Raw genomic sequence first — 57,671 nt, 5'->3', positions numbered from 1 at the left:
TTCTGTCACCCATTTTTTTGTTTCAACTACTTCCTTTTGTAACATTGGAAGCATGGCATAGCCGCCACCAAAGGTCAAACCTCCAATACGACAAAACGTCCAGAATAAATCAAAATAATCCTTCATCTCTAAACCTCCAAAGCAAAAATTTATTTCGTTGTCTACTCATTTTATAGTCTTTTAACCTCTATTTTATACGGCTTTCCCGTTAAGACTTTCATCAGTTAGAACATAAAATCCTTACTTTTGAAATAAGTAACCAACAATCCCTCCAATTAACACTCCGATTAATTTCATCCATCCAAGATCTAACTCACTGACATTAAACCCATGTGAAACAAGTGATATTAATAAAGTAGAAATAACAAGCCCCCCGATCACACACCGTGACATGTAATCCTTCGTTTCACTTTGTTTATGTTGATCCCTCCGCTTTTTTATTAGTCGTTTACTCTCCAAATAAAATACCTCCTGACAGGTAAATAGATAATTAAGAAACGAAACCATTATAAGCGATATTCCTCAATCTGTAAATATGACAAAAAAAGACACTTAATGAAAACGCTAATTATTTTCATTTTTTATCTTAAGATCCCTTTTTCGACATAGAAAACCACTTACTTATGATCGCCCTGCCTATCCATTGGTGGGGGATTGCCACGATGGTTTTAATCATTCAAAAACTAGTTTTCAATAAAAATAAAAGGAGTCTAGCCCCTCAAGACTAACTCCCTTCAATTCAATGGATAAAAGTTCTACACCTCTCCTCTTATAAAGAATTTTTTGAAGCGAAAAAGGGGACTAAGGATTGGAGTTATAACACGTAGCATCCATTGATTGACGGCTACAGCCCCCATTCCTCTTTTGCAAGCTCACGCATGTAAACAAGCTCTTCATGATGTTGTTCTAATAATTGTTCAACAGTTTCCCGTTCATCAGCTAGAAATTGATTTTTCTTTGTCTCTAAATAATTCATCTTCTCATCCACGTAGACCTCATACCCGATTCCTTGATCAACAAGCGTCACTCCATATTCTTTTATTTCGTTAGCTAATAACCCAGGCCACATAATAATCGCTAACGTATCCTCTAAATTTCCAATCGCTAAATTTCCTGTGAACTGAGGATACTTAGGTAAAGATACCGTATACTGTGCTTGATCCGTTGTTTTGCCATAGGCACTAAAGTATAAATCATACCCTTCACAATAAGGCTCATACGCTTTTTGATTCACATACCATCCCCCATGAAAAATAAGTAGACTAACAACAATTATCCCAATAACTGCATAGACTTTTTTTAACTTCATAACTCAATCACCCGCTCTGCCATTCTCTTTATTTTTTCATCATGTGTCACTAAAATAATCGTTTTCCCTTCTTGATGAAGTTCCTTTAAAATCTGCATAATCCGATTAGCATTTGCCTCATCTAAAGATCCTGTTGGCTCATCCGCTAAAATAATTTCACTTTGTTTAAAAAATAGGCGTGCTAATGCCACACGTTGTTGTTCCCCACCAGATAATGTATATACTTTTTGCTTTAAAACTCCAGAAAGTCCCACCCGTTTTAACGCTTCTTCCATCGTTAAGTTCGTGCGATCTTGCTTACGAATAAGCTTTAAATTTTGTTCAACGGTCTTGTTTTCAACAAGCGCAAAATTTTGAAATAAAAAACCAAGTTTTTTTTGGAAATATTGCATCCTTTGTTTAGGCGTCACAATCGCTTCCCCATCAATCAATAATTTTCCAGAATCAAACGGCTCAATCATCCCAATCATATTTAATAACGTTGTTTTGCCGCAACCACTTACTCCCGAAAAGCAAACAAATTCACCAGATTCTATTTTAAAATTAAAGTTTTCAAATAAAACACGACCTTCAAATCGCTTACTTAATTCAATCCCTTCAATCATATCCGCTCCCCCTTTAAAATGGATGCCATTTTTAATTTTTCTAATTGCTTTGTCTTATATCCGATATAAATCAGTTCAATCACGGTTAGAAAAAGACTCAATCCTATAAAGTAAACGTCTATTTCTATCAATAAGAACTGACCAATAACCATTGCCAGTAAACAACTTATTAATGAAAGAAGTAGTGTTAACCCCACTAAAACTTTTTCTCTTTCAAACAAACTATACCCGAGTGTCTTTTTTAAAACCATTTCCATCGCTTTAAAGCTATATTCTAGCCGTAATACAAATAAAATCATGACACACTCAAGGGCAATCATAAAAATGGACAATAAGGCTGTTAATTTCATACAACGCTTAGCCATCGCCCAATTATACTGATACAACTCATACACATTCGTTTTCTTTAAAATTTGATTTTGTATTCCATAATCCTTAATAAATTCGGAGAATTCCTCATCAGATATATCATACATCACATCATAAGCATAATAGATCGCATTTCCGGTTGGGTCATGTTGAATCGTTGTTTGATTTAAAATGATAACAGGATTTTTTGAATAATGACTGCGATACGTATACATCGGGTCACTAATTCCAAGTAAGCGCACCTCTTCCTCATACGGAATAAACTCAATCAACGACAAATCGGTAAATGCCTCCCCTAAATACATTCGTAGCACCATTTGAAGATACGCTTTAAAACTCGCCTCTTGTTTAATCGATGAAGGGGTGAGAATATAAACCTTCTCCTCCGTACATTGACTTAAAACATCTGCAATCGGACTATTTTGCTTAAGCAACTCATGTTTTGTTTGCTCATTAATTAAACGAACCGTGTGCTCTTCATCTGATAAATCAGCATACATCAAACTCCGATTTTCAAACGTCTGATGAAATTTTTGAATAATCTCACTCGTTCGCTCCCCCGTTAAATCATCTTCTAACCGATAATTAATCTGATAATAAGCATAGTCTTCGTGTGCTTTAAAAAAATCCCGTTGCTGATAATAATCATACCCTTCGACAAAAACAATTAAATTTAACGTGATTAATAACAGTGTAAGAACAAACGTCATAGCTTTTATGCCATAACTCACGAAAAGTAAGCCTTGACCATTTACATCTTTTGCTAAATCTTTTTTTAGCTGATATCTCAAGCTAAACAGCCATAACACACCATTCAGTATCAAAAAGACGGCTAACATCCAAAAACTTAATGTAGACATAAACGTAACATTTGAAACCTTAGATAATAAAAGACTTCCAAGGGCATAACTCCCGCTAAAAACAAATGTATCTGCTAAAATATTTCGCCAAACCAATTGACGAATATCCTCACCTAGCATGTAACGCACCATTCGTTCTTTTTTACTAATTAACATTTCATAAGAGGACATGAGTAAAATAATCGCAAAACTTCCACCCCAAACAAGCACTAAATTCGCTACCGTCTGTTGATCAGAAGAGTAAAGTTTTGGCATCCCCCCCGAATATTTATCAACCAACTGGGTTTTAAAGGCTCGTAATGTTTCAACATCTTCTCCGATAAAATAACAAGATTTCATCTTCTTAATATCAAAAAATTCAGTAATCGGTCGTAACATGACCTCCGTTTTTCCAACAAATAAACTATCATATTCTTGAGTTTTAATTTGGCGATTCTCTAAGCTTTTTAATGCACCTTCTGTTCCATAAATCTTAATTTCCTTTTTTATATCCGATGTTATCTCACCATCTACAAAGAAAAAATCTACATCATAATGTTCGGCCGCTTCTAAAAAATCTGAAATAATCTCTGATGCCTCGGAAGTCGTCTCCTCAAAGACGAATGTTGCTTGATAATAGCTTTCTTGAAATTGATCTAAATGGAAAATAAATAGCTCCCCAGTAAAAATCAAACTCATGGCAATCAAAAGAATCCCAATGAGGTATTTCACCCACTTCACCCGACACACACCCTTCCTTATACACTAAAAGTGCGAATATAACATTCGCACTTTTTCATCTTACCATTCACAACTATAAATCACCGTTTGTCCAGAATGAACCACTTCAAGCTTTGACCATTGACCGCCAAAAGAAGACCTAGAAGTATGAGCCCCTTTTCCATTTTGAATTTTAGCATAATGGCTTGCTGACGGATGATAGGCATACGCCGTATCCTCATTAATTAAAACAGTATTATATCCATACTGCAATTTACTTCCATTACTTCCGGTAGCCGTTTTTTCCCAAGCACTCGTAAAATTGCTAGTTACCGTTTTAGATACTGAACCTGCATGGGCCGTCAACCCCACACCACTTCCTAAAGCTATAACAGTCATTAATGCTAATCCATAGTTTCCGATTTTTCTCATTTCCTAACCTCCATCTTAAATTTTTTAGTTATAGAGTCGTCCTCATTCATCTCTATAACTAAAATCTATCATAGAAACACCCTTATAAATTGTCATTTTATACCTTTTATGATTTAATTTTTTTATTTCATCCTCTAAAAGGAAAGTTTTCTATTCACAAAAATAAAAAACACCCTTCAATCCCTAGAGACTAAAAGATGTTTTTTACTTTATCTCACTAATTAAGCGATGCGATCCATTACAGGAACGATTTGTTTTTTACGAGAAACAACCCCTTCAAGTAACGTTGTATTTTCTGTTAATTCAACGTTGAAAGCTTTCTCAACAATATCTGTACGCTCACCTAAAGCAATAATTTGTGAATTACTATTTAAAATATCTGTGATCACTGCAACAAATAAATTTAATCCTTTTTCATCGATGATTGATTTCATCTCAGCTTCTAATTCTGCTTTACGTGTCATCATATCCTCGATACTTACGACGTTAATTTGTGCAATTTCAACAGTTGATGCTCCCATTGGGAATACTTTTGCATCGATTCCTAATAATTGACCTGCTGTTAAATCTGAAAGATCTGTTCCTGCTTTTAACATTTCAAGCCCATAAGTTTCCACTTCAAGTCCAGCAATTTCTGCAAGCTCACGGCAAGCTTTTTCATTTTGTGGCGTGCAAGTGGGTGATTTAAATAATAAAGAATCTGAAATAATCGCACTTGCCATTAACCCTGCCATTTTAGCATCGATTTCAACGTTATTTTCTTTATACATTTTATATAAAATCGTTCCTGTACATCCAACTGGCTCCGCACGATAGAATAAAGGTTCTGATGTTTGGAAGTTCGCAATACGGTGATGATCCACTACCATTTTAATTGTTGCTTTCTCAATTCCAGTTGCACTTTGATTAAATTCATTATGGTCAACTAAAATCACTTCATCTGCTTCCGTTACACCATCAATTAACTCTGGTGCTTCAACAGAAAAATAATTCAAAATGTATTGTGTTTCTTTATTTAATTCACCTAAACGGCAGGCTTTTACATCCATCCCTAATTTTGTTTGTAAATCCGTCATGACTAATGTTGACGTAATTGAATCCGTATCAGGATTTTTATGTCCGAAAACTAATGTCGTCATTTATTCATTCCTCCTTCTAAAATTTCACTCCTTTTATTTTACACTATCTTCACCTTAAAATTCAATTTTTAAAATAACATTTTAATCTCCAATAAAAATTAGAACCCTCCCGCTAAATAATAATTTCTTAACCTTCCAATAGATGGTTACATAAATGAAGGCTATAAAAAAACGGATAAACTAAATTATCCGTTTTCTATATAATTTCATTTAACCACGTTGTAATTTGAGAATAGACCTGGAATTTTTCTCGTTCATTTAAAATTTCATGTCTCATCTTTGGATATAATGTGTATTGAATATCTAAAAGTCCCGCTTCTTTCATCGCCTCATAGGATTTAAGAACCATTCTTCCATACCCACCAACAGGATCATCTTCTCCAGACAACATAAGAACCGGTAAATCATGTGGCATTCGCTTAATATTTTCCCTATTCGTCATGTATAGCAATCCGGTAAATAAATCTTCAAACCCCGCGGCAGTAAAAATAAAACCACATTTTGAATCTTCACAAAAGGCTTTAACTACTTCATCATCATAACAAATCCAATCACTTGACGTCTTTGCCCCTTTAAGTTGGCGATTAAAAGATCCGTAAGAAAGTTGATAAATTAACATACTACGATGTCGGGATCCCTTTAATTTCTTTATTAATTTTGCAGCAAATTTTCCTAGTTTTAATTGATAGGACGGTTGATGTGCCGTTCCCGTTAAAATTAAACCATTAATCGTTTCTCCATAATCAATCGCGTAATGTCTAGCTAAAAAAGACCCCATACTATGACCAAGCATCACGATTGGCAAGTCTGGATGTTGGGCATGAATCAAATCATTAATGACTTTTAAATCTTCGACCATATCAAACCATCCATTGGTTTCACCAAAATACCCATAATCCTCCGGATTGAGGACAGATTCTCCATGTCCTCGATGATCATTCGCGTACACCACATACCCTAATTCGAGTAAATAGCTAATGAACTGCTCATAACGTTTGGCATGTTCACATGAACCATGCACTAATTGAATGACTCCTCGTGTCCGAACCTCTGATTGTGGCTCGTAAACATAAAGTTCTATATCAAACCCATCTACCATTTGAACCTTCAAGAAAATGGCCTCCTTCGTCTTACATACCTATAATGTACCATAATTCTATAAGGAAACCAACTCCTAAAAATTCGAAATAATTTCATTTTTACCTTTTAACATCAAATGATTGATTTTAATAAAGCCCAGTCAAAAACAAGATTGACATCATTTTATATTTCCCTGTTCACCAATCACCATATCATAAGGAATAAACTTCCCTTCCTGATAAGTTAAATAAATCTCAATTACCCCAAGATGATCCACCATTGCAGTCCCAATAATGACTTGCGAAGATAAAAGACTATAGGCCCCTTTACCTCGTGGCGTCATAATAGGAGATAATCCACCTAGCGGAAGAACTTCCCCTTCTACCCCTTCTCTAGTTTTTCCCTCGCTATCATAATATTTTTGTAAAAATTCTTTATTTTTAAAAGATAAATTGAGTTCATACGTTTGATTAAGCGTATCATTTATGACTTCTACCTGATAATGATCTAAAAATCGAACGCTCCATTCGTATAATTGGTTTAAAGACTGATAATCAAGCAATTGTACAGGCGTTTTATCTTTAAAACTATAAATATAATAATAATTAATATTACCACTTCCACCCGAACTAATTGAGACATAAATATCAGAAATCTCATCTTGATTAAAATCACCTAAAAACAAAGCACTCCCATATCCCCCATTTAGGTCTAAAACTTGCTCAGTCACCTCATTTGTAACCCCATCGACGACCGAAATAGTAATCCCCTCCTGATAAATGGCATCCGGGCTTTTTTTATGTCCAGTTAAATATACAAAATCGTCTATGCCATCTCCCGTTACATCTCCAATCTTGCGATCAAACGTACATATTTGCTCTTCCTGGATAACCATCTCAATTGGTGGGGGAGTCACCGCATCTATAAACATCCTCATCAAATCCTTTCTCATCTTCCATACCATGTTAACAAGAAAATTACCCTCTTCGAAAAATGCCAATCCTACAATCACTCTAGGTGATAAAGTAAAAAATGATGTTATTTTACGGAAGAGAAGAACTTATTTCCTCTTAGAAGTGTGCTTCCCTTTCACACCTTACCTCATGTCATTATAGCAATGGCTTAAAAAGCGCAACAACATTTGGCCTCCTCTTCGAATATAAAATGTCTTTCTTATGCCAATCATTCCTCTGTTTAAGAGCACCGTCACTTCTCCTTTTCTAACCTAGAAAGACAAGTCTTATTCCTTGAAAACAACTGTAATTTTATATAGATTTAGTATGCGCCACTTTAATCCATTTATGAGTCTTCTTCCTATCTTAAATAAAAAAAAGAGGTCTTTTATTAGACCTCTTTTTTGTTAAAATAATGTCATTTGATTGCTTGGTGGACGTGAAGCTGATTTGTTTGGCTTATCCGTTCCAAGTTCCATATCACCAAAGACATTCATCATTTGCATTTTTTCAATCAGCGTTTTAGAAACTTTCCCTCGAGTTTGAACATCCTTAATCGTTTTAAAGGGCTCCTCTTCTCTTGCAGCTACAATTTGTCTAGCCACGTTTTCCCCCAATCCATCCAACGCTGTAAATGGAGGGATTAATGACTTTTTATCGTCAGAAATTTTAAAATCAACGGCCTGTGACTCTTCTAAATTAAAGTTTTGAAAGTAAAAACCGCGTTCTGTCATCTCTAATGCAATTTCAAGTATAGTAACTAAGTTTTTTTCCTTAGGTGTGGCCTCAAATCCCTTTTCATCAATTTCGTCTAAACGTTTTCTAATAGCATCTGGCCCCTTCATCATCGTTTCAATTTCAAAGACATCCGCACGTTTTGAAAAGTACGCACAATAATAATAAATAGGATGATGAACTTTAAACCATGCAATTCGAATTGCCATTAAAACATATGCAGTAGCATGGGCTTTTGGGAACATATATTTAATTTGCCCACAAGACCAAATATACCATTCAGGAATATGATGCTTGCGCATCTCTTCTTCAAACTCTTTCCATCCGTCTGGCACCTTACTCGCCATCCCTTTACGCACAAACTCCATAATCTTAAACGCCAGAGCGGGTTCTAAGCCACCATACATTAAATAGACCATAATATCATCACGACATCCGATAACATTTTTAAATTCAATCTTGCCAAACTTCTCGTATTTCCCAGACACTAAATCGGCTGCATTATTCAACCATACGTCCGTTCCATGAGAAAGACCTGAAATCTTAACTAACTCCGCAAACGTTTTAGGCTTCGTATCTTCAAGCATATTGCGCACAAAAGGAGTTCCAAACTCCGGAACGCCATATGACCCCGTCGTTGAACGAATTTGCTCTGGTGTCACCCCTAATGATTCCGTGGAATAAAATAATTTATAAACTTCTGGGTCGTCGGTTGGAATGTCCTTCGGATCTATTCCTGAAATATCTTGTAAATAACGAATAACCGTCGGATCATCGTGCCCAAGTATATCAAGTTTTAATAAATTGTCATGAATAGAATGGAAGTCGAAGTGAGTAGTTCGCCATTCCGCCGTTGGATCATCGGCAGGATACTGAATTGGTGTCACATCATAAATATCCATATAGTTTGGAACAACAATAATCCCTCCCGGGTGTTGCCCCGACGTTCTTCGCACACCCTCGCATCCTTTTGCTAAACGTTCAATTTCAGCTGTACGCATTTGATGATGCGTATCTTCTAAAAATCCTCTTACATATCCAAATGCTGTTTTTTCAGCGACGGTTCCAATCGTTCCGGCACGGAAGGCAAAGTCATCACCAAATACCTCTCTACAATACAGATGGGCAACCGGTTGGTATTCTCCTGAGAAATTTAAATCGATATCGGGAACTTTGTCTCCCTTAAATCCAAGGAATGTCTCAAACGGAATATCATGTCCATCTTTTCTCATCTTCGTGCCACAATGTGGACAATGTGCATCTGGCAAATCAAACCCCGACTCAGCATTAGCTAAAATCTCCTGAAACTGTTCTTCCTCCGGACGAATTCCGTAGCGATGTTTTTCATCTTCGTTCATTTTAAAGGCCGAAAAAAGACAGTTTGGGCATCGATAATGCGGAGACAACGGATTAACCTCCGTGATATCCATTAAAGTGGCTACAAACGATGACCCGACCGATCCACGAGAACCAACTAAGTAGCCGTCATCAAGTGATTTTTTTACAAGCATGTGAGAAATATAGTAAATAACCGCAAATCCGTTCCCGATAATACTATTTAGTTCTTTAATCAACCGATCAAGAACATACTGTGGCAATTCTTTACCATACCATTCATAAGCTCGTTCATAACACATTTCACTTAAACGGTCTTTAATACTTGGAATCCCCTTATCTTTAAGGAAATCATCTGCCGGTGTAAATAATTCATCTTTAATTGCCTTAATCATTTCACACTGATCGGCGATCATATTTGGATTAATCACAATAATTTCTTTCTGTTTCTCTTCACTTAAAAAGTGAAAATCGTGGTACATTTCATCCGTTGTTCTAAAATGCATACTCGGGATCGATTTTATATCTGGATGATTAAGTGGATGACGCCCTCCCCCAATTGCTGGTGTTCGCGTATATATTTGACGATAAATTTTATCATCACGATTTAAGTGGTGAACATCTCCCGTTGCACAAACTGGAATGTTCAACTCCTCCCCTACTTTAATAATTCGCTCGATGGTCTTTATAATATAATTTGCCATCTCCTTTGAGTTCAAATCAATTAAATGGGAATATACTTCCGGTGGTTGAACTTCTAAATAATCATAGAATTTCGCCTTTTCCTTTAACTCTTCATAAGATTTATTTAAGGCTGTTTCAAAAACCTCACCATTGACACAGCTACTCCCAATAAGTAGCCCTTCTCGATGGGCCTGTAAATAACTACGGCGAATACGAGGTTGCCCATACAAATCGTTTGTCATGGACTGAGAAACAATTTTAAATAAATTTTTAAATCCTATCTCATTTTTAGCCAGGATAGTCACATGCGTTGAATAATCCAATTTAAATGAACTATCATCATCAACTAATTGATTAATTTGATCATGCGTCTTAATCCCTAGTTTCATCATATCCTTTAATAGCAAAATAAAGGCTTGACCTGTCGCACGCGCATCATAAATCGCCCGGTGATGTTGCGTTAACTCTACTTTAAAAAATTTAGATAAAGCTTTTAAGTTAAATCGTTTCATTTTACGCTTAAACTTTTCATCAATAAGGGCATCTGTCGCATAGTTCCAATAAACACCATATTGATGATGATACATGACACGGGCAGCTGCTAGTGTGTCAATCACAGGATTTTCACAGTCTCCTAAATTAAATCGCTCATATGTTGCCTGTAAGTGCCCCATATCGAATGAGGCATTATGCGCAACTAGAATACAACCTTCTGACCATTCCTTAAACCTTCTCATCACATCCTCAAGCTCAGGGGCCTGATCAACATCACTTTGCATAATATGCGTTAACTCAATGGTTTTTAGTGACAGTTTTCGATGAGGATTAGCAAAGTCAGAAAACTCATCAATAATTGATCCATTATAAATTTTTACTGCGGCAATTTCAATAATCACATCATAATTAGTCGAAAACCCTGTCGTTTCCACATCATATACGACATATGTCGCTGAGTTGAGTGAAATATCTTGTTCCGCCCAAGCGATTTTAGGGCGATCTTCAACAAGGTATCCCTCAACTCCATAGATAATTTTAATATCGTTCTTTTTGGCTGCATGATAGGCATCTGGAATGGCCTGAACGACTCCGTGATCGGTCAAAGCAATTGCTCGGTGCCCCCATTTTGCTGCCTGGCTAATATAAGACGAAATATCAGTCACTCCGTCCATCGCACTCATCTTCGTATGGACATGCAATTCCACACGCTTTTCACCCTCAGGTGCTAAATCTTTTCTTTCTTCAACCTTAGCATCAATAAGATTCGCAGCATTGACCATCATGCACAATTCCTTTGAAAAAGTATCAAATTGAATTCTCCCACTGACACGAACCCAGTTTCCCTTTTTCAAAATCTTTGGGACCATTTTCTTTGTTTCATCCGATTTTGCAAACATTTTAATATAAATAGAGTCCGTATAGTCAGTAAATTTAGCAGTTATTAACAGCATCTCACCATTTCTAATATCGCGGGTTTCTGCATCAAAGATATAACCTTCTAACACACACCGACTCATTTCATCATCAATATCTTTACAGTTCATCGGATTCCCTGTAATAGGTCCACCAATCGATGTCTCAGTAACTTCAGGTTCTTTTCGCGAATAGCCTCCTCGTCCTCCTCTAGCTCCTCCTTCATTTCTAAAGGTTGGGCGTTGCGGATTAGGTTCAGTCTCAACACTCTTTTTCACCTCTACGATTGGAGGTAAGGAAGTCTCCCTTCTTGTCAAAATTTCTGCATCAGAAAGAGCATCCTCGGAATAGATAGGACACACTTCTTTTATTGGAAAGCCAAACTGTTCAAATCCACGTTGAATTTTTATCGCGTACTTTTCTTTAATTTCTTGATAATCACGAGCTTCCTTTACTGCAATTTGTAGCTGATCACCTACAACGGTTGCTTTAAAACTTTCAAGACAGCGTATCAATAAATCTTGCCGACTTAAATATTCAATCATTAATGGCCAATACTCCAAAATCTGTTCATCACTCGGACGGCTTAAATAACGAATCGTAAAGCTCGCATGATTAATGGTTGAAATACGACCAAATGTATTTTCAAAATGGGAATAAAACTCATAAAAAGCGGCTGAAACCAATGGTGTATCAAAAGTTAAATGAAAGAGCAGTTCCTGACGTTTTCTAAAAACATCGACTTTTTCAATGAGCTTATTATCGAATAAAAAAAGTTGGTGCTCTGGATATTGAATTTGTTCTAACAAAATTTGCATCTGTTTTTGCATGCGGGGATCCCCCTTTTCTATCTAAACACACAGTCTATATCTACTATATATTTCTCCTATCATCAGATAAGAGACGTCAGATGGTAACTAACCACCCATCATAACTAATCCATTCTATCACTGTTTTCAAATTATTTCATCATCTAATAGAACTGATTTTTTCATGTTTCATTACCATAAATATTTTTTACTTTTTATACCGTATTCATACGATCACATGACCATACACATTAAGTAAAAGCTCTCCTATCACTTATGTATAACATTTCTTCTAGTAGTAAATCATTCAAAAAATTCCTAATTGTATAAATACGACACATGTATCATAGGGCCTATCAGCTTTCATTTAAAAGAAAATATTCTTTCGTTCCTTATATCTTTTTAGGCACACTGCCTTTGACTGAGTCTTTCCGTTTTTTCGATACAAGCCTTAGTTTCAGCTTTATATTACAAAATAGCGACAAATAGCCTTCTAGCCTCTTCAGAGACTCGAATGGTATGTTGGAAAATTTAAGTGCATAAAAAGACACCAAATTGACTTCCATATCCTAATTAATTCCTCATATCAGGCTACTTGTATTAAAATAGCCGATAAAAAAAATTCTCTCAGGGAGAGAATTTTTTAAGCTAATTCCTGATACTTTTCCTTAATAAATGATACAAGTTCTGTAACCTTTACTTCAAAAACTTCACCAGTCTGTCGAATTTTGATTTCCACTAATCCATCACTAATTCCACGACCAACTGTCACGCGAATCGGAAGACCAATTAAATCTGCATCAGAGAATTTGACACCTGCACGTTCTTTACGATCATCTAATAGTACTTCAAATCCAACAGCTTTCAAGTCTTCATAAATTTTTGTAGCAGCGTCTAACTGCTCAGCTTTCTTAACATCAACTGGAATAACATGAATATCAAATGGAGCAATCGACTTCGGCCAAATCATTCCATTCTCATCATTATTTTGCTCAATCACTGCCATCATCACACGGCTAACACCTATTCCATAGCATCCCATGATAATAGGTTGTTTCTTTTGATTCTCATCAAGAAAAACAGCATTCATTGATTCAGAATATTTTGTTCCTAATTTAAAGACATGTCCAACTTCGATTCCTTTTGCATGATCTACCACACCGACACCATCTGGTGATGGAGCACCAACTGGTAAATCTGCAACTTCAATATTTGCCGCGAATGATCCTGTTGTTGAATACACAATTGTGTCTTCTCCAACTTCAGCTAAAGCCATAAACTCCGCTGATTGTGATCCACCGATTTGTCCACTATCCGCTTCTACCATTCTAAATTTTAATCCACAACGATTAAAGATATTAGTATAAGCCTGTACAAATTTATCATACGTTTTATCTAAAGATTCCTGATTTGCATGAAACGAATAGGCATCCTTCATAATAAACTCTCGACCACGCATTAATCCAAAACGTGGACGTGCTTCATCACGGAACTTTGTTTGAATCTGATAAACGGTTAATGGTAATTTTTTATATGAATTTAAATAATCACGTACAACATCTGTAATAACCTCTTCATGTGTAGGTCCTAACGCAAATTCACGGCTATTACGATCAGTTAATCTCATCAATTCAGATCCATAAACAGACCAACGTCCCGTCTCGTCCCATAATTCTTTTGGTTGTAACGCTGGCATTAATAACTCGTTTCCATCAATCGCATTTAATTCTTCGCGAATAATCGTTTCAATATGATGAAGTGAACGCTTCGCAAGCGGTAAATAAGTATAGACTCCAGCTGCAACTTGTTTAATAAATCCAGCACGCAATAAAAATTGATGTGAGCGAATCTCGGCATCACTTGGTACTTCACGCAATGTTGGAATAAACATCATTGATTGTTTCATGTTTTATCCTCCTACAAAATTAAAGATATTTTTACATCCTTAACTTCTTATTTTTTTCATTATCGCATCTTTTCGACCGCTTTTCAATCCTTTTATGCATTAATCAGGCGAATAACATCATTAAACGTCACATAAATGAATAATCCGAAGAATAAAAGTAGTCCCGCCATATGAACATACCCTTCAACACGACGGTCGATTGGACGCCCAATAAGCGCCTCAATTAAAACAAAAACGATTCTTCCTCCATCTAAGGCCGGTAAAGGTAGTAAATTCATAATTCCAATATTAACACTTAAAAAGCCAATCCATATTATTAGCGAAGTTAATCCAAAGGTTGCAATGGTAGATGTCATCGTATAAATTCCAACAGGTCCTGATAAATCATCAATCCCGGCCTCTTTTGTAACAAATAACATTTTAAATGTTTGAAAAATTGATACAAATGCTTCCTTCATTTTAAATACCGCATAGTTAAAACCCGATAAGAGAGATTTTTCATATTCTGTAGAAACCCCAATTGAAGTACTTATTTGCCCCCCATTTTCACTAATTTGAGGGGTAAGCTCTACCGTCTTTGTCTGTCCATCTCTAATGTACGTCACCGTTGTTGAATCCTTGGTAGAAGAAATAGCCTGGGTTAATTCCTCCCAATTTGCTACGGAGTGATTGTTATAAGAAATAATTTGATCACCCGCTACCAATCCGGCCACCTGAGCAGGAGAATTTTCAACAACTCCTCCTAACCTATTTGATCCAGTTGGCATTCCTACTGCAAGACCCACAATAAAAAACAGAACAAATGCTAAAACAAAATTCATTGTAGCTCCTGCGGCCATGGTCGCAAATCGAGCCCATTTTGATTTTGACTCTAGGCAGCGGTCGTACGGGGCAATTTGCTGTACACTTTTTTCAAGGATATAATTTGCATCATGATCAACATCATACCTTTGCACTTCGCCACCTTCTAATGTCAAAGTGATACTTAATGCCTTGTATAAATCTAACTCCTTAATTGTCCCAACGACTTTCTGATTCGTAGGATCTAGAAATATCTTATTAACTTTTCCATTTTGATCAAACTCTAACCCGACGACTTGATCAACCTTAACGATCTCTTTCTCGGCCTCTTCGCCTGCCATTGAAACGTATCACCCGAATGGGATTGCGCGAATAGAATAAGTCGTTTCACCGCGCTTTTTACTCCATACAAGCGGTCCCATTCCTATTGAAAACTCGTGACATAAAATTCCATAATGTTTTGCAACTAAAAAATGTCCTAGTTCATGAACAAGGATAATAACCCCTAAGGCTAAAATAAAGCTTAAAATTCCTATCATCTATCCATCCTCCATTATTCATACTTTTCAGTTATTATACGACGTGTGTTTTTATCAATCTCTATAATGTCCTCTAAAGCTGGACGATCAACCTTGTGGTGATGTTCCAAAGATTCATATACAACTTTCTCAATATCTAGAAAGGAAATTTTATCTTTTAGAAACAAATCAACGGCTGCCTCGTTTGCCGCATTTAAAACCGTCGGACAACTTCCTCCTTCATGTCCAGCCTCATAGGCCATTTTCAAACAAGGAAAACGTTCAAAATCCATTTTTTTAAACTCTAACATGCCTACCTCTTCTAATTTTAAAGATTTAGACTGTTTTAAATCAATTCGCTCGGGGTAACTCATTGCAAATTGAATAGGAATACGCATATCTGGGGTTCCCAAATGAGCAATAATACTTGTATCCTCAAACTCAACCATGGAATGAATAATACTTTGTCTATGGAGAATCGTTTCAATTTGATCATATGGTAAATCAAACAACCAATGTGCTTCAATGACCTCTAATCCTTTATTCATCATGGTTGCAGAATCAATCGTAATTTTGGCACCCATTGACCAATTTGGATGATTTAGAGCCTGTTCACGGGTTACTTCCTTCAACATTTCCCGTGTGTAATCTCGGAATGAGCCACCACTTGCCGTAATAATAATTTTTCTTATTGCCTTTGCATCCTCCCCCTGTAAACATTGATAAATTGCAGAATGTTCACTATCGACGGGTAACAACTTCACTCCATATTTTCGAGCCTTCTCCATCACTAAATGACCCGCAGTAACAAGAGTCTCCTTATTAGCAATTCCAATCGTTCTACGCATCTCAATTGCTTTTAATGTTGGCAATAACCCAACCGCCCCCATAACAGCTGATAAAACAAAATGCTCATCACCAGCAACTGCATCGTATGTTGCGACATTTATTAAACCTTCATCCCCAAATCCAAACTCCACTTCTTTATATTGTTCAGCCAACTGCTTAGCGGATTGCTCACTAATAACAGAAACATAGGCCGGTCTGAATTCATTAATAATCTTTTTTGTTAACTCAATGTTACGCCCCGCGGAAAATGCAACTAAACGGAACTTATCTGGATGTTGTCGAATCACATCTAGTGTCTGTGTACCAATTGAGCCTGTTGCTCCTAATAAATAAATATTTTTCATTTTACATCACCACGTTCAATCCATTAATTAAAATATATAATGCCAATGACGCATATAGATGGCTATCAAATCGATCCAATACTCCTCCATGGCCTGGAAAGAGATTTCCAAAATCCTTAATACCGAATTCTCTTTTCATCGATGATGCGACTAAATCTCCTAATTGCCCCACAACGGCAACAACTAAGCTTATCATTATTAGAATGCCAATATGAGTTGAAATCCCCGTCAAACTTCCAAATAGGGTTCCACCAATCACCCCCAATAGCGTTCCACCAAATGACCCTTCAATCGTTTTATTGGGACTCACACGAGGAGCCAACTTATGTTTTCCAAATTTTTTCCCACAAAAATAGGCTCCTGAATCCGTTATAGCTACTATTAAAATCATAAATAAAAGAAGATTTAATCCTAAAAAGCGGATAAATAAAAGTGCATGAAATGTTAAGCCCACGTAAAAAATGGTTAAGAGATAATAAGATGCATCTTTTAAACTAAAATCTTTACGAATCATTGAAACAAGTAATAGAACAAATAAAAAGATAGCCGGAATCTCTAACCCAAAAGAGGTAACTGCATGATAGTTTAATTGATTAAAATCAAATGAATAAAAAACAATAACCAATGTTGCAATTATAGTGAACAGTTTAATTTCAATCGGCGTCTTAGTCGTTATATCCTTCATTGAAATCATTTCACGTACAGCTACTAACGATAATCCCCCCCCTAAAATAAGAACAGGATAATTCCCATAAACAACAATAGGAACACCGATTAAAACCATGATAATAGCTGTAATAATTCGTTGTTTCATGAATAAATCTCTCCTTTACTTTTTCTCACTTAATCCACCAAAGCGTCGTTGACGACTTTGATAATCAAAAAGTGCCTCATATAACTGTTGCTCTTTAAAATCAGGCCAGGCAATTGACGTAAAATATAACTCAGCATAAGCTAATTGCCATAGTAAATAATTACTAATTCTTAATTCCCCGCTCGTTCTAATCATGAGATCAAGCGGTGGTAAATCATAGGTCATGAGATAGCGATCAATAAGATCCTCACTTATCTCTTCTACTTTTAATTGATGATCTAGAACATCTGTCGCAATCTGCTGAACTGCCTGTTTAATCTCATCCCTTGAACCATAATTTAGTGCAATCGTTAATGTCATCTTCTTATTATTTTGTGTCATTTCCGTAATTTCTAACACTTTTTTCTGTAAATCTTTAGGCAAATCCTCTACATTCCCAATAACCTTTAATCTAATATCATTCTCTATTAATTCTGGCGCAAAATCATTAAAGAATTTAATGGGTAATTTCATTAAAAATTTAACTTCCTCTTCCGGTCGTTTCCAATTCTCCGTTGAAAAGGCATAGACAGTTAACGCCTTAACCCCAATATTTGCACATATTTTTGTAATCTCACGTACATTCATCGCACCCTCTTGATGACCTGCCGTTCGCGGGAGACCACGCTTTTTAGCCCATCTTCCATTCCCATCTAAAATAATCGCAATATGTTGTGGCAAAGGTGCATTTAAAATGCGATTTTTATCTAACTGTGCCTTTTTTTTCTTTTTAAAGAACATTAAAGAAACCGCCTTTCATATATATAACCTATCTTATATATTTTAATACACTTACTTTCTTTTTTCTACCAACATTCCGTAATTATACAAATAAACTTTAACTCTGTCATAAATAAATACCTGCCTTGAAATTTTTTCATAAAAAAAAGCTACTAAAAAATTAGTAGCTTAATTTATATAAAGCCATCTTATGGTGCCACATATATTTAATGACATTCCAGAAAAATCACTCACTGCAGGCTAATGCTTAAGGGCATGTTGCCGAATTTTTTTCTTTATTCTTCGAATTTCTTCCTTCGTCAAGGGTTGAAGCTCACACCCCATCTCGAGAGTGGAATTTCCTTTCTGTTTATTAAAAGATAACTTAATAAACTTACTATCCTTTCCTTTCATTCGAATTTACCTGCAAAATAATTAGTTACTTCTTTTGAAATATCCATAACGTTGTGCGTTTGTTTTCACCCGAGTTTCTACACTTTGGGCCGCACGTTTTTCGTCGCCAACAAATTCAGCACCAAATTCCGTTTGCATTTTAGAAACATCAGGGATTAATGCATTACGAGCTGACTTTTTAAATTTTTTTTCTTCAACCGTCATGTTGCCGCCTCCTCATAACACCATGTGATGACAATACTATTTTGCATTTTTTGTCGAATAATATACTTGGATGTTGAGTGTTTTTTTTTATTTTAATTTGAAATATCCCATTCATAAATATTAATTTCTCTTACACCAAACATATACATTTCTAAATAAATAGGAATATAATAGGTACCCATCCATCGTGCATTTAGTCGTTGACAAGTTCTATTCGATGGAATATTACTCGGTAAACAACTAATGTACAAGTAATTCATCCCATGTGCCTTAGCCACACGTTTAATAAGCTCACACGCTTTTTGTGCATAATGATTTCCACGATACGGAGGATATATTTCATATCCAACGTTTCCCCCATAAAATGTATTCTCATTATAACCAATACGAATATCAATTTTCCCTATTTCATAAGGGCTTAAATGTTTTTTAATTTGAAAATAGTACGTTGGCGCCTTAAACTTCTCTAAATGAGCAGGAACCTTTCTTTCAATAATTAAATCAATTTCTCCGTCTGTTAAATACCCCACATCCTTGAATCTAATCATTATCCCAACACCCCCCTGAATCTTGTTACATTATTCTTTATAATCATACGTCTTTCATTAGAAAAAAATGAAAAAAAGACAATAAAGATTATCTTTTTGGGGATAAAAAAAGCTACCCAACTTGGGTAGCTTTTTTGGTTCTATAATATTTAGTGTTGCTGATTAAGCAGCACTTTTTTCATAGGATAAAAAAAAGAGACTTCAAGTCTCAATCCTGTTACAATGTTATCGACTAAAACAATATTGAAAGGATAAGATTTAATGTCTCACTCATATTTTACTAGAAAACTTTTAAATATTAAAGATAAAAATATTACATTTTCAGAAGATTATCTTGAGGAAGTGAAGTTGAACGGAATTACTAGCTTTATCTTTAAAGGTATTCTTACGTATCAACCGACTCATTGTCAAAAATGCGGAACCCTATTTGATTCAAAATTTAAGAAGCATGGATTTAAAACCTCTCGAATTGTCATTCCAAAAGTCTCTCTTCACGATACCTACTTAGACCTAAAAAAACAGCGTTATTATTGTGGGCATTGCCAGTCTACTTTTACACTAAGTACTTCAATTGTTGAAAAGAACTGTTACATTTCTTATCATACGAAACACGCCATTGCTTTAGAGGCCCAAAATAAAATTTCTGAATGTGATATCGCACGTCGCCATCAGGTCTCTCATTCAACCGTCAATCGAATCATCCATAGCTTTTATGAATCTCAAACCTTAAACCTTAATTATTTACCTGAAAATCTCTGTTTTGATGAATTTAAATCCGTTAAGTCTGCTGAGGGGCATATGTCTTTTATTTTTTGCGATGCTGACTCAAAACAAATCATCGATATCGTTGAAGATCGTCGTTTAAACTCCCTTCAAGCTTATTTTAAACGATACACAAAGGAAGCACGTCATCGAGTAAAAAATATTGTGATTGATATGTACGCTCCTTACATCAGCCTCATTAAGGATCTTTTTCCTCATGCCCAAATTATCATTGATAAATTTCATCTCGTTCAACATCTCTCTCGTGCACTGAACAAAACTCGAATCCGATTCATGAAAAAGTTCAAAAAGCATGGTCGTAAATTCAAACGTTATTGGCGCTTATTTTTAAAATCTCACGCTTTACTTAATACCACCACTTATCGATCAGTTTACTGCTTTAAACAACCCATGCGTGAAATTGATATCTTAAACTTTCTACTTGATTTATCTCCTGAATTAAAAGCAACCTATGATTTATATCAAGAGTTACTTTTCGCTCTTCAGACAAAAAACTTAAAACGATTTAATCATTTACTCGAAACGGAACATCCGCTTGTTTCTCCTGAGTTTCAAACGGCTTTCCAAACCTTTAAAACTTATCAATCCTATATTAAAAATACACTCTCAACTCATTACACAAATGGTCCCATCGAAGGAATTAATAATAAAATTAAGGTCATTAAGCGTATTGCCTTTGGATATCGTAGTTTCTATCACTTTAAATCTCGTATTCTCATGGTTCAAAATCTAACAAAGCCTAAAACGAAAATCCTAGCAGCATAGCTACTAGGATTTCGATTTGAATTTTCGTTGTAACAGGTTACAAATTAATCAGCAACACTATTTGACAAAGAACCGCTTTTTTATGCTAGATAGACATAATATCTTTTTCTTTTTCGTCAGCGACTGCGTCAACTTCTTTGATTTTTTTATCAGTTAATTTTTGAACATCTTCAGTATAACCTTTTAAAGCATCTTCAGTAATTTCACCATTTTTTTGTAATTTTTTAAATTCATCATTGGCATCACGACGAACATTTCGGATTGCAACTTTTGCATCTTCTGCGAATCCTTTAACTTTTTTCGCTAACTCACGACGACGTTCTTCAGTTAAAGCTGGAACATTTAAGCGAATAACTTCACCATCATTATTTGGTGTTAATCCAATGTTTGCTTCATTAATTGAACGTTCAATCGCTGATAACATTGATTTATCATATGGTTTAATTACAAGTTGACGTGCTTCCGGAACTGTAATTTGTGCCATTTGATTAATTGGTGTTGGCATTCCATAATAATCTACTTGAATATTATCTAATAATGCTGCACTTGCGCGTCCAGTACGTAATACTGAAAACTCACGTTTTAAAGAATCAATTGCTTTACTCATTCGAGTATCTGCGTTTGTTAATACACTTTTAGGCATAATTATCTCCCTTTCACGATTGTTCCGATTTTTTCTCCGGCTACAGCCTTTTTAATATTACCAGACTCATTCATATTAAAAACTAATAATTCAATATCATTATCCATACATAAAGAAGCCGCTGTAGAATCCATTACCTGTAACCCTTGATTTAAAACTTCTAGATATGATAACTCATCATATTTAGTTGCTTCTTTATTATAACGTGGATCATCATTATATACACCATCTACGCCATTCTTTGCCATTAAAATTGCATCTGCATTAATTTCTGCTGCGCGTAAAGCAGCTGTCGTGTCTGTTGAAAAATATGGATTTCCAGTTCCACCACCAAAAATAACGATACGTCCCTTTTCTAAATGGCGGATAGCACGACGACGAATATAAGGCTCTGCAATTTGATTCATATGAATAGAAGTTTGCGTACGTGTTTGAATCCCACATCCTTCTAACGCGTTTTGCAACGCCAGTGCATTCATTACGGTTGCTAACATTCCCATATAGTCAGCACTAGATCGTTCCATTCCCATTTCGCTGGCAGTTTTCCCACGCCAAATATTACCTCCACCGACGATAATTGCAATTTCTACACCTATTTCATATGCACTTTTAATTTGTAGTGCAATCTGTTGCACGGTCTCAGCATCAATACCAAACCCTTTTCCTCCTGCTAAAGCTTCACCGCTTAGCTTTAAAACAACGCGCTTGTAAGCCGCCATCAGGACACCCACTTTCCATAACCTTTTAAATTCGAAACAAGGGACACAGAAATGTGCCCCCTAAATATAAATGGTAATTATGCGCGAACTTGGCTCATTACTTCTTCAGCGAAGTTTGCAACAACTTTCTCAATTCCTTCTCCAACTTCTAATCGGATAAATAATTTGATTGTTGATCCATTATTCTTAGCATATTTAGCAACAGTAACATCTCCATCTTTAACAAATGGTTGTTCTAACATACATACATCTGCTAAGAATTTACGGATACGACCTTCTACCATTTTTTCAACGATATTAGCTGGTTTTCCTTCATTTAATGCTTCTTGAGTTAAGATTTCACGTTCTTTAGCTACAACTTCAGCAGGAACTTGATCAACAGTTAAATATTGTGGGTTAATAGCTGCTGCATGCATAGCTGCGTCCTTAGCAACTTCTTCTTTTCCTTCAACAACTGTTAATGCTGCAATACGTCCTCCCATGTGTAAGTAAGAACCAAAGAATTCGTTATCTGCTTTTTCAACAACTGTTAAACGACGTAACGTAATTTTTTCTCCGATTGTTGATGTTGCTTCGATTAACATTGCATCTACTGTTGTTCCATCAACTTCAATTGCTAATGCTTCTTCAACATTTGCTGGTTTGTTAGCTACTAAGATTTTTCCTAATTTATCTAATAATGATAAGAATTGTTCATTCTTAGCAACGAAGTCTGTTTCTGAGTTTAACTCAAAAATAACTGCTGTATTACCATCGATTGCTACTGAGCATAATCCTTCAGCCGCTACACGATCTGATTTTTTAGCTGCTTTTGCGATTCCACGTTCACGTAACCAATCGATTGCAGCTGACATATCTCCATTTGTTTCTACTAATGCTTTTTTACAGTCCATCATTCCTGCACTAGTTTTTTCACGTAATTCTTTAACCATAGCCGCTGTAATTGCCATTATGATTCCTCCTAAGATTTTAATAAAAGTTTAACACCACTTATCGTTGTATCTTTTTGATAATAACAAAAAAACACAAATATTGCAAGCTATTACAATCTTCTTTTTAAAATGAATTCATCTTAAATCATTCATCTATATTCTAGAAGATTTATCTTATATTTATTCATTAAATATAAAACAACTTATTTATTACACATTTTCAAAAAAAATACCTTTAACTCTAATGAGAAAAAGGTATTCATTATCAAATTACTCAGCTACTACTGCTTCTTCAACTACTTCTTCAGTAGCTACTTCTTCAGCAGATCCTTGATTTACTTCAATGATTGCATCAACCATTTTACCAACAATTAAACGTACCGCACGGATAGCGTCATCGTTAGCTGGAATTACATAATCAACATCTTCAGGATCACAGTTTGTATCAACAATACCGAATACTGGAATGTTTAATTTACGTGCTTCTGCAATTGCAATACGCTCTTTACGAGGATCAATTACGAAGATTGCGCTTGGTAATTCTTTCATATCACGGATTCCGCCTAAGAATTTATTTAAACGATCCATTTCTTTGCGTAATGTGATAACTTCTTTTTTAGGTAATACATCAAATGTACCATCTTGCTCCATTGTTTCTAATTCTTCTAAACGAGCAATACGAGCTTGGATAGTTTTAAAGTTTGTTAAAGTTCCACCTAACCAACGTTGGTTAACCCAGAATTGTCCTCCACGGATTGCTTCATCTTTAACAGCTTCTTGAGCTTGTTTTTTAGTTCCTACGAATAAAACACGTCCACCATCTTTTGCGACTTCTTGTAAAGCGTAATAAGCTTCATCTAATTTTTTAGCTGTTTTTTGTAAGTCGATGATGTAAATTCCATTACGATCAGTGTAGATGTATTTTTTCATTTTTGGGTTCCAACGACGTGTTTGGTGTCCGAAGTGTACCCCTGCTTCTAACAATTGCTTCATTGAGATAATAGCCATTGTAAGTTCCTCCTAAGTTCGAATTTGTTCGGCCGCCACATCTTTCAACACAAATTGCCACTATCATAAATAGCACTAGACAATTCGCTCCAGATGTGTGTGTATTTTTATGCCGTTTATAAATTTATCATACTTCGTCTTTTTTTTCAACTATCTTTCAAATTTTTTTATTTCTAAAATAAAATTTCAAGCAAATCCCTCATCATTAAAAACCTTGAGCGAGTTAATGACAGTCTTTCCTTTTCTACTACAATAAAAGCTATTCGTCAGGGGTTAGATGCTTCCTCTTAGATATGAATCAAATAATTTATCACGTTTTACTACCATCTATCCGTCTAAAACCTTATAAACTGCACCAAAAGTATATCCCCTAAAAGCGTCCTGCACCATATGATTACCCTTTTTCGAATTTTAAATAGACAGAAACCTTCATTTACTATAATTAGAAAAAAACTTTCCTTATCAGAAAGTTTTCGGTTCATCCATTTCTTTATTTATAATATTCTAAGTCTGCGTTATCAGCCACACAAATAATTGTTTGTAGTAAAAACGGTGGAAAATTCAATTGACTCGTTTTTATTGTACGAGGTTCACCCACAACCTTCGCACATCGAATACCATCTTGCGTTAAAACAAGCACATATTGCCCCCTATTTATATCCGTTTGCATTACCGCATATGTATAAAAACCACTATATCCTTTAAATTGAACTTCGATTACAGTGACCCATTCATCTACTAATTTTTCCCCCAACACTATCTGTCCATCCCTATCTTCGCAAATTTGCGACTGTTCAGAGTTTGGTATTAATAAGTAAATCAATATCCCTAATCCAATTAAAAAGATGATAATAATGCCACTCACTAGTAAAATTGCTTGCACAATATATCACCCCGTAAATTAATGTCTCTCTTTCGTTCTAAATAAATTTTATCGAATATTGCTAGCAAAATCAACCACTTATATCTTTTTTTCGTTATTTTATGACATTATTTTTGTAGTACTCTCCTTATATCTCAATAACTAATTATAATATCCCCACTTCCGACCTTTTTATACTTTTTAATGAAAAAAGCATCCCATAGATTAAACCTTCTATCTAACCTATGAGATGCCTATTATGATTTAAATTGGTTATTCTTTAATTGTCTTTGACGTTTCCGTTAACGATGCAATCAACCCACTAACATTTTGAATTTCAGATGGAATAATTAACTTCGTTGCCTGTCCTTCAGCTACCTGCGCCAATGCCTCAAATGATTTTAACGTTAATACTTCCGTAGTTGGTTGTGCCTCATTAAGCATCTTTAACCCTGCTGACGTTGCCTCTTGAACTTTTAAAATAGCTTCCGCTTCCCCCTCTGCTTTACGAATAGCAGCTTCTTTTTCTGCTTCTGCCGCTAAAATCATCGCCTGCTTACGTGCCTCTGCTTCAAGGATTTGCGATTCTTTGAGCCCTTCTGCTTTTAAAATGGCTGATGTCTTTTCCCCTTCTGCCTGTAAAATTTTCTCTCGTCTCTCACGCTCAGCACGCATCTGTTTCTCCATAGCAGCCTGAATATCTTCCGGTGGAATAATATTTTTTACTTCTACCCGATTAATTTTGATTCCCCATGGATCCGTTGCTTCATCCAATACAGCACGCATACGTGAATTAATAATATCCCTTGAGGTCAATGTCTCGTCTAATTCCAATTCCCCAATAATATTACGCAATGTTGTTGCCGTAAGATTTTCAATAGCTGCAAATGGGTTACTAACTCCGTATGTAAATAATTTAGGATCCGTAATTTGAAAAAATACAACCGTATCAATCTGCATCGTAACATTATCTTTAGTAATGACTGGTTGTGGTTTAAAATCAATCACCTGTTCTTTTAATAATACTTTATTTGCAACACGGTCCATAATAGGAATCTTAACGTGTAAACCGACGTTCCATGTTGCTGCATAAGCCCCAAAACGTTCAATAACGTAGGCATTTGCCTGAGGTACAACTTTAATATTTGCCATAACTAAAATAATCATCACAATGATAATAGCCAATATAAAATAAAGCATAATTTTCATCTCCTTCCTTCTATTTAACGATGATCGTAACCCCTTCAATTCTTAAAACAGTCACAATAGCACCTTCGGCGTAAGTCTGTTTACTTTCAGACATAGAGCGCCAAAATTTCCCTTCCAGCTTCACCTCACCCGCTACATACGGAAGAATTTCTTTAGTAACAACGGCTTCTTTACCAATCAAGTCATCAAGATTCGTCTTTTCCTTTCCAACCTTCAACATACCAACCGCAAATTTTCTCGTTTTTACAATCAAGATTAAAGAGGTTGCAAGAAAAATAAAAATTTGAATCATAACCGAATCAATAAAAATAGAGGTAAGCATAGCGGCCAACGCTCCAATAGCAAACCAGATAGAAACTATCCCTAGCGTCATTGCCTCAATAATACCAAAAATAGTAGCAAGTAAAAACCATAACCACGGTAAAGGAATAGTTAAACCTACACTTAATAAACTAGCCATTTCCCCTCACTCCATTCTAACCACTACTCTTCCATTATAGCTAATCAACCGTCCATTTAGTACTCTTCCTCAATACTATTTTTCACTTTTTCTTGCTCTAGGATGTGCGACCGCATAAGCCTGTTTAAGGTGCTCCTTCGAAACGTGAGTATAAATTTGCGTACTTGATAAATGCTCATGTCCAAGTAATTCCTGCACAGCTCTTAAATTTGCACCATGATTCAGTAAATGCGTTGCAAATGTGTGCCGAATCATATGTGGGGCAACCTTAATATGCATGGCAGTATTCCGAGTTAACCTCTTTAAAATATCACGAACGCCTCTGTCAGTTAATGGAAACCCAAGGTGATTTAAAAATACAACATCTGTTTCAATATGTGACTTATTCAATAATTGGTTTCGTCCCACTTTTAGATAGCATTGCATCGATTCCACAGCAAAATCTCCAAGTGGAACATACCGGTCCTTTTTCCCCTTTCCGTGCACCAATAACATCCCTGTCTCAAAGTCAAACTGGCTTATAGTGAGATTACAGCATTCCGAAACCCGTATTCCGGTTGCATATAAGAGCTCTAACAATGCATAATTGCGGCTTCCTAGTACAGTTGATCGATCGATTCCTTCGAACAATGCTACCATTTCTTCCTCATATAAAAATTTAGGCAACACCTGTCCTCCCTTCGGTGCCTTAATAATTGAAAAGGCATTGGAAGAGACGACCCCTTCCTTCAGTAAAAAATAATAATAGGAACGCAAAGACGATAACTTTCGACTTACCGTATGACGATTCAATTTTTGTAAGTAACATTCATTAAGATAACTCCTAACATCACCGTATTCCACATCAAAAGGGGGGATAGATTCCTTCTCGCAAAATAACGTCCATTCGACTAAGTCCTTTTGATAATTTGAAATTGTATGCATCGAGTACCTCTTCTCATACATCAGGTATTCCAAATATTTATGAATCAGCTCCTCCACTTTAACCCTCCTTTATGCCAAAGAAAACAGTACCTTCCGTACTGTTTTCTTTACCACCTTCTATAGTAACTCTTTACATTCCTTAATTTTTTCGATAGCACGTGCTGCATACATTGCTTTCTTTTCTTTTTTCTTCACACGACCCTCTAAATCTAAAAACAGCCCAAAATTAGCATTCATCGGTTGAAATCCATCACAAGAAGTATGCGTAATGTAGTAAGCCATTGATCCCATCGCCGTTTCCCTTGGGAATTCAATTAGCTCTTCACCCAACATATACTTCGCCATATTGATCCCTGCAATCATTCCCGATGCAGCCGATTCAACATAACCTTCCACTCCCGTTAATTGACCTGCAAAGAACAAATCATCACGTGTCTTAAATTGATAAGTCGGACGAAGTAGTACCGGAGAATTAATAAACGAATTTCGATGCATCACTCCATAACGGACAATTTCAGCATTTTCAAGTCCTGGGATCATTTGAACAATACGTTTTTGTTCCCCCCATTTTAAATGCGTTTGGAATCCAACTAAATTATAAAGCGTTCCCGCCGCATTATCCTGTCTTAATTGAACGACGGCATACGGTGTTTGTCCTGTCTTTGGATCTTCAAGGCCTACTGGTTTCATTGGACCAAATAAAACTGTTTGTCGGCCACGTTTTGCCATTACCTCAATTGGCATACATCCTTCAAAGAAAACTTCTTTTTCAAATTCCTTAACCGGAACCACTTCTGCATTAACTAAAGCCTCATGCCAAGCATTAAACTCCTCTTCAGACATCGGACAATTTAAGTAGGCAGCCTCACCTTTATCATAACGAGACTTTAAATAAACTTTATCAAAGTTAATAGAATCCTTTTCAATAATAGGCGCTGCGGCATCATAGAAATAAAACGAATGATGTCCTGTCATTTCACGAATATATGCGCTTAAAGCATCACTTGTTAACGGACCTGTCGCCACAATCGTCGGCCCATCGGGGATTTCCGTTAACTCTTCTCGAATAACTTCCACATTAGGGTGTTGACTTAAATAATCTGTAATTTGTCCTGAAAAGCCTTCACGATCGACGGCAAGGGCTCCTCCTGCAGGTACAGCATTAGCATCTGCTGCCTTCATAATAAGTGAATCTAAAATTCGCATCTCTTCCTTTAAAACACCGACCGCATTAGCTAAACCGTCTGCACGCAATGAATTTGAACATACTAATTCTGCAAAATTTTGCGTATGATGAGCTGGCGTATTTTTTACTGGACGCATTTCATATAGCTTAACTTGAATTCCACGTTTAGCAAGCTGGTAAGCTGCCTCCGAACCTGCTAAACCTGCTCCAATGACATTTACATATTTCATTTATACTAGCCTCCTACAAGTTGCGACTGAATATTTCATTACAACTGAAAATTATATCATAAATTCAATCAACTGCTAAGCCCCTTTCGGTGCCCGACTCCTTCACCGACTATCGGTTCATACTTTATAAAATACCCTTGAAAACCCCACCTTTTAAAAGGTGGGGTTGAGATTAATCCTCTTTATAATCACATTCCTTATTTGAACACTGAACCTCATTTTTCTTTCCTTTGACCACAAGTAGTTGCCCACACTTCGGACATTTTTTATCAATCGGCTTATTCCAAAGTGCATAATCGCACGCTGGATATTTATCACATCCATAAAAAACTTTTCCACGACGTGTTTTCTTTTCAACGATCTCTCCCGTTTCACACTTAGGACACTTCACTCCAGTTGAAACAGGGGCCGCTTCCTCTTTCGCTTCTTTTTTTATATATTTACACGTCGGATATCCGCTACAAGCGACAAATTCACCGTAACGCCCACGACGAATAACGAGCGGGCTTCCGCATTCTGGACACTCTTCCCCTATTTCAACAGGGGCAATTTTCTCCATATTTTTCTGTGCCTCTTCAAGCATTGGCATAAAATGATCGTAAAACATTTTCAACTCATCATACCATACTTTTTGACCTTTAGAGATTTCATCGAGGTTATTTTCCATTGCGGCCGTATACTCGACGTTGATAAACTCTGAAAAAAACTCGGCTAACTTGTCACTTGTTAAAATACCTTGATCAGTAGGTTTAAATTTTTTATCCTCTAGCATGACATACCCACGATTTTTCAAGGTTTCCATCGTTTGCGCATATGTAGATGGACGGCCAATTCCTAACTCTTCCATTTCTTTAATCAATTTTGCCTCACTATAACGTGCTGGCGGTTGAGTAAAATGTTGCTGTGGTTCGATGTCTACGAGGGCTAATGTATCCCCTACATTTAGACGCGGTAAAGCTGCATTTTTCGTTTCCTCATAACTATAAACACGTAAATACCCATCAAAAACTAAGACCTGACCATTAACACGAAATAAATAATCATTCGAGCGAACCTCAATTGTTGTTGCTTCTACGGTAGCACTTTTCATCAAACTCGCAACCGCACGCTCCCAAATTAATTTATATAAACGCAATTCATCGCGTTTTAAATACGGCTTCATCTCTTCAGGTGTTCGGGAAACAGATGAAGGACGGATTGCCTCATGGGCCTCCTGTGCATTTTTCACTTTTTTTGTACTCGTTGCTGTTGTTTTAACGTAGTTCGTTCCATAATTTTTTTTAATAAATGATTTTGTTGCATCGATGAAGTTATCAGCTAATCTCGTAGAATCCGTTCGCATATAGGTAATTAATCCGACTGTTTCTGAACCTATATTAATCCCTTCATATAACTTCTGAGCAATCGTCATCGTTTTCTTCGCGTTATATCCAAGCTTACTTGCCGCTTCCTGTTGAAGCGTTGAAGTAATAAATGGAAGTTTGGGTTGTTTTAATTTATTCTTTTTTTCCACCTTTTCTACAACATAAGGGTCTGAAAGCTCCGCCAAAATAGCCTTAACTTCATCCTCGTTCGCAATTGAAATCTTTTTATTTGCTTTTTTCATAAGTTCAGCTTCAATTTTGGCACTTTGTCGTTCAAACATCGCATGAATCGACCAATACTCTTCACTTTTAAACTTTTGAATCTCTTTTTCACGTTCAACAATAAGTTTTAGAGCCACCGATTGAACACGACCTGCACTTTTACTCTTAATCTTACTTTGTAACAATTTACTTAACTTAAAACCAATAATACGATCAAGTATACGTCGGCTCTCTTGGGAACGAACTAAATCCATATCAATCGCTCTCGGATGTTTAAAAGCCTCTAAAATAGCGTCTTTTGTAATCTCATTAAAGACGACACGTCGCTTTAAATCAACATCCAGTCCAAGAACATCTGCCAAATGCCAACTAATCGCCTCCCCTTCACGGTCGGGGTCGGTAGCTAGATAAACGGCATCTGAATTTTTAGCAGCCTGTTTTAATTCTTTTATAATTTTGGATTTTCCAGTCACATTTTTATAATTTGGCTTAAAATGATCCTCAACATCCACTCCTAAACCACCCGGTCCAGTCGTTGCTAAATCACGAATATGTCCGACGCTCGATAAAACCGTATAGTCCGATCCTAAATAATTTTCAATCGTTTTGGCTTTAGCAGGCGACTCTACTATTACTAAATTTTTCCCCATACCTATCACCTTTTCTATCTCAATAACTAACCCAGCTATTCTTTAACTGAGCGCTTTCTCATCTATTATTCGACTCTATTTATAAACTATTCACTAGTTATTAACAATAAACAGTCAAAATAAAACACAAAAAATATTACTGCTTTCCTCTCCTCTTGTCAATCATTTCATTAGAAATTTCATAGAAAGAATCCATTCTTTTTCATTTTTTTACTCTTTTTTCTTTTCTATTCAACACAGCGTTTAATAATTTCCAGAATTATCATATTGTTAGCACAGTCATTCTACAATTTTTTGCACTTAGGCCGATGACCCCTCACTTTTAAATCACCAAGTACAACTTCTACATATGGTTTAACCAAGAAAAAATTTCACTGCAATTTAAAAAACAATGTGCGCCATAGCGAATTAACTCTAAACATCCCCTTGATGAATGAACATTGTACGAAGCGGGCAACGCATAAACAACCTTTCCAACATCAATTTGGCCTTTTAATGAATTTAATCGATAATCGCCTTTCGTCATTTCTATAACAATTAAAACATCACTTAAAGCTTGTAACAAGTGATGCGCTCTATTAAATCGTTGAGCAGACGGGGAAACACCTGGGGGATACTCTGTTAATACCAAGTGCCCCTTTATTAATTGATAATATAAATCGTAGTTTTCTCGAGGGTAAATAACCCAAAAACCAGAGGGCAAAATAGCAATCGTTTTCCCCTCTTTAGTAGCTATTGAATGCGCAACTGTTTCAATCCCGAGTTGTAAATTTCCTACAAGAGTAATTCCCTTATCTAGAAGTTGAAAGCCTAGTTTACGTGCCTCACCTATCCCTGTTTGAGAAGGTCTTTGATTTCCAATTAAAGCAACCCTTTTTCCCTCTAACAAGTTTGGATTCCCCTTGTAATAAAGAACAAATGGAGGAGCCGGCATCTCTTTATAACACTCTGGGTATTCCGGATCTAAGATTGTTAAAACTGATATATTTTTTATCTGCTTTAAACACTCCTTCACCTGATTTTCAGTTATTTGCGTTAACATTTTATCTTGTATCAAAAAATCATACATTTCCTTCCAATTACCTTTTTTTAAAATACTAAGTGTAATTAACTTTTCACGTATATTCATGTTTATCACCCAATATACTATACGAAGAAGGCAATCCCTTTCCTTTTCTAAACAAAAAAAGATTACATTTTCGTAATCTTTTTTTGTTTAGAGCGTATAGGTTCAAACGATTTACGGTGCTCCGCTACGATTCCATAATCCTCTATCGCTTGTAAATGTTCCTTCGTTCCATATCCTACATGGCGTTCAAACCCGTAATTCGGATATTTTTCCCCTAAGTCCTTCATATAGGCATCCCGCGTTACCTTTGCTACGATACTAGCCGCGGCAATTGAAACACTCTTTGCATCGCCCTTTATAATTGAGGTTTGCGCAATGTTCACCCGAGGCAATTGAATGGCATCCAGTAACAGGTGTTGTGGTTGCTGTTGCAAATGATTAATCGCCCGTTCCATCGCTAGCTTCGTTGCTTCATAAATATTCAGACGATCTATTTCTTCACTGGTACAGATTCCTACCCCTATTCCAATCGCATGTTTTTGTATCTCCTCGTAAAAATATTGACGCTTTGCCTCTGATAATTTTTTTGAATCATCAATTCCGAACAACCAACAATCAGTTGGTAAAATAACGGCCGCCGCCACAACAGGTCCTGCTAATGGCCCTCGTCCTACCTCATCAACACCAGCTATCAAATCAATACCATTATAACGAAGCTCATTCTCATAGATAGACATTGTAATAAATTTTTGAAATTCATCGTACTCTCGTTGAACCTTTTTTTCATACTGTCTAACTAATCTCTGAACCCCTATACGGTTATCCTCTTTTAACTTCTCCAAAATAGAATCTTCAACGATATCTTGTTGTAAGAGATTTTTTATCTCACTTATTGTATAATTTTCCATCCGTTAGTCGCTCACCCTTCTAAATCACTAGAAATCATATCTTTAACCCATCGGATTTATATTATCAACTTTCCGATGCTCACTAAATGATGCTAAAATTCACCCTCCTATTTTAACATCATTCCTAAAAGGATTCTAGACTATTTTCCTCGTTTTTATAAAATCCCCCTAAAAGTAAACGATTGTTTCGGATCACCCCCTACGAAAAAGGCCTTAATTACTATCTAATAGTAAATTAAGGCCTCTCTACTAATCCTCTTTTTTAATATCTATCGGACGCTCAAAAGATAACCGCCCTAACTTTAATCCTCGAATTTCACGGAGTAAAATTTCATAAACTTTATCATAATCTACATAGCCACCCGATTGTAAGAATCCGCGTTTCCGACCGATTTCCTCCAAAACAGCAACCTTATCATCAAATTCTCCACTTAAATGATAGCGTTCAATCAATCGCTCCGGATAATTATTTATTAAATAGTCCAATGCATATAAAATAATATCATCTAGGTGCAAAATTGTATCTTTAATTGCCCCAGTTACTGCTAGATTATAACCTACTCGTTGATCTTCAAATTTTGGCCATAAAACACCCGGTGTATCAAGCAATTCTAATTCCTTTTCAACCTTGATCCACTGTTGCGCTTTCGTCACACCTGGGCGATCTCCCGTTTGGGCCGCTTTTCGTTTAGCTAAATTATTTGTTAACGTTGATTTACCTACGTTAGGAATTCCCAAGATCATCGCTCGAATAGGACGTGGGCGTAACCCTTTAGCCTTTTCTTTCTCAAATTTTTCTTTTAAAATCTCCTTTGAAGCTTCAACGATTTGTTTAATCGCATTTTGGTGAAGAGCATCAACGGTGATGACTGGTTGATTTTGCTGCTTAAAGTAGTTCACCCACTGTTGTGTAACGGTTGCATCTGCAATATCAGCTTTATTTAAAATAATCAATTTAGGCTTATGCTTTATGATTTCATTCATCATTGGATTACTCGATGAATAAGGAATACGAGCATCTAATAATTCATAAACAATATCTACTAATTTTAATTTTTCTTGTATTTGACGACGGGCCTTTGCCATATGTCCTGGAAACCATTGTACTGTCATCGTGTCACTCCCTAGGTTGTTTTTACTATTAGATTATCCTGATATGAACATTTCATTCCCACCCTAATAACTTAATTGTCTCTATGATCCATCCATTGCGCCCCAACTACATGACCTAATATTTGATTTTCATGGATAAGCCCAATTTGCCGACTATCCACGCTTAGCGGGCGATTATCACCAAGGACCAGATAGTACCCCGGTGGAATTTTTTCACAAGATTGAAATTGACATACTTCTTGTAGTGTAAAATCCCAAGTAAAGGTATCCCCTGACTTGATATCTTTATCAAGATATGGCTCCGGTACAACTATCCCATCCACATATAGTTGATCTTCTACCACTTCTATACTTTGGCCAGGAAGTCCAATTATTCGTTTAACATAGTACTGTCCCTCACTGACCTCAAAAACAATAACATCAAAGGCCTTCGGTTCATAGCCTAACTTCCATAGAATTGCTGAATCACCATCTTGTAAGGTTGGCAACATTGACGCACCATCTACCTTTACTGGCGTAAATATAAAATGTTGAATCAATATGACCATTACTAATGCAATTAAAAATGTTTTTCCCCAATAAAATCCAAACCGTAATACCCTAACTCTCATATTACTTTCCCCCTTAGTAAGTCCCCCTATTCTATCCTAATTTAATCAATTATTCAATCGGCCCAAAACTTGATAATGGCCACTGAATCCAAACCGCCTTTCCTAAAAGCTGATCCTTATGAACCAACCCAATATCCCGACTATCCCGACTATGTGGGCGATTATCACCAAGGACCAAATAATAATCTTCTGGAATAACAGAACACTCATCAAATTGGCAAATGTCTTCTAAAGTAAAATCCTCAGTAAAAGAACCGCTATACGCTACAACACTTTTCCCTCTTTGTAGATAATTTTCCATAACAGGTTGGTTATCTACATACAATTGATCGTCATAATAAGAAACCGTTTGTCCAGGTATTCCAATGACCCGCTTAACATAATAGACATTAGGAGAATATTCAAATACTACCACGTCAAATGGCTTAGGTTGATACCCTAATTTCCACAAAATAACAGAATCCTCATCGTGCAGGGTTGGATACATAGAAGGCCCATCCACCTTTACCGGTGTAAAAACATATTTATGAACAAGTGTTACTATAATAAAAATAATAACAAATGTTTTTACCCAATCAAAAACTTCTCGCAGTATTTTTTTCATTCCCTTCACTCCACCAATCTATTTTTCACCTAGATTTATCATATGCTATCATAGTCCAAACCAACGGTGCTTATACATTTTACTGTTAATTTTACCATAAAAATGAATTAATAACAAAAAAAAGATGCCCCAAACCGGAGTTTTTTGGGCATCTTAGTTGCAATTGAGGTAAGTGTGTTAAAATTCTAAAATTATCGACGCTCTTTAATACGAGCTGCTTTCGCTGATAAGCTACGGATGTAGTTAAGTTTTGCACGACGAACTTTACCACGACGAGTAACTTCGATTTTTTCAATAATTGGTGTGTGTAATGGGAATGTACGTTCTACACCACATCCGAAAGAGATTTTACGAACTGTGAATGTTCCGCTAATTCCTTTACCATTTTGACGTTTTAATACTAAACCTTCGAATACCTGAACGCGCTCACGGTTACCCTCTTTAATACGAACGTGTACACGTACGTTATCTCCTGCGCGGAATTCTGGTAAATCTGTTTTTAAATATGATTGTGTTAATTCATTGATTAATTGTTGACTCATTAATCTCACGCTCCTTCATTACGCAAGTTCATTCAATTAGATCATCTAATTCAGCGGAACCTGGGGTAGTGCTCTTTGGCACGTTTGAAATCATACCATATTATTTTTACTAATTCAATGGATTTTGAGTGAATATTCGCAAAATTCTTCTTTTTTTGATTTCTAGCTCTTAAAATAAAGCTTTTTTTCCTTTTATTTAGTAACACATCTTAATTTTCCATTTATAAAATTCACAGATAAATCACAGATTTAATCATTTTTTAACGCTTTAAATTGATCAATGAGTTGTTTTTCTTTCTCCGTTAATGACCGAGATTCTAGTAAATCTGGACGGCGTTGATAAGTACGGTAAAGTGATTGTTCATGACGCCACTGTTCAATCCTTTTATGATTACCTGAAATTAGCACCTCTGGAACTACCATTCCCCGAAAGTCAACCGGACGAGTATACTGGGGAAATTCAAGTAATCCTGTTGAAAATGAATCATCTTCATGAGATTCTTGCTTTCCTAAAACATCAGGTAACAAACGAACAACGGCATCCGTCATCACCATGGCAGCAAGCTCCCCACCCGTTAATACGTAATCACCTAAAGATAATTCGTCCGTAACTAAATATTCACGAATTCGCTCATCGAATCCTTCATAATGTCCACAGATAAAAATGAGATGTTCCTCTTTAGATAACTCTTCTGCTTTCGATTGGGTGAATCGCTCGCCTTGAGGACACATCAATATAATCCGTGGCTTCGTCTCTCCAGCCTGACACACTGATTCAACTGCATCAAAGATTGGCTGGGCTGTCAATAGCATTCCAGCACCACCACCATAAGGATAATCGTCCACCTTTTTATGTTTATTTTCGGAAAATTCTCGAAAATTTACGGTGTTTAATTCAACAGCGCCACTCGCTTGTGCCCTTTTTAAAATGGAATCATTAAAAACCCCTGTAAACATTTCTGGAAATAAAGTTAAAACATCTATTTTCATTATAATAACCCTTCTAACACATTAATTGTTACTTTTTTTGACTCGATGTCTACTGATTTTACAACATCTTCAATGTAAGGAATCAGCGCATCTTTCTGACCTGGACGTTTCACAACCCAAACATCATTCGCTCCTGTTTCAAGAATTTCACTAATCTCTCCAATCACTTCATCATCCGTTGTCACTACTTGACACCCGATAATCTCGAAGTAATAAAATTCATTTTCATCGAGTTCGTCTAACTCGTCCGCCGAAACTAATAATGCACACCCTTTAAACTTTTCAACATCGTTGATGGAATTAAGATGTTTAAACTTTAACAAATCGGCCCCTTTATGAACACGATGAGTAGCCACTGTTACCTCAATATGATCGCCATTAAAATCAATCACTAATTGGCTTCCCTTCTTAAATCGATCTTCTTTAAAATCACTATTTGAAATAACTTTAACTTCCCCTTGAAGGGCATGTGTATTAACAATTTTGCCAACCTGTAAAAAATCCATAACCTAAACCTCCTATAATAAACAGGGCCTCTTATTTCAAAGTAAGCCTTTATATCTCTATTATAGCATATCGTCGATAAACTCATACAAAAACCTCCATAAACATTCAAATCCCACCTACCGTTGGACATTCTATCCCCAATCACCTTAAAATAAGCGCATGCTAAGGCGAATGAGGAGGGCTTGTCTTCAAAAATTTACAAAACCATAGAAAAATTCTTAAAAAGAGTGTCTCTTTTGCCATATTTTATTTCCTATTTGGATATGTTATAATATCCATAATTATCAAATTTATAGGAGGGATTTTATGAATTTACGTCTAACAAAATCAACTGTCTTAATTTTCACGTATATTTTTGCGATGTTTTTATTACCTTATTTATCTTGTCAACTACTTGCTAAGATTTGTACAAGCGAAATTGATATTCAGGTGTATGCCAATTTAATCTCTTACCTTGTCCTCGTGGTTGTTTCACTCTTATTCTTCGGATCAGAACTCTCTAAACAATTCAAACAAATTGTATCGGCTAAACACTTCATTAAACATATTTTTATCGGCTGGCTACTCTTATTTATTTCATCCTATATTGCGAGCTTCCTCATTATTTTCTTTACTCAATCGTCAGATTCTTCAAGCAATCAACAAGTCATCACGGATTTAATGGCATTTCATCCAATTTTAATGGGGGGAATGACCATTTTATGCGCCCCACTTGTTGAAGAGGTAGTTTTTCGATTAACTGTAATGAGAGGATTACTTAAATATCCTTGGATTGCGATTTTACTAAGTAGTTTCTTATTCGGACTCATTCACGTCATTAGTTCATTATTCATTGGTGATTTTGCAGATTGTATCTATATTATTCAATACATGGCTATGGGATGCGCTCTTGGGTATGTCTATTATCGTCATCAAAACATTTGGTATTCTATCGGTGTTCACGCTATTCAAAATACATTATCAACCGTTATGGTTATTCTTCTTTCACTTTTAACAGCATAAATACCACCACAAAAATGGGCCCCTCAAATTGAGGGGCCCATTTTATTAAATCTAATAGATAAACAATCCAAGCTGATAAACAATTAAACTCACAACATAGGCAACTATTAATCCGAAGGAAATCATTAACAGGGTTGTCTTAATTGACTTTGTTTCTTGATACATGACCCCTACGGTCGACAGACACGGAATATAAAGTAACGAAAAAACGAGGAAACTAAATGCCTGTAGTGGTGTAAATAAGTTTAAAATTCCTATTTCGGCCCCGCAGATAATCAACATAGACGAGGCGACTAATTCTTTGGCTAAAAATCCCACCACTAAACTACTCGTTGCCTGCCAGGTTCCAAATCCAAGTGGGATAAATAGAGGTGCTAAAAGGCCCCCTAGTATGGCCAAATAACTTTGATCACCCGCTACATGCAACCCTGAGGGTCCCATCTCTTGAAGCAACCATAATAACACAGAACCAAGTACAATAAATTTTCCCGCCGTATGCAGAAAATCATTTCCACGACTTAATGTTTGGCCCATTAAGTTTTTAAACTGTGGCGCACGGTAAGGCGGAACCTCTAAAATAAACTGACTTTGAGTTTTCTTAAAAATCGATACAGATAATAACTTAGCACTTAACAAGGCAACAATAATCCCCAATAAATAAAGCCCCATAATAATGAATGATTGTGATTTTTTAAAAAATAGGCCCACGAATAAAACGTAAACCGGTAACCGAGCCGAACATGACATAAATGGAATGACCATCATCGTCTTGATTCTTTCAAACTTATCAGGAATGGTTCGAGTTGCCATAATAGCGGGAACATTACATCCAAAACCAGTAATAAGTGGAACGATTGCTTTACCATTTAAACCGAATCCAGAAAAAATATAATCCATGACGATAGCAACCCGAGCCATGTATCCCGTCGCCTCCATAAGTGAGAGACAGAAAAATAAAATTAAAATTTGCGGAAGAAAGACAATGACTCCTCCTACCCCGGCTAAAACACCGTCAATTAAAGCCCCATAGATAAAGCCGTCTTCGGGAAGTCCTAGGGATAAAAGCATCGACGAGATAGTAGGTGTTACCCAATTCTCTAAAACAGCTGTAAATCCATCAGAAATTGGATTTCCGAGCCAATCAAACGTTAAAACATAAGTTACAAACATGAGAAATAAAAAAACAAACAAACCAAATACAGGATGTGTTAAATAGCGGTCGATAGGAGTCAATTTTACCTCATTCTCTACCTTAGCCCCGGGAATTGGTTTAATACAAGCCTGATAGACTTGATGAATCCATTCACGTCGTTTATTAAAAATTGCCCCCTTTAAAGAAAGAGCATCACCTGATTCAACAATTTGGCTCTCTGTTGTGCAAACAACCTGTTGAATCTTTTTCTTCTCTTCATCAGATAGAATGGAGTAAATTCCATCATTGCCCTCTAATGCTTGAATGGCAACCCAACGTTTATCCAACTGATTAACCGTCTGGGGAACTAATTCAATAATTTGGGTAATCGCCTTTTCAATGGTCAGTCCATAATATAGTCTAAACGGCTTTTTGACAGATAGGTGATCTAATCGATCCACGACCTGAGAAACTCCCTCACCTTTTCTGGCAGAAACTAAAACAAGTTCATTCGAAACATATTCATTAAATTTTTTTGTATCGAACGTTAATCCCTTTTTATTAAGAGCATCTATCATATTAAGTGTCATCATCATTGGCACATTTGCTTCAAGCAACTGAATCGTCAAATGTAAATTTCTCTTAAAGTGTGTCGTATCAATAATATTAATAAACCCATTATACGATTCATTTATAATAGCATACGTTACTACCCCTTCATCTTCACTACTCGGTGTCACGCTATAGGTTCCGGGTAAATCAATGAGCTCGGCCTTCTTGCCTTTAATGGATCCGACTAATTTATCAACCGTTACCCCGCTCCAATTTCCAACGTGAGCATTCGCCCCTGTTAGCGCATTAAATAATGTTGTTTTTCCAACATTAGGATTTCCAATCAACATAAAACGCAATCTTAAAACCTCCTCAATTATATCCTTTCAATCATAATTTTTGTGGCATCCTGTTTTCGGATACAAAAATCAACATCATCAATCGATATATAAAACAGTTGTCCAAAATTTAAAACACTTAATAGTGTCACCTCAGAGCCAATTGCAATCCCAACATCATATAAACGACGGCTAAAACTTTCAGATAACTCGTTAAATGATGTAATAATAGCACGGTCTCCCTTTTTTAATGTCGCTAACGTCATAGCCATTCCTCCTTTTTCGTCTTACATAACACCCGATAAGCCCCGAAAATTAGAGATTGTTTTCACAGTCAATCTCCCTTCTCCATGTTCGTGTCACCATCTGTCATCTAAAACAAGACATACTTTTAGTAGCTAATTAATACATTCATTATAGGTGATCAAAGATGAAAAATATCATGAAATCTGTTATTCTTCTTGCATTTCTTGCAATTCTTTTACTCCAACCAGCGCCCATAATTGCGGCGACTAAAACTGGTTTTTTAACATGGGCTGATAAGGTCATCCCATCGCTTTTCCCATTTTTTGTTTTAACACGCCTCATGGTGTACTACCAGGTTCCCCAACTCATTGGAAAACTATTAGCACCCCTTTTCAAGTACCTTCTTCATCTCTCGCCAATTACATTCTTTGTTATGTTAATGAGTATGATTAGCGGGAACCCATCCGGATCTAAAATGGCGCGGGATTATTACGACCAACGCCTCATCAGTGACCGTGAGATGGAAGGATTGATGTACTTTTGTAATTTTTCAAGTCCACTATTTATTTTAGGAACGGTCGGCGTGGTGCTTTATCAATCAACAACCATCGGATACCTTCTCCTTATCGCGCATCTCGTTGGATCATTAACCGTCTTTCTAGCATGCTATCCTTTATTACGTAATAAACATGCGCTAAGTCAGGTTAAAATCCAACTGCCTACCCAATCCTTCTCGTCCATTTTAATTGACTGTATTGAGGGAAGTTTACAAACTTTAATTCGTATCGGTGGAATTATTGTTTTCTTTTATATTATATCAGAGGCGCTGACAATCATCCACTTTACATCGTTCATCAGCACCCTTACTTCCCCCTTACTCACCTCAATCAATCTTTCATCTGCCGATCCACTGATTGCCGGAATTTTAGAGTTTACTCAAGGAGTCACAAAAGTTTCCCAATCTTCTGCCTCCTTACAAATTAAACTCATTCTAACTGCTTTCATTGTAGGATTTACAGGACTCTCTGTCCATACTCAAAGTTTTATGTTTGCTAAAAACTTAAAGATCCCTTATTTCAAATATCTTATGATGAGAATCCTCCATGGAACTACGAGTTCTATCATCATGGTTCTGTTGTCAAAAACCTATTTACTAGAAAACATCCATGTCTTCGCACCAATAGAACCATCCACTTATCCACTTCCTCATCCAACCATTTCAATCACACTTTTTCTTCTAGCCACACTCATCATTTTAAAGGTAGGACGTCTACTAAAACAAACATTCTTTACCTTTTCTAACTAACTGGCGTCCATTAAAAAAGCAGTCCGATAGGACTGCTTTTTTAATCTTTCTTTTTTAATTGTTGATACTTTTTTTCCAATTCCACTTGTACAAATGGGGGAACAAAACTTGACACATCCCCCCCAAATCTTGCAACTTCTTTCGTTGTCGATGAAGAGAGGAACATATTCTCCGCTTTTGTCATCAAAAAGACAGTTTCAATATCTGGTGCCAGTCGCTTATTCGTCGTCGCAATCTGAAACTCATACTCAAAATCTGTTACGGCACGTAACCCCCTTAAAATCGTTTTTGCCCCTACTTGTTTGGCAAAATCGACGATAAGTTGATCCGAGCATACCCTCACCTCTACACGTGGTAAATGAGCCGTTGCTTGCTTTAACAGAGCCACCCGCTCCTCAAGCGTAAATAATGTTTTTTTATTAATATTTTCTGCTACGGTGACATATAAATAGTCAAATAACTCGTAGCCCCTTTCAATCACATCTAAATGTCCATTAGTTACCGGATCGAAAGTTCCGGAATAAATTCCCACCTTATGCACGACCTCATTCCCCCACTTTCTCGCTATGATTCACGACGGTAAATAGTAATCGCCGTAATTCCGTAGACTTCTCGTTTACAAACTACAATATCTCCAACCGAATCATGAAGTTCATCCTCTTTCAGACACTCAGCCATAATAATTCCACCCGGACTTAATAATTCATGCTCATGAATAAATTCAATCAACTCATTAATTCGTTGTCCTTTATATGGAGGATCTAATAAAATAAGATCAAACTTTAATTCACGTTTGACTATAGCTTTTAACGCCTTAAAGGCATCATTTCGATAAATTTCAACTCGCTCATCTAATTTTAAATCTTTAATATTTTGCTTAATCGTCTGGATCGCTATATTTTCACGATCAACGAAAATAGCTCGTTCAATCCCACGACTTAATGACTCTATTCCAAGATTCCCACTTCCTCCAAAAAGATCTAGAGCAAGCCCTCCTTCAAAATACGGCCCTATAATATTAAAGATACTTTCCTTAACCTTATCTGTCGTCGGGCGTGTATTGGTCCCTTTAACAGCCTTGATACTGCGTCCTTTTAATGTACCAGCAACCACTCGCATCTTATCACTTCCTAATATTTTTGCTAATTTAATTGTATAAAAATTCTCGTTAATGTCAATATTATAATTGTAGCCAATCGGCTACTGTAAAATAATCCCCCCTATTCTTCTATCATACTTCTCCTCTCCCTTTCACATATGGTCAAAGTATGAATAATAAGCCGCCACTCCCCCTAGGCGGCTTATTTTTATTATATTGCTCAAAAAAAGATTGCCTGTCGGCAATCTTTTTTATATTAGAAACGGAAACCTCCACGTCCCTTTCCTTTTCCTTTTTTCCCTGAACCAGGTCCCATCATTCCAGAAAGCCCTGCTAACGGATTAGCCCCACCACGTTGCATCGCTGCGGCCATACGTTCCATTTGGCGTGGATCCATATTTGAAAAACGTTTCATCATTTTACGCATATCCGTGAACTGTTTAATTAATCGGTTAACTTCCGCAAGATCACATCCACACCCTTTAGCAATACGATTTTTTCGACTGGCATTAATTAAATCTGGATTTTTTCGCTCCTGCTCTGTCATCGAATAAATAATAGCTTCAACACGGGCCATTTGTTTAGGATCAATATTAATATCTTTCAATTGATTTCCAACTCCGGGAATCATTTTTAAAATATCTTCAAATGCACCGAGTCGTTTCATTTGCTTCATTTGTTTTAAGAAATCATTAAAATCATACGTTGCATTCATCATCTTATCTGCAAGCTTCATGCTCTCTTCTTCATCAAAGTTTTCTTGAGCACGTTCAATTAACGTCATGACATCTCCCATTCCCAAAATACGAGAAGCCATCCGTTCTGGGTGGAATACTTCTAATGTATCTAGTTTTTCCCCCATCCCCATAAACTTAATCGGAACATTCGTCATTTTACGAATTGATAGAGCTGCCCCACCGCGTGTATCCCCATCTAACTTCGTTAAAATAACCCCTGTCAAATCTAACTGTTGATGGAAAGATTCAGCGACATTAACTGCATCTTGCCCGGTCATCGCATCGACAACTAAGAGGATTTCCTGAGGCTTCACTAAAGCCTTAATTTCTTTTAATTCATTCATTAATGATTCATCAATGTGCAAGCGTCCAGCCGTATCAATAATCACTAAATCGTGACCATTTTCTTTGGCATAAGCAATTGCTTCAGCTGCAATGTCAACTGGATTCATGGATGTTCCTTTTTCGAAAACAGGAATATTTAATTGTTTCCCAATAGTTTTTAACTGATCGACGGCGGCTGGTCGATAGACGTCACAAGCTACTAATAATGGATTCTTCTTATCCTTTTTACGCAAATAAGTTGATAATTTACCTGTGTGTGTTGTTTTCCCGGCACCTTGAAGACCAACCATCATAAAAACTGCTGGCTTAGATGTACCGAAATTTAAATACTCTGCTTCATCTCCCATTAATTTAGTTAACTCTTCATTAACGATTTTAATAACCTGTTGTCCTGGGGTTAAGCTTTTTAAAACTGTCTCCCCTATAGCCTTTTCTTTCACTTCTTTAATGAATTCACGTACTACTTTAATGTTAACATCCGCTTCAAGTAAGGCTAAACGCACCTCTCGCATCATGACATCAACGTCTTTTTCTGTTAATTTCCCTTTACGTGTCACGTTTTTTAACGCAGACTGTAAACGTTCTGATAATGTTTCAAATGCCATCAACTAAACCTCCTATATCCAACTGTATGAATCATCTATGATTTAAGCTACCGCTCATTCTATTTCGTCCGAAACATTTAAAATTTATTTTATTTCTTTTCTTAAAAGCAAGCGTGCCCTCTAACCAAATTAATCGAGCGCCTGTAACTCATCCATCCATTGTCTTAGTCGTTCATCGGTTAAATCGACTAAAATTTGTCCTATAATTTTTTCACGCGCCTCACGCTTACTTAGTAATTGTAATTTTTCCTCATACCCGTCAAGTAATTTTTCCGTACGTTTAATATTATCAAAGACGGCTGTGCGACTCACTTCAAATTGCTCCGCAATCTCACTTAATGATAAATCTTCCTGATAATATAATTCAAAATATAACTTTTGCTTCGCCGTCAACAATGCCTGATAGATATCGTATAATTCATTCATCCGATTAACCTTTTCTAGCACAGTTACACCCCCAGTCTATCTATCCAAAGTGATTCCGGCTCTTTTTCATACCCTCACCGAATACAATAAACCGAATACCTCATCAAACAGAAGGTCTTTTTCCCCTGTCATTTAAAAAGTCCTTAGCCCCGCTTCAACACGTGTATTATTTATACTATGATACAACGGAACGAAACGTTCCGTTGACCGATCAAAATGAAGTCGCATCAGACAGAAAAAATCAACCTTAATAAATGGATTTTCTTTTTATAAATTTATTGAGATTCTCGCTTATCAAATAAATCCGCAAACAATCCATAAATATACTGCTCAATATCAAATTGTACAAGGTCCTCAGGTTTTTCTCCAAGCCCAACGTATTTAATTGGAATTCCAATTTCGTTACGAATAGCCAGCACAATCCCACCTTTAGCTGTCCCATCTAATTTAGTTAAAACAATTCCAGAAACATCCGTAGCCTCTAAGAAAGCTTTCGCTTGGCTCATTCCATTTTGTCCTGTTGTAGCATCTACGACAAGTAATGTCTCGTGTGGGGCCCCTGGGACCTCTCTTTCAATGACACGTTTAATTTTTTCAAGTTCTTTCATTAAATTAACTTTATTTTGTAAGCGTCCCGCTGTATCGCATAATAAGACATCAACTTGGCGAGATTTTGCTTCTTTAATCGCGTCAAACATAACAGCAGATGGATCTGATCCTTCCTTAAGAGAAACAACGTCAACGTCTAAGCGATCTCCCCAAACTTGTAACTGTTCAATTGCTCCCGCACGGAATGTGTCTCCTGCAGCCAGTAAAACTGATTTTCCTTTTCCTTTTAACTGATGAGCAATTTTAGCGATTGACGTCGTTTTCCCAACTCCGTTTACTCCAACGAATAAGATAACCGTTAATCCCTCTTTATTCATTCTCAAATTAGAGTTAACAATTTCACCCTTTACATAAATTTCAAATAATTTATCTACCATTACTCGTTCAAGTTCTTCAGGTTTTGTTACGCCATACTCACGAACCGTATCTTTTAACTGATCGATAAAGTCCACCACCGTTGATACCCCAACATCGGCTAAAATAAAAATATCCTCTAATTCATCAAATAATTCATCATTCACATCTGAGTAGTTAGAAAAAACGGCCTGTAATTGTTTTAATAAACTTCCACGCGTTTTTTTCATTCCTTCTTTATAGTGTTTTTGTGCACGTAATTCTGTTTCAGATACTTCCTTATTTCCTAAAACGATCGATTTTAAGCGATCAAATAAACCCATGGAATTCACCTCAATCATTGTATTATCCTAATATAAATTACTACTTATTGTTACTCTACCATACTTTTTATCATCTGACCATCACTTTTCATCATCCATATAATCAGAGACATTTTCCATTCGAACTGAAACAAGTTTTGTTACCCCGCGCTCCTGCATCGTCACGCCGTATAAAACGTCCGCCTTTTCCATTGTCCCCTTACGGTGTGTAATCACAATAAATTGTGTTTCTTTACTAAAGGCCTTTAAGTAATTAGCATAACGCGCAACGTTTGCCTCATCAAGCGCCGCCTCTACCTCATCCAAAACGCAAAATGGTACCGTGCGAACACGTAAAATGGCAAATAATAAAGAAATTGATGTTAAGGCTTTTTGCCCACCCGATAATAAATTAGATGTTTTTAACTTTGTACCTGGTGGCTGAGCAATAATTTCAACCCCTGTATTTAATAAATCGTGAGGATCCGTTAAAACAAGATCAGCCGTTCCACCACCAAATAATTTTTTAAAGATTTCAATATAATGTTCACGGACCGCATCAAACGTTTCTTTAAACTTAACGGTCATCTCCTGGTCCATTTCATTAATCGTTTCCTCTAAGGTGGCCTTGGCTTCAATTAAATCATCACGTTGAGTCGTTAAAAATTCATATCGTTCCCTTACACGCTCGTACTCTTGAATTGCCCCAAGGTTAATTTCGCCAAGCGCGTTCATCTGATTTTTAATGGTACGAATTCGAGCCTTCATTTCATCAATTGACCCCTTTAATGGGTAGTTTTCATTCGCATGGTCGAAAGTCATTTGATATTCTTCTTCTAGTTTATGAATCAAGATATCCATCTCGACGTCAATTTTTCCAAGTGTGACGTCTAATTGTTTTAACGATTCAGACATTTGTTGTTGGACCTTATGGCTTTCTCTTACCTCGCGTTCAAGCAGTTCTAATTCTTGACTAACCTGAGTTAAATTCATTCTTTCTGATTGAATTTGGCTTAAAATCTCTTCGCGACTTTCCTGATTTTTAACAAGATCGGCCTCTAATTGGATAACCTCATCATCATTTCCACTGATCGCTTGCTCGCTTTCCTCAATTTTGTTCAGTAACTCTTGGAGTTGCTGCTCTACCTGTTGACGTTCATCACTCAATCGTTCAAAAGTTGATGTTTCATTATGCAATGCCGTCTCAAGTTTAGCCACTTCAACCTTTAATTCCGTCATCTGATGTAATAATTGAGATTTTAACTCCTCTTGTTGCTCAATCTGATGCTCTAACGCCTCTAGAGTCGCCTTTTCTTCCTCAATACGATTTTCTAATTGTAGACGTTGCTCTGCTAATTCATTATTTTTTTGTACGGCTTGTTTCAATTCCGTCTCATACTCTACCCGCTCATCTTCAAGCATTTGTTCACGCTCTTGTTGGGATTTTTCTCGGTATTCAAAAGCTAACTTTTGTTGATTAACTTCTGCTAATTTATCTTTTAATCGTTCGCCCTCCGCCTGAACTTTTTGTAACTCTCGTTCCGTCTCTTTGACGGTTTCTTTCCATTGTTCTTGAAGTTGGCGCGATTGTTCCACTTCTCCTTCAAGCGTGGCTATTTGCTGTTTACACTCCTCAATCTCATTCTTTTGTCGTAATAAGGATGACCCTTGACGTTTGATGGCTCCTCCGGTCATGGCACCACCCGCATTAATCACATCTCCTTCTAATGTCACGATGCGATATCGATAATTTAACTGTTTAGCTAAATTTTTAGATGTATTCAAATCACGGGTAACAATAATACCCCCTAAAATATTTTCAATAATGTGACGATAACGCTCATCATACTCAACGAGCTCAGAAGCCACGCCAATGACATCGCGATGACCCTGGATTCGATTTCTAACATCACTCGGTAATACGCGTGGTTTGATCACATTTAACGGTAAAAATGTAGCACGCCCTGCATGATTTCTTTTTAAAAATTCAATCGCTCGCTTTGCATCATCATCCGTCGTTGTGACAATTTGCTGCATCACCGGACCTAACACAACATCCATCGCTAACTCTAATGATTTAGGAATCGTTACTAACTCAGCAACTGCCCCTTCAATCCCCTTAATCTGATTTTGTTCACGGGCCTTTAAAATCTTTTTTACCCCTTCGTTAAATCCAGAAAAATCCTTTTGCGCATCTTCTAGCCACTGCAATCGATTCGTTAATTTATCTAATTGATGCGTCAATTGCCGATGTCGGTTTGTCTCCATTTCCGACTGTTTCAACTTTTGTTGATATTCCTTATGTAACGTCTGATATTGATCACGCTTTTCCTTTAGCGTCGTTTCAAAATCACCATATTTTTTTATAAATGCCGATTGCTCTTCTTGTAAGGCTTCCCGTTCTATTCTTATTTTTTCCTCATCTTCAGCAAGACGTGTAATAATGTTTTCACTACGTGTAATTTGCTGACTAATCGTCTGGTATTGATTTTTAACACTTGATAGTTGATTCACATCTTTAAAATAAGACTCTCTTGTCGCCTCCAACTGACTCTTTAAGTTTTCTTCTAAATGCTGATATTCCTCGGATACCTTCGTTAATTGAGACTGGTGATGTTCAAGGGAGTCCCTTGTCTTTGAAACCCGAGTCTCAACCTCGAAAACGTGTGAAATAGATTGGTCGAGACGCTCCTTTAACTGCGCCTGTTGCATAGCCAACTCTTCTTTATTAAAGGATGCGTTTTTATGTCGTTCTCTTAGCACATCCCGTTGTCCCTGGAGTCGTTGAATACTTTCCGATGTCTCAACTAACCGGGCTTGTAATTCTTCAAGTTGACCCTCTTTGTGCTGCTTTTGTTGTTTTAACTCATCGCGTCGGCGTTCATCCGTTAAGATTTTCGTCTGAATACTTACATGTTCAAATTCAACATTTTTTCGTTCTTTTTTCGCATGGGCTAATTGATCGTTTAAAGTTTTAATGTCGTAAGCTAGCACACTAATTTCAGAATCGCTACATTCTTGTTTAAGCAATAAATACTTTTGTGCCTGATCCGCTTGCTTTCGTAAAGGTTCCACCTGATCTTCAATTTCAAAAATAATGTCTTGCACGCGACTTAAATTATCACTCGTTGACTCCAACTTTCGTGTCGCCTCTTTTTTCCGCATCTTATACTTTAAAACACCCGCCGCCTCCTCAATAATCGTGCGGCGCTCTTCTACGCGTGCCTCAACAATAGCCTTGACTTTGTCCTGTGAAATAATAGATAACGAATCATGTCCGATTCCGGTATCCATTATCAAGTCAATCACATCTTTCAAACGTACTTTCTGCTTATTAATTAAATATTCCCCATCGCCTGTTCGATAAACCCGACGGGTAATACTAACTTCCTCATAATCAATAGGTAAGCTATGGCAACTATTATCAAGGACGAGCGTCACCTCTGCAAAGTTCAAAGGCTTTCTCGTTGAGGTTCCCGCAAAAATAATATCCTCCATTTTAGCACCGCGTAAACTTTTAGCTGATTGTTCACCTAAAACCCAGCGTATCGCATCAGAAATATTACTTTTCCCTGACCCATTCGGACCTACTACAGCCGTCACGCCCTTTTCAAATTCAACGACTGTTTTATCTGCAAAGGATTTAAAACCAATTGTTTCTATTCTTTTTAAATACATATGTTTCTTCCTTTATCTACATTATTAACTTTATTATTATACCGAATGTTTGTCGTAAAATAAAGGGACAAGACGAGGGTTAAGATACGGAGTTTATAAACAGGTTATTAGTGAGGTGACCCTTACCGATTCAAAGCATTATAAAACTTCCCATGAAGCGCCCACACATCATGCTCAAAATTACTCATCAAGGTCATAGTCCGACACCTTTGACAATCATAGGAACTAATAAAACTCACGCCTGGATGGCTTCCCTGAATAAACGGAAGATATTGATGATCCCCTAACGCCTTTAACCAGACCCCATATCCATACCACTCTCCTTCTACTTGAGGAGATAGCATTTCACTCACCATTGATGGCGACAGAAGTCGTCCCTTTACAAGGCAAGTCCAAAAACGATCCATATCTTTCGCTGTAGTGTAGGCTCCACCTGCCCCGTTTCCTTTCACATCTAAACTATAAATATTACTATAATAGGTTTGCGATTCCTCTTCTAAACAATACCCCGTCGCACAATTTAATGGTAATCGGTCCAATTCGTAATACCCTGTATCCCCCATGTTACATGGAGTAAAAATCATTTTTTCCAAGTAGTGTTCAAATGGTTGCTTCGTCACTGCCTCAATTATTAAACTTAGGACAACATAACCTGCATGATTGTAATGAAACTTTTGCCCTTTTGGATAAACCATGCGTTTATGTAAAAATAAAGGGAGTAAATCCTCTCCACTCCTAATTCGATAATTCGGATAGTTTTCCCACATTGTCGCATAATTCTTCCCTAAGGACTCATCAAAATAATCGGGTAATCCTGAAGTATGTGTTAAAAGTTGACGGATGGTAATTGTTTTATCAATATGATGCCAGTCCATTGGCAATACTTCCCCCAATGTCTGATTTAGTGATAGAAATTTTCCTTCAATTAATTGTAAAATCGCAACGGCGATAAAAATCTTGCTTGCTGATGCCATGGAAAATTTGGTATCTAATCGATTCATTCTCTGATTAGCCAAATCTGACTCACCATAAGCCTGCTTAAATATCCATTTTCCATGTTCCTCAATGGAGATAACCCCTTTAAAATTATCTTGAACCAAATCATTCATTCACAATTCCCCTCCTTTATGCATTGATGACTCTCTTAAAATGTATTAAAAAACAGATTACTTCATGAATAAGCAATCTGTCTTTTATTAAATTTCAAATAAAAATCCTTATTCACCAATTCCTAGCCTTCCCCTTCACTCACATTCCTTTTCGCTCATGATCTGAAGATGATTTTAATATCTCATATTCATATTCATCCTCAAGATCACAATCGGCGCGTGATGCCACAACAAGACAACTGTATAAGGTAATTCCTATAATTCCAACGGCGGATCCTACAATAAAACCACTCCAAAACATGCCACCACCTCCCTTCCTCTTAGAGAGATTGTTCCAATCGCATTTATTTCCTACTTTCCTAATATATGCCTAAAGATTAAAAAAGGAATCAGGCAAAAAGTGTGGAAAATGAAGCGGTAGACTTCCCATCTTTTAATTCATCTAAGAGTTGATAAAATTCATAACCATTCATGGTTTCTACACCATTTCGACCGGCAAATAATAAGGCTTCTTCTTCGAAATCACTTGTACTGATAACGAGTGAAAGATCCGCCTGAACCTCATAATCCTTTACACTTCCATAAAATTCACGAATCTCATTTAAAGTGACTAATTCGCCTAAGGCAAATTCCAATCCTTCTGGATTTGTATATATATTTTCTATCATCGGTACCTTTTTGAAAATTTTAACGATCATTTTTTTCCCTTGATGCCAAACTGTTAAGTCATAACCTAACCGATCTGAGGGATGACTAACTTGAATATCAGAATACCCTAGTAACTCAAAACATCGCTTTAACAACTCACAAAACATCTCATCATTCATTTTAGAAAGTTGTTCAAACATGAGTAGCTGATTTAATTGAATTCGTCGTCGATCATTTTCCTTCGCATATTGTTCAACCGCTAACTTTCGCTGATTTTGCTTATACTTAATAACAAGTAAACTCATAATGGTTCCCATTAAGATAATAAGATACCAATCAAGCACCTGCCATGATTTTATCCAATCTGTAAAGCCATAAAAGAAATTAAATAAAACAAATGCAATAATTACATATGAAACATATACTATTCTTTTTTCCATCTTGTCCATCACCCCCTGTATTATAAACATCCATCCAACGTTCTAAACAAAAAAGATAAAAAAAACGCCTTATTTTAAGACGTTCTTCTTACTTCTTTTCCAAAAGGCATCAACGACAGGATGGCAAATTTAAAAGCTTGTAAAGCAAACGGGATTCCTACGATGGTCACCGTTAAAATAACGGCACTAATCAAGTTGGCAATCGCTAACTCTAATCCTCCGAAGACTACCCATAATATATTTAAAAGAAAAGTTCCCCCAGAATCATTTACCGTAACTACCTCCTTACCAAAAGGAGCTAATTGCAACGACGCGAGTTTAAAGCACTGGCGACCAATTGGAATTCCAATAATCGTAATACTCCAAAGAACACCAAAAAAACACCAAATAAGGGCGTTAACAAAACCGCCACAAATAAACCAAATCAAATTACCAAGACACGACATTTTCTCACCCCCATTCTCCATTTTATGCAACTGTACGCGTGTTTATTTCATTATTTTCTTAACCCACTTTACCCGGCTTCCATAAGGGGGAAATACCAAATGAAGCGGATAAGGGGGAAATACCAAATGAAGCGGAATCTTTGTTGAACGCTTCACCACCGATTTACTATAAGTAAAAGTATCAAAGCTTGCTTTTCCATGATATCTTCCTACTCCAGAAGTACCGACGCCCCCAAAGGGAAGTCGATGAGAAGCCACATGCGTCACCACATCATTAATACACCCTCCACCAAATGAATAGCGATGAATCAACGACTGAGCAAATGAATGACGTTCTGAAAAAATATAAAATGCTAAGGGGTGCGGATGTTTTAAAAGGCAAGCATCAATATCTGTTAACTCCCTATAGCTTATAACCGGTAACAACGGTCCAAAGATTTCTTCATCCATTAGTGAATCTTCCAATGTGACTTGACTAAAAACAGTGGGTGCAATATAACATTCCCGGATATCAACCTCTCCCCCACAATAAATTTTTAAGCGATTCTCTTCGATGAGTGAAGCCAACCGTTTCGTGTGCGATGAATTAACAATTCGTCCATAATCATCATTTTCTAACGGGTTTTCTCCATAAAAACATTGAATGGCCCTCTTTAATTGATCTAAAAAATCATCATAAACCTCTTCGTGAACCAAAACGTAATCAGGGGCTACACAAGTTTGTCCATTATTCATAAACTTTCCCCATGTAATTCGTTGAGCCGCTAATTTTAAATGGGCAGTTTCATCCACAATCACTGGAGACTTTCCACCTAATTCTAACGTGAACGGAATAAGTTGTTCACTCGCCTTTTGCATGACTAACTTACCAACACGGACACTTCCTGTAAAAAAGATATAATCAAATGGAAGTGAAAGTAAGTGTTGATTAACAGTAACACCCCCTGTGACAATGGAGATATAATTGGCATTAAATGTTGAACTAATTAATTGAACAAGAACCCTTTCAACCGTCGGTGTCAACTCCGATGGCTTTAATATTGCCCCATTTCCTCCCGCAATTGCCCCGATTAACGGCTCAAGCAATAACTGTACAGGATAATTAAACGGAGCCATAATTAAAACGACACCATACGCAGATGCATAAACAGTCGAGGAGCCAATAAGTTGCGCACTTTCGCTCCTAACCCGACGAGGACGCATCCACTTTTTTAGACGTTTTAAAGTATAATCGATGGAAGTATACAAAAAACCAATTTCTGCTGTATACGATTCAAAGTCTGGTTTCCCTAAGTCTTCTTTTAATGCGCGCATTAACTCAGGCTCATACTTCTTAATCGCCTCTTTTAAGCGTTTTAAAGCCTCTATTCGGTCAGAAAAAGATAAGGGCCCGTGCATCGATAAATAATTTTTTTGCTTAATTAGTTGTTCATTCACGTTCATTTAATCACCCTTCTTAATAAAAAAACCTCTGCATAGCAGACGTTTCTTTTCTACTTCCTTTTACGGTGGTTTTCCTTACGGTTAATATAAAATCCAGCCATCACTGTAATAATTAACGAAATAATAAATACGATTAAAAAACCGTACGGATTATTTTGAAAAGGAACAGGAACATTCATTCCCCAAAAACTTGAAACAACCGTCGGAACAGCGATAATTACTGAAACGACCGTTAAAAACTTCATTACCATATTTAGGTTATTTGAAATAATTGTTTCAAATACGTTTAAGTTACTACTTAAAATATTTCCATAAATTTTTGACATGTCAATCGCCTGTTTATTTTCGATGATCACATCTTCTAACATCTCGGACTCTGGCGTATCATTTTTCTCTAATTTAACCAAACGCTCTAGTACAATTTGATTAGAACGTAAAGAAGAAGACAGGTAAACTAAACTTTTTTGTAAGTCTAGCATCTCAATTAAATCTTCATTTTTCGGAGAGTGCCGTAGGGCGCGCTCAACTTGACTACTTTTTCGTTCAATAACCCTTAGGTATCCTAAATATTGGATCGAAATCGTATATAAAATTTGATATATATGAGCATTAATACTCGTTGTTGGCATTTTAAGCCTTTTGGTAAAGACATTTAATTCCCTCGTGCATAACGTCAGTAACATATGATTAGTCTTTACAATTCCTAGTGGAACGGTTGAATAATACGTATCCGACTCAAAAGAGACGGGAACGTCAACGATAATCATCGTAAAATTATCTTCAATTTGGACACGTGAACGTTCCTCTTCATCGAGTGCCGTAATCACTGTCTCATATTCTAAATCATATACTTTACACAATTCTTCAACCTCTTGATGGGTTGGATCAATCAAGTTAACCCACTCAAATCCTCCGCTAGCTAATGAATTAATAAAATTCACTTCACTTCTCATCGAATCACCTCTTATCATTTCTCCCGATGTCGATCAAGATGAGCTGACATCTTTAGGATTCGTTTAATTGTCCGTATGGGAATGGAATCTTCCACGTGATGTCACCTCCTCAGAATTATCAACATAATAAAAGAACAAAAACTGACATCTTCCTAGTCTTTGTACCTCCAAAAGAAATATAACAGGATGAATTTCCTTATTTAGTATACTACTAATCTAGTAAATTAGCCACTAAAGAAACGACCTTTTTCACTTTTGTCGTATAATTAGACCTCCCCCCCTCCTTTCTTTCTCTTTTCACCGCCAATTAGAAAACTTAAAATCATGAAATAAAAAAGAGTTCTCCTTAACTTTTGTCATTATTTTCGCTATAATAAAGATAAATGACGATAAAGAAAGGACGTGACGGCAACATGAATAAACCATCTATCCCTGAAAAAATTGTACCTGAGGTAACAAGCAACTTGCGTAAAAATTTCGTACGTGTTCCCGATGTCATTCGAAATGCGAGCGGAATCCGAATCTTTGGAAAACGATTAAAATCATTTATTTTTACAACAGATGTTGCAATTATAAAGAATACAAATGCAGATGCAGTTATTGCTGTCTACCCCTTCACTCCACAACCGACCATTACACAGGCCATTATGTCAGTTTCAGATATTCCGGTTATTTGTGGCGTAGGGGGCGGGCTCACCCATGGTACCCGCTCAGGTAATATTGCCTTGCACGCCGAATTCCAAGGAGCCATTGCGGTCGTGTTAAACGCCCCAACACCGCAAGAAACCATTGAATATGTTAAGGAAACCATTGACATCCCTGTTGTCGTAACCGTCGTCTCTGAACATACAGACGTTCAATCACGCATTGAAGCAGGAGCCGATATCTTAAACGTAAGTGGTGGTTCAAAAACGGCAGCGATTGTTCGTAAAATTCGCGAACAATATCCAACTATCCCAATTATTGCAACAGGAGGACCTACTGATCAATCCATCCTCGAAACCATTGCTGCGGGGGCAAACGCCATTACTTATACACCGCCAACTAACGGTGAACTGTTCCGGGTGAAAATGGATCACTACCGTGAAATAGAAAATAGTGTTCAACACCACGAACCGATCGATCGTATTCATGAAGAAGAACTTTCATTAACTGAATAATTGCCTTTTAGAGCCATCGTGACTGATGGTTCTTTTATTTATGACGAATTGTCAATACAAATGCGACAGTTTCTCATGAAATAGCTCGAATGAAGTTTTCCAACCTAAGCATTTTCGTGGTCGATGATTAATGAGGAGGAGGGCTTCATCAATCTCTTTCTCACTAACTCGTGCTAAGTCCGTCTTCTTCGGAAAGAATTCTCGAAGAAGACCATTGGCATTTTCATTACTTCCTCTTTGCCAAGAGGAATAGGCGTCAGCGAAGTAAACAGGAACCTTTAAATCTGCTTCTACTTTGGAATAACAAGCAAACTCTTTTCCTCGATCAACGGTATAAGTTTTAAAGGTGTCTTTAGGAAAATGTTCATATAACTCACTAATCGCTCGGTACATTTCAGATGCTGAGCGATTTTCGATTTTAACGGCGACATAAAATCGTGTTTGACGTTCAATAAATGTAGCTAAACATCCTTTACTTTTACCACGGCTTGAAACAACTGTATCAAGTTCCCAATGACCAAATGCCTGACGTTTTTTTACCTCTTTCGGACGTTGATGAATTGATGTCCCAATGTTAAATCGTCCGCGTGTTTCTCGTGGTTTTCGGCGTTTTCCCTTTTGCCTTAAACAGCTTAAATCCCCTAACAAAATCGTTCCGTCATAAATCCAACGATAAATAGTTTTGAATGAAATAACACCCTTTAAAACCGTATTAGAAATTTGTTCAGGCGACCAGGTTAACTTTAAATAATGTTGGATGGTTTGAATAACTTCTTCAGATTTGGTCTCTGGACGATGACAAACTAAGCGACGTTGCTCGGCTAATTCATCTGCTAGCTCTGCTTGATACGTCTTTTGAGTATT

Annotated in this window: 55 protein-coding genes (2 of these 55 only partly in view); 4 read left to right on the top strand and 51 right to left on the bottom strand. The window is 36.6% G+C overall.

Annotation, left to right across the window (positions count from 1 at the left end; genetic code table 11):
• From VXM77_RS05265 to VXM77_RS05180, 18 genes are all read right to left on the bottom strand, one after another.
• Positions 1–126 carry the start of a chromate transporter gene (locus tag VXM77_RS05265; RefSeq protein WP_161831679.1) on the bottom strand. 417 nt of this gene lie to the left of the window's left edge, so the window shows 126 of its 543 coding nt (coding positions 1–126); it begins with the start codon at positions 124–126; the stop codon falls past the left edge of the window.
• A gap of 114 nt (positions 127–240) precedes the next feature.
• Entirely contained in the window at positions 241–459 is a 219-nt protein-coding gene (locus VXM77_RS05260; RefSeq protein WP_161831678.1) for a hypothetical protein, read from the bottom strand.
• 385 nt (positions 460–844) lie between these two features.
• Positions 845–1,309, bottom strand: coding sequence for a hypothetical protein (locus VXM77_RS05255; RefSeq protein ID WP_338507298.1), 465 nt, complete (start codon positions 1,307–1,309; stop codon positions 845–847).
• Positions 1,306–1,914, bottom strand: a complete 609-nt coding sequence (locus VXM77_RS05250) for an ATP-binding cassette domain-containing protein (protein ID WP_262953723.1) — start codon at positions 1,912–1,914, stop codon at positions 1,306–1,308. Before VXM77_RS05250 ends, VXM77_RS05255 begins: the two co-directional genes overlap by 4 nt.
• Entirely contained in the window at positions 1,911–3,863 is a 1,953-nt protein-coding gene (locus VXM77_RS05245) for a hypothetical protein (protein WP_262953722.1), read from the bottom strand. The genes VXM77_RS05250 and VXM77_RS05245 overlap by 4 nt, the downstream gene beginning before the upstream one ends.
• Before the next feature lie 60 nt (positions 3,864–3,923).
• Positions 3,924–4,274 (bottom strand): hypothetical protein, encoded by a 351-nt coding sequence (locus VXM77_RS05240; RefSeq protein WP_262953721.1) that lies wholly within the window; start codon positions 4,272–4,274, stop codon positions 3,924–3,926.
• A 221-nt stretch (positions 4,275–4,495) separates the two neighbouring features.
• Entirely contained in the window at positions 4,496–5,413 is a 918-nt protein-coding gene (locus VXM77_RS05235) for a manganese-dependent inorganic pyrophosphatase (RefSeq protein ID WP_338507297.1), read from the bottom strand.
• A gap of 196 nt (positions 5,414–5,609) precedes the next feature.
• Positions 5,610–6,524, bottom strand: a complete 915-nt coding sequence (locus tag VXM77_RS05230) for an alpha/beta hydrolase (protein ID WP_161832937.1) — start codon at positions 6,522–6,524, stop codon at positions 5,610–5,612.
• Positions 6,525–6,671: 147 nt separating this feature from the next.
• On the bottom strand, positions 6,672–7,430 hold the full coding sequence (locus VXM77_RS05225; RefSeq protein WP_237659002.1) for a VCBS repeat-containing protein: 759 nt from the start codon (positions 7,428–7,430) through the stop codon (positions 6,672–6,674).
• Between the two features lie 423 nt (positions 7,431–7,853).
• Positions 7,854–12,440, bottom strand: coding sequence for a PolC-type DNA polymerase III (locus tag VXM77_RS05220; RefSeq protein ID WP_161832177.1), 4,587 nt, complete (start codon positions 12,438–12,440; stop codon positions 7,854–7,856).
• Positions 12,441–13,062: 622 nt separating this feature from the next.
• Positions 13,063–14,325 (bottom strand): proline--tRNA ligase, encoded by a 1,263-nt coding sequence (gene proS / locus VXM77_RS05215; RefSeq protein ID WP_161832178.1) that lies wholly within the window; start codon positions 14,323–14,325, stop codon positions 13,063–13,065.
• A gap of 92 nt (positions 14,326–14,417) precedes the next feature.
• A complete protein-coding gene (gene rseP / locus VXM77_RS05210; RefSeq protein WP_338507295.1) occupies positions 14,418–15,467 on the bottom strand; it encodes an RIP metalloprotease RseP in 1,050 nt (349 codons plus the stop codon).
• Positions 15,468–15,476: 9 nt separating this feature from the next.
• Complete coding sequence (locus VXM77_RS05205; protein WP_338507293.1) at positions 15,477–15,665, bottom strand: site-2 protease family protein; 189 nt, start codon at positions 15,663–15,665, stop codon at positions 15,477–15,479.
• A 14-nt stretch (positions 15,666–15,679) separates the two neighbouring features.
• The gene (gene dxr / locus VXM77_RS05200; protein ID WP_161832180.1) at positions 15,680–16,837 is read right to left on the bottom strand and encodes a 1-deoxy-D-xylulose-5-phosphate reductoisomerase; all 1,158 of its coding nucleotides are present in this window, start codon (positions 16,835–16,837) and stop codon (positions 15,680–15,682) included.
• Between the two features lies 1 nt (position 16,838).
• Positions 16,839–17,651, bottom strand: coding sequence for a phosphatidate cytidylyltransferase (locus tag VXM77_RS05195; protein ID WP_161832181.1), 813 nt, complete (start codon positions 17,649–17,651; stop codon positions 16,839–16,841).
• 15 nt (positions 17,652–17,666) lie between these two features.
• Positions 17,667–18,431 carry an isoprenyl transferase gene (locus tag VXM77_RS05190; protein WP_161832182.1) on the bottom strand — a complete coding sequence of 255 codons (765 nt, stop codon included), beginning with the start codon at positions 18,429–18,431 and terminating at the stop codon, positions 17,667–17,669.
• A 414-nt stretch (positions 18,432–18,845) separates the two neighbouring features.
• Positions 18,846–19,028, bottom strand: coding sequence for a hypothetical protein (locus VXM77_RS05185; protein WP_161832183.1), 183 nt, complete (start codon positions 19,026–19,028; stop codon positions 18,846–18,848).
• 92 nt (positions 19,029–19,120) lie between these two features.
• A complete protein-coding gene (locus tag VXM77_RS05180) occupies positions 19,121–19,576 on the bottom strand; it encodes a GNAT family N-acetyltransferase (RefSeq protein WP_161832184.1) in 456 nt (151 codons plus the stop codon).
• Between the two features lie 261 nt (positions 19,577–19,837).
• On the opposite strand from VXM77_RS05180, the gene VXM77_RS05175 reads away from it, so the two are divergent.
• The gene (locus tag VXM77_RS05175; protein WP_289461271.1) at positions 19,838–21,124 is read left to right on the top strand and encodes an ISL3 family transposase; all 1,287 of its coding nucleotides are present in this window, start codon (positions 19,838–19,840) and stop codon (positions 21,122–21,124) included.
• Between the two features lie 85 nt (positions 21,125–21,209).
• Here VXM77_RS05175 and frr read toward each other — a convergent pair whose 3' ends face one another.
• The 18 genes from frr to rimM form a co-directional block, all read right to left on the bottom strand.
• Positions 21,210–21,767: a ribosome recycling factor gene (gene frr / locus VXM77_RS05170; protein ID WP_161832185.1), complete on the bottom strand. Its 558-nt coding sequence runs from the start codon at positions 21,765–21,767 to the stop codon at positions 21,210–21,212.
• A 2-nt stretch (positions 21,768–21,769) separates the two neighbouring features.
• Positions 21,770–22,486 (bottom strand): UMP kinase, encoded by a 717-nt coding sequence (pyrH, locus tag VXM77_RS05165; RefSeq protein ID WP_161832186.1) that lies wholly within the window; start codon positions 22,484–22,486, stop codon positions 21,770–21,772.
• Positions 22,487–22,563: 77 nt separating this feature from the next.
• Positions 22,564–23,436, bottom strand: a complete 873-nt coding sequence (gene tsf / locus VXM77_RS05160) for a translation elongation factor Ts (protein ID WP_161832187.1) — start codon at positions 23,434–23,436, stop codon at positions 22,564–22,566.
• Positions 23,437–23,688: 252 nt separating this feature from the next.
• A complete protein-coding gene (gene rpsB / locus VXM77_RS05155) occupies positions 23,689–24,426 on the bottom strand; it encodes a 30S ribosomal protein S2 (protein ID WP_161832188.1) in 738 nt (245 codons plus the stop codon).
• A gap of 490 nt (positions 24,427–24,916) precedes the next feature.
• Positions 24,917–25,309, bottom strand: a complete 393-nt coding sequence (locus tag VXM77_RS05150; protein WP_161832189.1) for a hypothetical protein — start codon at positions 25,307–25,309, stop codon at positions 24,917–24,919.
• Positions 25,310–25,561: 252 nt separating this feature from the next.
• The gene (locus VXM77_RS05145) at positions 25,562–26,497 is read right to left on the bottom strand and encodes an SPFH domain-containing protein (RefSeq protein ID WP_202618766.1); all 936 of its coding nucleotides are present in this window, start codon (positions 26,495–26,497) and stop codon (positions 25,562–25,564) included.
• Positions 26,498–26,507: 10 nt separating this feature from the next.
• Positions 26,508–26,957, bottom strand: coding sequence for an NfeD family protein (locus VXM77_RS05140; protein WP_161832191.1), 450 nt, complete (start codon positions 26,955–26,957; stop codon positions 26,508–26,510).
• A gap of 75 nt (positions 26,958–27,032) precedes the next feature.
• Positions 27,033–27,938 (bottom strand): tyrosine recombinase XerC, encoded by a 906-nt coding sequence (gene xerC, locus VXM77_RS05135; RefSeq protein ID WP_262953688.1) that lies wholly within the window; start codon positions 27,936–27,938, stop codon positions 27,033–27,035.
• A gap of 60 nt (positions 27,939–27,998) precedes the next feature.
• A complete protein-coding gene (gene trmFO / locus VXM77_RS05130) occupies positions 27,999–29,297 on the bottom strand; it encodes a methylenetetrahydrofolate--tRNA-(uracil(54)-C(5))-methyltransferase (FADH(2)-oxidizing) TrmFO (protein ID WP_262953689.1) in 1,299 nt (432 codons plus the stop codon).
• A 172-nt stretch (positions 29,298–29,469) separates the two neighbouring features.
• Positions 29,470–31,533 (bottom strand): type I DNA topoisomerase, encoded by a 2,064-nt coding sequence (gene topA, locus VXM77_RS05125; protein WP_161832194.1) that lies wholly within the window; start codon positions 31,531–31,533, stop codon positions 29,470–29,472.
• Between the two features lie 343 nt (positions 31,534–31,876).
• Positions 31,877–32,662: a DNA-processing protein DprA gene (locus VXM77_RS05120; protein WP_161832195.1), complete on the bottom strand. Its 786-nt coding sequence runs from the start codon at positions 32,660–32,662 to the stop codon at positions 31,877–31,879.
• Positions 32,663–32,724: 62 nt separating this feature from the next.
• Positions 32,725–33,510 carry a ribonuclease HII gene (locus VXM77_RS05115; protein WP_161832196.1) on the bottom strand — a complete coding sequence of 262 codons (786 nt, stop codon included), beginning with the start codon at positions 33,508–33,510 and terminating at the stop codon, positions 32,725–32,727.
• A gap of 249 nt (positions 33,511–33,759) precedes the next feature.
• Positions 33,760–34,623, bottom strand: coding sequence for a ribosome biogenesis GTPase YlqF (ylqF, locus tag VXM77_RS05110; RefSeq protein ID WP_161832197.1), 864 nt, complete (start codon positions 34,621–34,623; stop codon positions 33,760–33,762).
• A gap of 71 nt (positions 34,624–34,694) precedes the next feature.
• A complete protein-coding gene (gene lepB, locus VXM77_RS05105; protein WP_161832198.1) occupies positions 34,695–35,234 on the bottom strand; it encodes a signal peptidase I in 540 nt (179 codons plus the stop codon).
• Positions 35,235–35,283: 49 nt separating this feature from the next.
• Complete coding sequence (gene lepB / locus VXM77_RS05100; RefSeq protein WP_161832199.1) at positions 35,284–35,838, bottom strand: signal peptidase I; 555 nt, start codon at positions 35,836–35,838, stop codon at positions 35,284–35,286.
• A gap of 191 nt (positions 35,839–36,029) precedes the next feature.
• Entirely contained in the window at positions 36,030–36,380 is a 351-nt protein-coding gene (rplS, locus tag VXM77_RS05095; protein WP_161832200.1) for a 50S ribosomal protein L19, read from the bottom strand.
• Positions 36,381–36,629: 249 nt separating this feature from the next.
• Entirely contained in the window at positions 36,630–37,370 is a 741-nt protein-coding gene (gene trmD, locus VXM77_RS05090) for a tRNA (guanosine(37)-N1)-methyltransferase TrmD (RefSeq protein ID WP_161832201.1), read from the bottom strand.
• A complete protein-coding gene (rimM, locus tag VXM77_RS05085) occupies positions 37,370–37,876 on the bottom strand; it encodes a ribosome maturation factor RimM (RefSeq protein WP_161832202.1) in 507 nt (168 codons plus the stop codon). Before rimM ends, trmD begins: the two co-directional genes overlap by 1 nt.
• A gap of 307 nt (positions 37,877–38,183) precedes the next feature.
• Between rimM and VXM77_RS05080 the strand changes: the two genes are divergently transcribed.
• A complete protein-coding gene (locus tag VXM77_RS05080; RefSeq protein WP_161832203.1) occupies positions 38,184–38,879 on the top strand; it encodes a type II CAAX endopeptidase family protein in 696 nt (231 codons plus the stop codon).
• A 51-nt stretch (positions 38,880–38,930) separates the two neighbouring features.
• Here the strand turns inward: VXM77_RS05080 and feoB are convergent, their stop codons facing one another.
• Complete coding sequence (feoB, locus tag VXM77_RS05075; RefSeq protein WP_262953702.1) at positions 38,931–40,913, bottom strand: ferrous iron transport protein B; 1,983 nt, start codon at positions 40,911–40,913, stop codon at positions 38,931–38,933.
• 26 nt (positions 40,914–40,939) lie between these two features.
• Positions 40,940–41,167, bottom strand: a complete 228-nt coding sequence (locus VXM77_RS05070; protein WP_161832205.1) for a FeoA family protein — start codon at positions 41,165–41,167, stop codon at positions 40,940–40,942.
• Between the two features lie 164 nt (positions 41,168–41,331).
• Between VXM77_RS05070 and VXM77_RS05065 the strand changes: the two genes are divergently transcribed.
• Positions 41,332–42,453 (top strand): nucleoside recognition domain-containing protein, encoded by a 1,122-nt coding sequence (locus VXM77_RS05065; protein ID WP_161832206.1) that lies wholly within the window; start codon positions 41,332–41,334, stop codon positions 42,451–42,453.
• Between the two features lie 40 nt (positions 42,454–42,493).
• Here the strand turns inward: VXM77_RS05065 and coaD are convergent, their stop codons facing one another.
• The 12 genes from coaD to VXM77_RS05005 form a co-directional block, all read right to left on the bottom strand.
• The gene (gene coaD, locus VXM77_RS05060; RefSeq protein ID WP_262950203.1) at positions 42,494–42,994 is read right to left on the bottom strand and encodes a pantetheine-phosphate adenylyltransferase; all 501 of its coding nucleotides are present in this window, start codon (positions 42,992–42,994) and stop codon (positions 42,494–42,496) included.
• Between the two features lie 23 nt (positions 42,995–43,017).
• Complete coding sequence (gene rsmD / locus VXM77_RS05055; protein WP_161832724.1) at positions 43,018–43,572, bottom strand: 16S rRNA (guanine(966)-N(2))-methyltransferase RsmD; 555 nt, start codon at positions 43,570–43,572, stop codon at positions 43,018–43,020.
• 236 nt (positions 43,573–43,808) lie between these two features.
• Positions 43,809–45,239 (bottom strand): signal recognition particle protein, encoded by a 1,431-nt coding sequence (ffh, locus tag VXM77_RS05050; protein WP_338507287.1) that lies wholly within the window; start codon positions 45,237–45,239, stop codon positions 43,809–43,811.
• Between the two features lie 129 nt (positions 45,240–45,368).
• The gene (locus VXM77_RS05045; RefSeq protein WP_161832726.1) at positions 45,369–45,686 is read right to left on the bottom strand and encodes a putative DNA-binding protein; all 318 of its coding nucleotides are present in this window, start codon (positions 45,684–45,686) and stop codon (positions 45,369–45,371) included.
• A 254-nt stretch (positions 45,687–45,940) separates the two neighbouring features.
• Positions 45,941–46,969, bottom strand: coding sequence for a signal recognition particle-docking protein FtsY (gene ftsY, locus VXM77_RS05040; protein ID WP_338507286.1), 1,029 nt, complete (start codon positions 46,967–46,969; stop codon positions 45,941–45,943).
• 63 nt (positions 46,970–47,032) lie between these two features.
• Positions 47,033–50,608, bottom strand: coding sequence for a chromosome segregation protein SMC (gene smc, locus VXM77_RS05035; RefSeq protein ID WP_338507285.1), 3,576 nt, complete (start codon positions 50,606–50,608; stop codon positions 47,033–47,035).
• A gap of 122 nt (positions 50,609–50,730) precedes the next feature.
• The gene (locus VXM77_RS05030) at positions 50,731–51,717 is read right to left on the bottom strand and encodes a serine hydrolase domain-containing protein (protein WP_161832728.1); all 987 of its coding nucleotides are present in this window, start codon (positions 51,715–51,717) and stop codon (positions 50,731–50,733) included.
• 139 nt (positions 51,718–51,856) lie between these two features.
• Positions 51,857–52,018 carry a hypothetical protein gene (locus tag VXM77_RS05025; protein ID WP_202618802.1) on the bottom strand — a complete coding sequence of 54 codons (162 nt, stop codon included), beginning with the start codon at positions 52,016–52,018 and terminating at the stop codon, positions 51,857–51,859.
• Positions 52,019–52,106: 88 nt separating this feature from the next.
• Positions 52,107–52,805: a restriction endonuclease gene (locus VXM77_RS05020; protein WP_161832729.1), complete on the bottom strand. Its 699-nt coding sequence runs from the start codon at positions 52,803–52,805 to the stop codon at positions 52,107–52,109.
• A 74-nt stretch (positions 52,806–52,879) separates the two neighbouring features.
• Positions 52,880–53,251 carry a YccF domain-containing protein gene (locus VXM77_RS05015; RefSeq protein ID WP_161832730.1) on the bottom strand — a complete coding sequence of 124 codons (372 nt, stop codon included), beginning with the start codon at positions 53,249–53,251 and terminating at the stop codon, positions 52,880–52,882.
• Between the two features lie 42 nt (positions 53,252–53,293).
• Positions 53,294–54,694, bottom strand: a complete 1,401-nt coding sequence (locus VXM77_RS05010) for an aldehyde dehydrogenase (RefSeq protein ID WP_338507284.1) — start codon at positions 54,692–54,694, stop codon at positions 53,294–53,296.
• 50 nt (positions 54,695–54,744) lie between these two features.
• Entirely contained in the window at positions 54,745–55,647 is a 903-nt protein-coding gene (locus VXM77_RS05005) for a magnesium transporter CorA family protein (protein WP_161832732.1), read from the bottom strand.
• Between the two features lie 413 nt (positions 55,648–56,060).
• Here VXM77_RS05005 and VXM77_RS05000 point away from each other — a divergent pair, with 413 nt between their 5' ends.
• The gene (locus tag VXM77_RS05000; RefSeq protein ID WP_161832733.1) at positions 56,061–56,807 is read left to right on the top strand and encodes a hydrolase; all 747 of its coding nucleotides are present in this window, start codon (positions 56,061–56,063) and stop codon (positions 56,805–56,807) included.
• Positions 56,808–56,858: 51 nt separating this feature from the next.
• Here VXM77_RS05000 and VXM77_RS04995 read toward each other — a convergent pair whose 3' ends face one another.
• Positions 56,859–57,671, bottom strand: partial view of an IS30 family transposase gene (locus tag VXM77_RS04995; protein WP_289461060.1) — the 3' portion only. 132 nt of this gene lie beyond the right edge of the window; only the last 813 of its 945 coding nucleotides appear in the window; its start codon lies beyond the right edge, outside the window; it ends in the stop codon at positions 56,859–56,861.

It is taken from the genome of Turicibacter sp. KK003, assembly GCF_037014675.1.
GTDB lineage: Bacteria > Bacillota_I > Bacilli_A > MOL361 > Turicibacteraceae > Turicibacter > Turicibacter faecis.
This window is presented reverse-complemented; position numbering and strand designations above follow the sequence as displayed.

What these genes read in the sequence shown, in the direction of transcription:
- VXM77_RS05205 (WP_338507293.1), bottom strand. Translation starts at nt 15,665, where the DNA reads ATGATAGGAATTTTAAGCTTTATTTTAGCCTTAGGGGTTATTATCCTT.
- VXM77_RS05250 (WP_262953723.1), bottom strand. Translation starts at nt 1,914, where the DNA reads ATGATTGAAGGGATTGAATTAAGTAAGCGATTTGAAGGTCGTGTTTTA.
- VXM77_RS05225 (WP_237659002.1), bottom strand. Translation starts at nt 7,430, where the DNA reads ATGAGGATGTTTATAGATGCGGTGACTCCCCCACCAATTGAGATGGTT.
- VXM77_RS05030 (WP_161832728.1), bottom strand. Translation starts at nt 51,717, where the DNA reads ATGAATGATTTGGTTCAAGATAATTTTAAAGGGGTTATCTCCATTGAG.
- trmFO (WP_262953689.1), bottom strand. Translation starts at nt 29,297, where the DNA reads ATGAAATATGTAAATGTCATTGGAGCAGGTTTAGCAGGTTCGGAGGCA.
- VXM77_RS05235 (WP_338507297.1), bottom strand. Translation starts at nt 5,413, where the DNA reads ATGACGACATTAGTTTTCGGACATAAAAATCCTGATACGGATTCAATT.
- VXM77_RS05140 (WP_161832191.1), bottom strand. Translation starts at nt 26,957, where the DNA reads ATGGCTAGTTTATTAAGTGTAGGTTTAACTATTCCTTTACCGTGGTTA.
- lepB (WP_161832199.1), bottom strand. Translation starts at nt 35,838, where the DNA reads ATGAAAAAAATACTGCGAGAAGTTTTTGATTGGGTAAAAACATTTGTT.
- VXM77_RS05145 (WP_202618766.1), bottom strand. Translation starts at nt 26,497, where the DNA reads ATGAAAATTATGCTTTATTTTATATTGGCTATTATCATTGTGATGATT.
- VXM77_RS05020 (WP_161832729.1), bottom strand. Translation starts at nt 52,805, where the DNA reads ATGGAAAAAAGAATAGTATATGTTTCATATGTAATTATTGCATTTGTT.
- lepB (WP_161832198.1), bottom strand. Translation starts at nt 35,234, where the DNA reads ATGAGAGTTAGGGTATTACGGTTTGGATTTTATTGGGGAAAAACATTT.
- tsf (WP_161832187.1), bottom strand. Translation starts at nt 23,436, where the DNA reads ATGGCAATTACAGCGGCTATGGTTAAAGAATTACGTGAAAAAACTAGT.
- proS (WP_161832178.1), bottom strand. Translation starts at nt 14,325, where the DNA reads ATGAAACAATCAATGATGTTTATTCCAACATTGCGTGAAGTACCAAGT.
- VXM77_RS05070 (WP_161832205.1), bottom strand. Translation starts at nt 41,167, where the DNA reads ATGACGTTAGCGACATTAAAAAAGGGAGACCGTGCTATTATTACATCA.
- VXM77_RS05065 (WP_161832206.1), top strand. Translation starts at nt 41,332, where the DNA reads ATGAAAAATATCATGAAATCTGTTATTCTTCTTGCATTTCTTGCAATT.
- rplS (WP_161832200.1), bottom strand. Translation starts at nt 36,380, where the DNA reads ATGAGTCAACAATTAATCAATGAATTAACACAATCATATTTAAAAACA.
- VXM77_RS05015 (WP_161832730.1), bottom strand. Translation starts at nt 53,251, where the DNA reads ATGTCGTGTCTTGGTAATTTGATTTGGTTTATTTGTGGCGGTTTTGTT.
- VXM77_RS05005 (WP_161832732.1), bottom strand. Translation starts at nt 55,647, where the DNA reads ATGAGAAGTGAAGTGAATTTTATTAATTCATTAGCTAGCGGAGGATTT.
- smc (WP_338507285.1), bottom strand. Translation starts at nt 50,608, where the DNA reads ATGTATTTAAAAAGAATAGAAACAATTGGTTTTAAATCCTTTGCAGAT.
- feoB (WP_262953702.1), bottom strand. Translation starts at nt 40,913, where the DNA reads ATGTTGATTGGAAATCCTAATGTTGGAAAAACAACATTATTTAATGCG.
- VXM77_RS05180 (WP_161832184.1), bottom strand. Translation starts at nt 19,576, where the DNA reads ATGATTAGATTCAAGGATGTGGGGTATTTAACAGACGGAGAAATTGAT.
- VXM77_RS05190 (WP_161832182.1), bottom strand. Translation starts at nt 18,431, where the DNA reads ATGTTCTTTAAAAAGAAAAAAAAGGCACAGTTAGATAAAAATCGCATT.
- rpsB (WP_161832188.1), bottom strand. Translation starts at nt 24,426, where the DNA reads ATGGCTATTATCTCAATGAAGCAATTGTTAGAAGCAGGGGTACACTTC.
- ffh (WP_338507287.1), bottom strand. Translation starts at nt 45,239, where the DNA reads ATGGCATTTGAAACATTATCAGAACGTTTACAGTCTGCGTTAAAAAAC.
- trmD (WP_161832201.1), bottom strand. Translation starts at nt 37,370, where the DNA reads ATGAAAATAGATGTTTTAACTTTATTTCCAGAAATGTTTACAGGGGTT.
- VXM77_RS05175 (WP_289461271.1), top strand. Translation starts at nt 19,838, where the DNA reads ATGTCTCACTCATATTTTACTAGAAAACTTTTAAATATTAAAGATAAA.
- VXM77_RS05115 (WP_161832196.1), bottom strand. Translation starts at nt 33,510, where the DNA reads ATGGAAAATTATACAATAAGTGAGATAAAAAATCTCTTACAACAAGAT.
- topA (WP_161832194.1), bottom strand. Translation starts at nt 31,533, where the DNA reads ATGGGGAAAAATTTAGTAATAGTAGAGTCGCCTGCTAAAGCCAAAACG.
- VXM77_RS05220 (WP_161832177.1), bottom strand. Translation starts at nt 12,440, where the DNA reads ATGCAAAAACAGATGCAAATTTTGTTAGAACAAATTCAATATCCAGAG.
- VXM77_RS05010 (WP_338507284.1), bottom strand. Translation starts at nt 54,694, where the DNA reads ATGAACGTGAATGAACAACTAATTAAGCAAAAAAATTATTTATCGATG.
- frr (WP_161832185.1), bottom strand. Translation starts at nt 21,767, where the DNA reads ATGCCTAAAAGTGTATTAACAAACGCAGATACTCGAATGAGTAAAGCA.
- pyrH (WP_161832186.1), bottom strand. Translation starts at nt 22,486, where the DNA reads ATGGCGGCTTACAAGCGCGTTGTTTTAAAGCTAAGCGGTGAAGCTTTA.
- rimM (WP_161832202.1), bottom strand. Translation starts at nt 37,876, where the DNA reads ATGGATTTTTTACAGGTTGGCAAAATTGTTAATACACATGCCCTTCAA.
- VXM77_RS05120 (WP_161832195.1), bottom strand. Translation starts at nt 32,662, where the DNA reads ATGAATATACGTGAAAAGTTAATTACACTTAGTATTTTAAAAAAAGGT.
- VXM77_RS05000 (WP_161832733.1), top strand. Translation starts at nt 56,061, where the DNA reads ATGAATAAACCATCTATCCCTGAAAAAATTGTACCTGAGGTAACAAGC.
- VXM77_RS05240 (WP_262953721.1), bottom strand. Translation starts at nt 4,274, where the DNA reads ATGAGAAAAATCGGAAACTATGGATTAGCATTAATGACTGTTATAGCT.
- VXM77_RS05255 (WP_338507298.1), bottom strand. Translation starts at nt 1,309, where the DNA reads ATGAAGTTAAAAAAAGTCTATGCAGTTATTGGGATAATTGTTGTTAGT.
- ylqF (WP_161832197.1), bottom strand. Translation starts at nt 34,623, where the DNA reads ATGACAGTACAATGGTTTCCAGGACATATGGCAAAGGCCCGTCGTCAA.
- rsmD (WP_161832724.1), bottom strand. Translation starts at nt 43,572, where the DNA reads ATGCGAGTGGTTGCTGGTACATTAAAAGGACGCAGTATCAAGGCTGTT.
- VXM77_RS05025 (WP_202618802.1), bottom strand. Translation starts at nt 52,018, where the DNA reads ATGTTTTGGAGTGGTTTTATTGTAGGATCCGCCGTTGGAATTATAGGA.
- VXM77_RS05080 (WP_161832203.1), top strand. Translation starts at nt 38,184, where the DNA reads ATGAATTTACGTCTAACAAAATCAACTGTCTTAATTTTCACGTATATT.
- dxr (WP_161832180.1), bottom strand. Translation starts at nt 16,837, where the DNA reads ATGAAAAATATTTATTTATTAGGAGCAACAGGCTCAATTGGTACACAG.
- ftsY (WP_338507286.1), bottom strand. Translation starts at nt 46,969, where the DNA reads ATGATTGAGGTGAATTCCATGGGTTTATTTGATCGCTTAAAATCGATC.
- VXM77_RS05195 (WP_161832181.1), bottom strand. Translation starts at nt 17,651, where the DNA reads ATGAAACAACGAATTATTACAGCTATTATCATGGTTTTAATCGGTGTT.
- VXM77_RS05185 (WP_161832183.1), bottom strand. Translation starts at nt 19,028, where the DNA reads ATGACGGTTGAAGAAAAAAAATTTAAAAAGTCAGCTCGTAATGCATTA.
- rseP (WP_338507295.1), bottom strand. Translation starts at nt 15,467, where the DNA reads ATGGCAGGCGAAGAGGCCGAGAAAGAGATCGTTAAGGTTGATCAAGTC.